General features: G+C 36.9%; 34 protein-coding genes, 1 tRNA gene and 1 rRNA gene. 7 read left to right on the top strand and 29 right to left on the bottom strand.

Annotation, left to right across the window (positions count from 1 at the left end; all coding sequences use genetic code 11):
* Positions 1 to 391 precede the first annotated feature (391 nt).
* The 11 genes from ACQKNX_RS25295 to ACQKNX_RS25245 all read right to left on the bottom strand — a co-directional run bounded on the left by ACQKNX_RS25295 (position 392) and on the right by ACQKNX_RS25245 (position 12,757).
* Complete coding sequence (locus tag ACQKNX_RS25295) at positions 392 to 1,075, bottom strand: response regulator transcription factor (protein ID WP_427431302.1); 684 nt, start codon at positions 1,073 to 1,075, stop codon at positions 392 to 394.
* Between the two features lie 6 nt (positions 1,076 to 1,081).
* Complete coding sequence (locus ACQKNX_RS25290; RefSeq protein WP_427431301.1) at positions 1,082 to 2,446, bottom strand: ATP-binding protein; 1,365 nt, start codon at positions 2,444 to 2,446, stop codon at positions 1,082 to 1,084.
* Between the two features lie 406 nt (positions 2,447 to 2,852).
* Positions 2,853 to 3,395 carry an NADPH-dependent FMN reductase gene (locus ACQKNX_RS25285; protein ID WP_427431300.1) on the bottom strand — a complete coding sequence of 181 codons (543 nt, stop codon included), beginning with the start codon at positions 3,393 to 3,395 and terminating at the stop codon, positions 2,853 to 2,855.
* 63 nt (positions 3,396 to 3,458) lie between these two features.
* Positions 3,459 to 4,076 (bottom strand): nitroreductase family protein, encoded by a 618-nt coding sequence (locus ACQKNX_RS25280; RefSeq protein ID WP_427431299.1) that lies wholly within the window; start codon positions 4,074 to 4,076, stop codon positions 3,459 to 3,461.
* Between the two features lie 65 nt (positions 4,077 to 4,141).
* A complete protein-coding gene (locus tag ACQKNX_RS25275) occupies positions 4,142 to 5,125 on the bottom strand; it encodes a ring-cleaving dioxygenase (RefSeq protein WP_427431298.1) in 984 nt (327 codons plus the stop codon).
* A 51-nt stretch (positions 5,126 to 5,176) separates the two neighbouring features.
* The gene (locus tag ACQKNX_RS25270; RefSeq protein ID WP_427431297.1) at positions 5,177 to 5,611 is read right to left on the bottom strand and encodes a MarR family winged helix-turn-helix transcriptional regulator; all 435 of its coding nucleotides are present in this window, start codon (positions 5,609 to 5,611) and stop codon (positions 5,177 to 5,179) included.
* 169 nt (positions 5,612 to 5,780) lie between these two features.
* Positions 5,781 to 6,251 (bottom strand): YusW family protein, encoded by a 471-nt coding sequence (locus tag ACQKNX_RS25265; RefSeq protein ID WP_427431296.1) that lies wholly within the window; start codon positions 6,249 to 6,251, stop codon positions 5,781 to 5,783.
* A gap of 134 nt (positions 6,252 to 6,385) precedes the next feature.
* Positions 6,386 to 8,608, bottom strand: a complete 2,223-nt coding sequence (locus ACQKNX_RS25260; RefSeq protein WP_427431295.1) for a YcdB/YcdC domain-containing protein — start codon at positions 8,606 to 8,608, stop codon at positions 6,386 to 6,388.
* 123 nt (positions 8,609 to 8,731) lie between these two features.
* Positions 8,732 to 10,021, bottom strand: coding sequence for a LysM peptidoglycan-binding domain-containing protein (locus ACQKNX_RS25255; protein WP_427431303.1), 1,290 nt, complete (start codon positions 10,019 to 10,021; stop codon positions 8,732 to 8,734).
* Between the two features lie 671 nt (positions 10,022 to 10,692).
* Positions 10,693 to 11,427, bottom strand: coding sequence for a hypothetical protein (locus ACQKNX_RS25250; RefSeq protein WP_427431294.1), 735 nt, complete (start codon positions 11,425 to 11,427; stop codon positions 10,693 to 10,695).
* Positions 11,420 to 12,757, bottom strand: a complete 1,338-nt coding sequence (locus ACQKNX_RS25245; RefSeq protein ID WP_427431293.1) for an AAA family ATPase — start codon at positions 12,755 to 12,757, stop codon at positions 11,420 to 11,422. The genes ACQKNX_RS25250 and ACQKNX_RS25245 overlap by 8 nt, the downstream gene beginning before the upstream one ends.
* Before the next feature lie 167 nt (positions 12,758 to 12,924).
* Between ACQKNX_RS25245 and ACQKNX_RS25240 the strand changes: the two genes are divergently transcribed.
* The 4 genes from ACQKNX_RS25240 to ACQKNX_RS25225 all read left to right on the top strand — a co-directional run bounded on the left by ACQKNX_RS25240 (position 12,925) and on the right by ACQKNX_RS25225 (position 19,612).
* Positions 12,925 to 13,377 carry a hypothetical protein gene (locus ACQKNX_RS25240; RefSeq protein WP_427431292.1) on the top strand — a complete coding sequence of 151 codons (453 nt, stop codon included), beginning with the start codon at positions 12,925 to 12,927 and terminating at the stop codon, positions 13,375 to 13,377.
* A 508-nt stretch (positions 13,378 to 13,885) separates the two neighbouring features.
* A complete protein-coding gene (locus tag ACQKNX_RS25235) occupies positions 13,886 to 15,634 on the top strand; it encodes a methyl-accepting chemotaxis protein (RefSeq protein ID WP_427431290.1) in 1,749 nt (582 codons plus the stop codon).
* A 151-nt stretch (positions 15,635 to 15,785) separates the two neighbouring features.
* Positions 15,786 to 18,953 carry an amino acid adenylation domain-containing protein gene (locus ACQKNX_RS25230; protein WP_427431289.1) on the top strand — a complete coding sequence of 1,056 codons (3,168 nt, stop codon included), beginning with the start codon at positions 15,786 to 15,788 and terminating at the stop codon, positions 18,951 to 18,953.
* Positions 18,953 to 19,612 carry a 4'-phosphopantetheinyl transferase family protein gene (locus ACQKNX_RS25225; protein WP_427431288.1) on the top strand — a complete coding sequence of 220 codons (660 nt, stop codon included), beginning with the start codon at positions 18,953 to 18,955 and terminating at the stop codon, positions 19,610 to 19,612. Before ACQKNX_RS25230 ends, ACQKNX_RS25225 begins: the two co-directional genes overlap by 1 nt.
* A gap of 692 nt (positions 19,613 to 20,304) precedes the next feature.
* Here ACQKNX_RS25225 and ACQKNX_RS25220 read toward each other — a convergent pair.
* Genes ACQKNX_RS25220 through ACQKNX_RS25210 form a run of 3 tightly spaced genes read right to left on the bottom strand, consistent with a single transcriptional unit; the run spans position 20,305 to position 23,141 of the window.
* Complete coding sequence (locus ACQKNX_RS25220; protein WP_427431287.1) at positions 20,305 to 21,315, bottom strand: ABC transporter substrate-binding protein; 1,011 nt, start codon at positions 21,313 to 21,315, stop codon at positions 20,305 to 20,307.
* Between the two features lie 10 nt (positions 21,316 to 21,325).
* On the bottom strand, positions 21,326 to 22,087 hold the full coding sequence (locus ACQKNX_RS25215) for an ABC transporter ATP-binding protein (RefSeq protein WP_427431286.1): 762 nt from the start codon (positions 22,085 to 22,087) through the stop codon (positions 21,326 to 21,328).
* A gap of 4 nt (positions 22,088 to 22,091) precedes the next feature.
* Entirely contained in the window at positions 22,092 to 23,141 is a 1,050-nt protein-coding gene (locus ACQKNX_RS25210; protein WP_401022375.1) for a FecCD family ABC transporter permease, read from the bottom strand.
* 247 nt (positions 23,142 to 23,388) lie between these two features.
* Here ACQKNX_RS25210 and ACQKNX_RS25205 point away from each other — a divergent pair, with 247 nt between their 5' ends.
* Positions 23,389 to 24,144 (top strand): GNAT family N-acetyltransferase, encoded by a 756-nt coding sequence (locus ACQKNX_RS25205; RefSeq protein WP_427431285.1) that lies wholly within the window; start codon positions 23,389 to 23,391, stop codon positions 24,142 to 24,144.
* 229 nt (positions 24,145 to 24,373) lie between these two features.
* Here ACQKNX_RS25205 and ACQKNX_RS25200 read toward each other — a convergent pair whose 3' ends face one another.
* The 5 genes from ACQKNX_RS25200 to groES all read right to left on the bottom strand — a co-directional run bounded on the left by ACQKNX_RS25200 (position 24,374) and on the right by groES (position 31,370).
* Positions 24,374 to 25,852 carry an MDR family MFS transporter gene (locus tag ACQKNX_RS25200; RefSeq protein ID WP_427431284.1) on the bottom strand — a complete coding sequence of 493 codons (1,479 nt, stop codon included), beginning with the start codon at positions 25,850 to 25,852 and terminating at the stop codon, positions 24,374 to 24,376.
* A 1,061-nt stretch (positions 25,853 to 26,913) separates the two neighbouring features.
* Positions 26,914 to 27,834: an iron-hydroxamate ABC transporter substrate-binding protein gene (locus ACQKNX_RS25195; protein ID WP_427431283.1), complete on the bottom strand. Its 921-nt coding sequence runs from the start codon at positions 27,832 to 27,834 to the stop codon at positions 26,914 to 26,916.
* A gap of 223 nt (positions 27,835 to 28,057) precedes the next feature.
* Entirely contained in the window at positions 28,058 to 28,918 is an 861-nt protein-coding gene (locus ACQKNX_RS25190) for an alpha/beta fold hydrolase (RefSeq protein ID WP_427431282.1), read from the bottom strand.
* Between the two features lie 476 nt (positions 28,919 to 29,394).
* A complete protein-coding gene (gene groL / locus ACQKNX_RS25185) occupies positions 29,395 to 31,029 on the bottom strand; it encodes a chaperonin GroEL (protein ID WP_427431281.1) in 1,635 nt (544 codons plus the stop codon).
* A gap of 56 nt (positions 31,030 to 31,085) precedes the next feature.
* Positions 31,086 to 31,370, bottom strand: a complete 285-nt coding sequence (gene groES / locus ACQKNX_RS25180) for a co-chaperone GroES (RefSeq protein ID WP_173478892.1) — start codon at positions 31,368 to 31,370, stop codon at positions 31,086 to 31,088.
* 172 nt (positions 31,371 to 31,542) lie between these two features.
* Here groES and ACQKNX_RS25175 point away from each other — a divergent pair, with 172 nt between their 5' ends.
* Positions 31,543 to 32,307 carry a CPBP family intramembrane glutamic endopeptidase gene (locus ACQKNX_RS25175; RefSeq protein ID WP_340822079.1) on the top strand — a complete coding sequence of 255 codons (765 nt, stop codon included), beginning with the start codon at positions 31,543 to 31,545 and terminating at the stop codon, positions 32,305 to 32,307.
* A 406-nt stretch (positions 32,308 to 32,713) separates the two neighbouring features.
* Here ACQKNX_RS25175 and tatC read toward each other — a convergent pair whose 3' ends face one another.
* The 3 genes from tatC to ACQKNX_RS25160 all read right to left on the bottom strand — a co-directional run bounded on the left by tatC (position 32,714) and on the right by ACQKNX_RS25160 (position 34,524).
* On the bottom strand, positions 32,714 to 33,535 hold the full coding sequence (gene tatC / locus ACQKNX_RS25170) for a twin-arginine translocase subunit TatC (RefSeq protein ID WP_427431280.1): 822 nt from the start codon (positions 33,533 to 33,535) through the stop codon (positions 32,714 to 32,716).
* A 20-nt stretch (positions 33,536 to 33,555) separates the two neighbouring features.
* Positions 33,556 to 33,771 carry a twin-arginine translocase TatA/TatE family subunit gene (locus ACQKNX_RS25165; protein ID WP_228134172.1) on the bottom strand — a complete coding sequence of 72 codons (216 nt, stop codon included), beginning with the start codon at positions 33,769 to 33,771 and terminating at the stop codon, positions 33,556 to 33,558.
* A gap of 117 nt (positions 33,772 to 33,888) precedes the next feature.
* Positions 33,889 to 34,524: a redox-sensing transcriptional repressor Rex gene (locus ACQKNX_RS25160; RefSeq protein WP_427431279.1), complete on the bottom strand. Its 636-nt coding sequence runs from the start codon at positions 34,522 to 34,524 to the stop codon at positions 33,889 to 33,891.
* Positions 34,525 to 34,911: 387 nt separating this feature from the next.
* Here ACQKNX_RS25160 and ACQKNX_RS25155 point away from each other — a divergent pair, with 387 nt between their 5' ends.
* Entirely contained in the window at positions 34,912 to 36,855 is a 1,944-nt protein-coding gene (locus ACQKNX_RS25155) for an ABC-F family ATP-binding cassette domain-containing protein (protein WP_427431278.1), read from the top strand.
* A 464-nt stretch (positions 36,856 to 37,319) separates the two neighbouring features.
* On the opposite strand, the gene tsaD is transcribed toward ACQKNX_RS25155, so the two are convergent.
* The 7 genes from tsaD to rrf all read right to left on the bottom strand — a co-directional run.
* Positions 37,320 to 38,339, bottom strand: a complete 1,020-nt coding sequence (tsaD, locus tag ACQKNX_RS25150; protein WP_427431277.1) for a tRNA (adenosine(37)-N6)-threonylcarbamoyltransferase complex transferase subunit TsaD — start codon at positions 38,337 to 38,339, stop codon at positions 37,320 to 37,322.
* Positions 38,339 to 38,791 carry a ribosomal protein S18-alanine N-acetyltransferase gene (gene rimI / locus ACQKNX_RS25145; RefSeq protein WP_427431276.1) on the bottom strand — a complete coding sequence of 151 codons (453 nt, stop codon included), beginning with the start codon at positions 38,789 to 38,791 and terminating at the stop codon, positions 38,339 to 38,341. Before rimI ends, tsaD begins: the two co-directional genes overlap by 1 nt.
* Positions 38,784 to 39,491, bottom strand: a complete 708-nt coding sequence (tsaB, locus tag ACQKNX_RS25140; RefSeq protein WP_427431274.1) for a tRNA (adenosine(37)-N6)-threonylcarbamoyltransferase complex dimerization subunit type 1 TsaB — start codon at positions 39,489 to 39,491, stop codon at positions 38,784 to 38,786. The genes rimI and tsaB overlap by 8 nt, the downstream gene beginning before the upstream one ends.
* The gene (gene tsaE / locus ACQKNX_RS25135) at positions 39,488 to 39,940 is read right to left on the bottom strand and encodes a tRNA (adenosine(37)-N6)-threonylcarbamoyltransferase complex ATPase subunit type 1 TsaE (protein ID WP_427431273.1); all 453 of its coding nucleotides are present in this window, start codon (positions 39,938 to 39,940) and stop codon (positions 39,488 to 39,490) included. The genes tsaB and tsaE overlap by 4 nt, the downstream gene beginning before the upstream one ends.
* A 110-nt stretch (positions 39,941 to 40,050) precedes the next feature.
* On the bottom strand, positions 40,051 to 40,380 hold the full coding sequence (locus ACQKNX_RS25130; protein WP_427431272.1) for a hypothetical protein: 330 nt from the start codon (positions 40,378 to 40,380) through the stop codon (positions 40,051 to 40,053).
* A gap of 213 nt (positions 40,381 to 40,593) precedes the next feature.
* Positions 40,594 to 40,669: transfer RNA gene (locus ACQKNX_RS25125), tRNA-Asp, on the bottom strand.
* Positions 40,670 to 40,814: 145 nt separating this feature from the next.
* Positions 40,815 to 40,913 (bottom strand): 5S ribosomal RNA (gene rrf / locus ACQKNX_RS25120); the annotation flags it as partial.

Here is a 40,913-nt window from a genome sequence, read left to right as displayed (position 1 = left end):
CGAGGGTTGCGGCTTACGATGTGCCCGCGGAAAGCGCCCGCCCGTAGCGGAAATCAACGGCAGTAGACCTCTAAATTTATTTAATGATTAAAGCAAACGACTATCATATATAATCACTTTTTCCTTTGAAAGAGTGTGTTGACACTAGTTGATTGGAGCGGAGGGCGCGCGACTCCTGCGGGAACAGCACAGAATGTAAGACGCAACAAACCGCGCGCAGCGAGGGTTGCGGCTTACGGTGTGCCCGCGGAAAGCGCCCGTCCGTAGCGGAAATCAACGGCAGTAGTCATCCCCTATATTAGTTTTAAATAAAAAAAGACTATAGACAAATTCGAAAAACTTCGAGTTTGTCTACAGTCTGACACCCTCTGCCTTCACAGGGTGTTTGTAATTACTTTTTGTCAGCAAACTTATGCCATTTATAGCCGATTCCCCACACTGTCTGTAAGTAATCATCTACAGGAAAGCCACTTTTCCTTAGCTTTTCCCGTAAATTGCGGACATGCGAATCAATTGTTCGGTCTTCAATAGTTACGTTATATCCCCAAACTGTATTAATTAAATGCTCTCTTGAGAAAACTTTATTTTGATATTCAAGAAACAGCACTAACATCGAAAATTCTTTCGGCGTTAAAAGAATAGCCTCTTGTTGAAAAGACAATTCAACGGATTCTTTATTTAATCGTAGCCCTTCAAAAAAAATGATAGTTTCTTCAGTTTTTCTTCTTCTTAATACAGCATGTATGCGTGCTACTAACTCTTCCTCGTCGAAAGGCTTTAAAATGTAGTCGTCTGCTCCCAAATTTAAGCCTTTTATAATATCAGCCTGTTCCGCTTTTGCTGTTAGCATAATGACCGGTACATCCCAAAACTTCCTAATTTCCTGACAAGCTTGCCAACCATCCATATCTGGCATCATAATATCTAACAGCACTAAATCTACATGATTTTCTTCTAAATAGTCTAATGCATCTCTAACTGATGACCTAGCTATGCAATGAAAAGAAGGCTCTAAATAAAGCGTTAGTAACTCCAGCATCCTTGGTTCATCGTCAATTAATAATAATGTTTTCATTCGTTCCTACCCCTTAAATAATAATTCAAAAGTAGTCCCTTTGTTTTCCTCACTAACAACGGTTACTTCCCCTCCGTGTGCATGGACAAGCTCTCTAACAATAGCAAGGCCTAATCCCATACCTCCATGTGCACGGGCACGAGATTTCTCAACCCTATAGAAACGTTCAAAAATATAAGGTAATTCCTTCTTCGGAATCCCCTTTCCAGTATCTTTAACAATGATTTTTATTAAGTTATTTTGCCTTTTTACTATAAAGAAAGTAGAATCTCCTGATGAACAATAAGTTAATGCATTATTTAACAGATTCAAAATAATTTGCTCTAGTCTTACTGAATCGGCTATTAATGTTAATCCCTTTTCACATTGAACAAACAAGTGAATCTCTTTTTCCTGAAAAGCAGGTCTTAGCTTTACCTCGATACTTGCCACTAATTCATCCAAATGAAGACGTTCTTTGTTAATTACAAATGCGTTTTCATCCATATTTGCTAAATCAAATAAGTCTTTAATTAACGTTGAGAGCCGATTCGTTTCTTCAATAATAATGCCTAAATATTTTTGGCGATCCTGCTCCGTTAAATCTCGCTTGTAAAGAATATCTGTATAGCCTTTTATAAAGGTAATGGGTGTTCTTAGCTCATGCGCAATACTTGCTAAAAACTCCTTTCTTTCCTCTCTTAAATGATTTAAATCATCGGATAACTGTTGAATGGCATTCGCAAGATCGCTCAATTCATCTTTGCCATTAGTCGAAAGGGCGACAGTAAAATCTCCTCTATTCATTTTCAGCGTCGCTTCCTTCATAGCCATTAATGGTTGGGCTAATTTTCGAGATAACACAATAATGACGGCAATCGTCACCAATCCTGATACAAGACCGACAATTAGAAAATGTTTGTTTAATCGTTCCATTAACGCATGAATGGAATCTGTATTTTGTAACATAAACACATAGCCAATAGTCTTTTGCTGTTTTAAGATAGGGCTAATCGTTGCAATATATTTTTCATCCTGCCAATTTTTCTCCAATACTTGACCACTATAAGGCACCCTACCCTTGAGCTTCTTTAAATAAACGTGTATTTCAGGGTGTGAAGATGAAGCGGCTAAAATTGTTCCAGCATTATCTGTGATGACAACGTCTGTATTTTCTCTAGATTCCATTAATAATATATGTGATAACGTCTCCTCATCGAAATTTTGCTCTAATATCGTTCGATGTGAATTACCAGTTGTCTGCAAGTTTATTAATTCTTCTTCAACACGCGAGTTAGTCAAAGAAACATGTAAAAAAAACATCATAAATGTTTCTATGCAAAACAATGTAATAAAAAAGATTATTCCAAGCTTCAATGAAAGTTTTTTCATGCCTTAACCACCTATATTTCAAAATGATAACGTGTAAGTGTGAAGATTTTATGCAGAAGAAAGATACTTTTATAAATATTATAAAATAAAAACTTCTCGCTCATTAATTTTTCATCATCATATTGTATTTATATATGTAGCAATTAAGATTAGCATGATTTCCATAAAGAGATGTGCCAGGCACCCACACAATTCTGAAAATTTATAACCAAGTAAAAAGCCACGTAGACTCCTGAGGGAACGCACGCAATGTAAGACACAACAGCGGCGCGACAGCGACGGTTGTGGCTTACGTCGTGCCCGCGGAAAGCGTAGTGGATTTTTACGATTGAGGAGCCGGTGATGCTTGGATCTTTATAAAAAAGAGCCAATAAGTATGGCGAATACTTATTGGCTTTCATAATTATTAAATATATTTTTTAACCCAGTCTAAAAAGTTTTCAATTACTGTATCAAGGAATTTTACAGTACCTTCATCTGTTAAATTGCCTTCAGCATCAAATTTTGTGTGTACAGCACCGATATATACATCATTACCACTAAGTAATGGAGAATTAATTCCAGGTGAGAATAAAATATCACGTAAATGTAATTGTGCTTTAACAGTACCTAAATTACCCATTGATGCACCCATCATGAATGATGGTTTACCAACCATTACTTTATCTACACGAGATAGCCAGTCAATAGCGTTCACCATTACCCCTGGCACAGTTCCGTTATATTCTGGTGTTAACCAAAGTACCGCGTCAGCCGCTTTTACTTTTGCTTTAAAATCTAGTACTGTTTGTGGTGCTTCATTTTCGATATCTTGATCATACATTGGTAAATCACGTAAGCTTAATACTTCTAGTTCAAACTTTTCTGTATAACGTTTTTGAATAAATTTTGCTAATTGCATATTATAAGATTCTTTACGGATACTACCTACGATTGCTACTACTTTCATGTTGTTTCCTCCTAAATGGTTACTGCCATTAATATTTGTTAAGCTATTTTATTTTATACCGCCCTAATAATAGGTTGCAAATTCTTCAACTGGTTTACGATACCCGCGTAAGCGGTGACTACTTTCCTTTTCCTTGCCAATTGTCATCATCAAGACAATCTCATGTGTTGCTGGTACATTGAATAATGCGCGCATTTGTTGTTGATCAAAACCAATCATCGGACATGTATCCCAGCCTCGATTTTTTGCTGCTAACATAAAGAGCATAGCTGAAAGTGATGCGTTACGAATCGCGTCTTCCTTCATAAAATCCTCACCACGTTCTTCGTAAAACTTCGCATTATCATCAATGAGACCTTCAAGCTCATAGTTTGTAATAATGCCTAGATCAACCATCCCTTGACTAATGTGAGCCGTTTGCTTGTATGCTTCCTTATCACCTAGTACTAAAATAACACCGGAAGCTGAATGTACTTTATATTGTCCATATGCAGCCTCGCGAACTCTCTCTTTCAATTCTTGATCTAACACAACGATATATTCTGTATGTTGCAAGTTGAATGCTGAAGGTGCAAGCTTGACGTCCTCTAAAATCGGTCGGATATCCTCCTCCGTCATTACAACACCGTCTATAAAATTATTTGCCGATCGACGTTTATCAATTAACTTTGTAAATTCCATGTTGACGTACTCCAATCATCCATTATGCTTTCGTAGAATTGTGTTCCTTACTAATTAATGACACCTTACTCATATTCTTTTTCAAATGAAACCGTACTTCTTACAGTATCAATTGGACGCACAAGCCCTTCAATTTGTGCACGTTTAGGCTCTAAGAAAGGCGGTAATGATAATTTTTCCCCCAATGTTTCATAAGGCTCATCACCCATAAAACCAGGGCCGTCTGTCGCCCATTCAAATAAGATTTGTGGTGCTACACGTGCATATAGCGATTCAAAGAAGTGACGGTTAACATAGCCAGATGTATTGAAGCCAAAGCCTTCTAATCGTTCTGTCCATTCATTTAAAACAACACGATCTGCTACGCGAAATGCTGCGTGGTGCACAGTACCAAAACCTTGACGAGCTGCTGGCAGGATTGTGTTATATTCCACAATTATTTGTGCACCGTTGCCTCCCTCTCCAACCTCAAATAAATGAAAGTCTCCTTCAGCTGCAATTTCTGTAAAGAGCATTACTTTTTCTAGCATTTCTTTGAAATAGTCAAAATTCGCAACACGCACAAATATTGGACCTAATCCTGTAATAGCGTATTCGAGTGGGATAGGACCATCTTGCCAAGGTGTACCTGTAGCAACTCCCGTGTTGTTTTCATCAGAAATTAGTTGATACTGTTGATCGTCAAAATCAACAAATGATAATGTTTGCTTGCCGAATTGTTCTTTTATGCCTGTATGTTCGACATTTAAGCGCTCAAATCGTTTTACCCAGTAAGCTAATGCTGCATCTGTTGGCACTCGGAATGATGTTTTAGAAATTTCGTTTGTGCCATGTACACCTTTTGGTATGTTTGGGAAGTCAAAGAATGTCATATCTGTTCCGGCACTACCCTTGTCATCTGCAAAAAATAAGTGATATGTTTGAATATCGTCCTGATTTACAGTTTTTTTAACTAAACGCATGCCTAGTACATACGTGAAAAATTTATAATTTTCTTCTGCGCTACTTGTAATAGCCGTTACATGGTGAATTCCTTTTAAATGGTTCATATTAAATTCCTCCTATTTATCTCGAATTCGAGATATATGTTTAAAAAAATTTTATTTATTAATGGCATTAAGACCGACCTTTTTCAAAGCTACGTTCATTGTTTCCAACTCCTGTTGGTCTAATACTTCAAAAATTTCATTGATCTTTTGTTCATGGAGTGGAAAAATTCTATCCATTAAGACCTGTCCCTCATCTGTTAAAAATGCATAGGTAACACGTCGATCTTTAGGACAAGCACGTCGACAAACAAAACCTTTTTGCTCCAGCTTATCAATAACGTACGTAATACTACTACTTGCAATTAAAATTTTCTTACCAATTACTTGAATTGGCTGCTCGCCGTGGTGGTACAAAAAATCCAATACCCCAAATTCAGTTTGATTTAAATCATATTGAAGCAAATCTTTTTTGGTCGCATCCTGAATCGATTGATAAGCACGGAACATAATCGTAAAAGCTTTTAAACACCGATTTTCTTCCTTCATAAGATGCCCTCTTTCTATTTACCTCGAAATTGAATATCTTTAATTCGAGATAATAATATCACAAATATTCCCTAACAGCAATCATTTTTGTCTAAATTCATTTTATTAAATAAAAATCTACTTCAAAAGCTAAAAGCCCCTATACAAATTAGTGTATAGGGCGCTTCTATTATTTCAATCGTTTAAATTCTTTTTCTGTTCCATCAGCAAACTCTACTTCTACCTCAATCGATTGATAGTCATCTGTAATATTAAACACTTTAATGACTTGCTCAATTACTTCATCATTCGATGTTGTAGACTCGAAAGTTAGTTGCTTAAATAATGGTTCTAACTTCGTATAAGCCTCATCACCTTGAATTTTTTCATTATTGCGGTCATCTTCCAATTTAGCCTCTATACCATTCTTCTTATTTTCATATTCAGCTTCATAAGATTCTGTAGCTGAATAATCGACGTCCAATGAAAATTCTATAAAATTAAAGGGCACTTGATCTGTTACATTTTCACCAGCCTGTTGATTAGTGTTTTCCCCTGCTGGAGCATTCGTAGGTACGTCCTTTACCTCATCCTTATTACAGCCATAAAGTAATCCAGCTACTAATGAGAATACTAATAACATTTTATAATTACGCAACATTTTTCCACTCCTTTTCTGTCATTATTCTTCCCTAAAAGCATACTAAGTAAACGCAAAAAGGATATCCCCTAAAATCAGGAGATATCCTTTTTTCTATCATCTTCTATAGATGGAGGACCATCAATCAAATCGTATTAATAGAAGTAATTGCGCCCAGTATTATTTTCATGAATGGCACGAGCCAAGCGAAGTGTTGAAACAGCTAAATCTGCATAACTTACTTTTTCTGTTGCATTAAAGTTATTTTGTTGTGCATCGATTAAGCCCATTGCACTTGCTAATGCTACGTAACCTGCATATGCCGGATCAATAGAACCTGCATCAGCGAAGTTCAACTTGTAAATGTCGTTATGCTTTGCAGCACTTTCTAAACGTAGTACACGAATAAACCATTCTGCAAGCTCTTGACGAGTCAATGTCGCATCAACAGCAAATTCATCTGCTGGTTGTAAAACGCCCATTCTTACTGCTTGTTCAACTATTGCATATAACGGATGTTTAGGATCAATATTATTAAACGATTGATATGATTCTTCTTCATTTCCATATCCATAATAGCCATATGTTAAAGATTTAAGAATAATTTTTAACGCTTCACCTTTCGTCACAGCAGTATCAGCATTAAAGTTTGCTGGATCTTTCACTTCCAACACATTTTGTGCTAATAAGTAGTTCAATTCCTTGGCAGCTGTTGGGTGAGAAATTTGCGGTTTATTATTTGAATCTTCGGCACTACTTACCCATTTGCCTGTTAGTGCATCAATTTGATTATATATGCTGCCCTCATATGACGGTGCATACACTAAATCATAATGATTGCTATCTTCTTTATCCTGTTTAGTGTACTGTAACTTCAGCTTTAACGCATTGCTAAATGTTTCCTTTGCCTTATCAGCTGAGACTGCCTTACTTACAGATGGCCAGTTATCAATTTTTTGTTGATTAATGTTTAATCCACGTAATGAACCGTCAGTACCGACGCTCACATAAATTTCATCACCAACAACAGGAATTCCATTTACAACACGTGGGAAGGAGAAGCTGTATTGGTTGCTATAATTATCATATCCATAATCATCTATTGGTTTTGCATAGTTATGAATATATGACGGAGCCCACTCTTTTAAGTAGTCAATAGCCTTCGCCATTGCAGCATCTTTTGTAATCTTTTCAGCTTTTTTATCTGTCAGCACGAAATCTCTACTGATGTCATAATATTGTGTTATTTCGCCAGTTGCCTTATTTATTTCAAATGAAGAACCTGAACCACCATTCTCATACATATACATGTAATTTACAGAGTAAAGTGTTTCACCATTTTCATTTTCTCTTTCATTAACCACATCAATTTGTAGCTTTGCCTTGTCAGGATCCACTTTTAAGAAGGATTTTGCAAATTCTTCTACTTCTTCAACCGTCATACCAGGTTTTCTCGGATTAAGTTGTTCTGAAGATAGCTTTTCAACACCTTTTACGCTTGGTGCTTGTGCCACGAAGCCATTTGCTGTTTGCCATTGTCCTGTTAATGCATGTACACCATAGAAGCTTGATGTTGGCATATACACTAGCTTCACTTCACGCTTATCAGATGGATAGTTATAGTCTAAATAATAGCGTAACTCTACAGCAAAGTTATCACGAACTTGTGCTAGAACATCTGCCTCGCTCTTTTTCTGTTCTACACCATCGAACGTTGCCTTTTTAGATACATTTGAATTGCGATATACGTTTACAACTTCACCATTGGCAAGCACACCAATAGAAATTGTGTGGTTGCTAAGCGTTACACCGTTATGTGTCGGTGCATATGAGAATGAATAACTAATCGGCTCTGATAATGGTCGCGTGTAATTAAATCCATAATCAAAATCATTTTCTTGCAATTTGTAGTTTGCTGTATTCGGGAATTTCTTCAAGAAATCCTGTGCAATTTTTTGTGCATCTTCCTTTGAATATTTAGCAGGATATAGCGCGTCTGCAACATTAGCAGGCTGGTAATAGAAACTTTCTAACTCTAAATCATCGCCCATAAAAGTAATACTACCATACACATCTTTACCATTTACTGTTTTTTGGAAGCTCAAATCATAACGGATTGTTTTATCATCGTTATAGTAATGTCCGCGCCCCGTATAGAAATCATTATCTGTTAAAAAATTGAACTTTTCTGGGAAAAGCTCACGTAATTTTTTTATAAGTGTACTTTTCGTTACCTTTGTTTCTGTTGAAGCTACTTGAATCTCTATTCTCTCTGGAGAATCCTTAACATTAGCAGAAGCTTGTGCCATTGGAGAAAGTACTCCTACAGAAAATGCAGTAGACGTTAGGATAATTCCTAACTTTTTAAATTTACCCAAAATATCCCTCCTAAAATACAATTTACCTAATTATATATTATATTCCCAAAATAGGGAATAGTATTTACAGATTATTTCCAATAAGAAGAAAATAGATTGGGTATACCATTATCCCTATCAATGTCATTTCTTCACCACATTAAAATTTGAGTCTATCAATAACCAATTTTGCGGGAACGGTAGCCCAAGTTTCCAGTACCCTATACCTCTAAGCTTGTACTGCTTAATTAAATTGAATTTCGCTTGAATCGACCGTGCATCTTCAAACCAGACTATATGCGCTCTTCCTTGCTCATCATAATATTCAAAGAAAGGAGCTTGTGCATTCCAATCATATTGGATAGCTGCATTATATTTTTTGGCAATCTCAATAGCCCTTTGCGGACTTACAGCCTCTGCATATGGACCTCCTTGTACAAACGGCAGTGTCCAATCATAGCCATATAAGTTTTGTCCAAGCAATATTTTTCTTGGTGGTATTTCTGATACAGCATATTTGACAACGGCCTCAACTTCGCGAATTGGCGAAACAGCCATAGGGGGTCCAGCAGAATAGCCCCATTCATAGGTCATCAGCAATACGAAGTCAACAATCTCTCCATGTGCTTTATAATCATGTGCTTCAATCCATGGCCCTTTTTGATTGGCACTTGTTTTTGGAGCAAGTGCTGTTGATACCGTATACCCTTCCGCATGGAAGCGCTCCACGGCTCTTCTTAAAAAATTGTTATACGCTTCTCGCTGATCAGGGGGTAAATTTTCGAAATCAAAATGGATATCTTTAATGCTTTCTAAACGCCTTGCTTCTTTAAGAATATTGTCAAAGAGTAAATCTTGCACTGCGGTACTTTGAAAAATATCTCTTGCAAGGTCGCCACTAAATTGAAAGTTCTCCAAATTCGATACAACCATTGCAACAGCTGCTCCTGAGTCTTTCGTAATTTCCGATACACCATTTCTTGGAGGTTGCTTCAATGTCCCGTCTCTCCGTGCTTCATAGCTAAATAAGGCAAGATAAGTTAAATAAGGAGATGCTTCTCGGGCTGCATTTAATAATGCTTCACTAACTGCTGTCCCTCTTGGCTCTAAATATGCCAATGTTTCCGCTCTCGTTTTCGGTGCAGGTGGAATATAAAGACGCAAACCAATTGATAAAGTCTGGTTTGGATCAATGCCATTTACCTGTGCAAGTGTTACATAATTAATACCGAAGCGTTGCCCAATCGACCATAAACTATCCCCAGGCTGTACATAATAAAAGCTACCGACGATTGGAATCACAAGTGCTTGGCCAACAACTAATCGATTGGGCTCTGGAATTTGATTGGCATCTACTATACTTTGAACCGTCGTGCCATATGCATTTGCAATTCCATATAAGGACTCTCCTGCTCGTACAACATGTATTTGAATGCGATTTGCCTCCTTTTTACGTAATGAAACCATAGCCATAAAGCTTATGATATAAAATATGAAAACATGTCACCTTGAAGCAATCACAATAAAAGTGTCAATAAAAGTGTCAGGCACTCAAACAATTTGCTATGTAGGGTATTGTATTTTATGGTTAACAAAGTAAAAAACCACGTAAACTCCTGCGGGAACGCACGTAGCGTAAGACGCAACAAACCGCGCGTTAGCAAGGGTTGCGGCTTACGATGTGCCCGCGGAAAGCGTAGTGGATTTTTACGATTTAGGAGACGATAAGTGCCAGGCACTCAAACAATTTCTATGCTATGACTTGCCAAAGAAAAAATCCACGTAGACTCCAGTGAGAACAGCTCACGTGTGCCCGTAGAAATCGTCCACACACAATAGAAATCAACAGCAGTAGTTATCATTTTTTATCCATTCCATGGTCTTAAAGTAAAAATTTCTTTGCCCACATTATTAGTTGATTGGAGTGGAGGGCGGCGACTCCTGCGGGAACGCACGTAGCGTAAGACGCAACAAACCGCGCGTTAGCGAGGGTTGCGGCTTACGATGTGCCCGCGGAAAGCGTCCGCCCGTAGCGGAAATCAACAGCAGTTAGATGAAAAAAGGCGAAAAAACCTCTCAATTTAGATGAGAGGTTTGTGTATTGTTTATTTCTGCGCATTGGACGTAATCATTTCAAATAATAATGGCACATTCGTACTGCGTTGCAAAGAATTACATCCCTTTGTTAAGTACGTCCAACTTTCTTTCATTTTTTCTCGGTAAGATAGTGCTGTATCTACATGCAGGAATTCCAAAAGATACTCTTTTATAGAGCCCGATAAGTTGTCCATAAATTCATCTGCTTTTAGCACTTTTTCCGTGGCGACTTCATTGCGCTCATTCCATAATACATGCTCTAAATTCGTAGCAAAATAAAACAACTGGTAAGGTACTTTTAATCGATTAATACTAAAATGGTCATTTGCCAGCAAAATCTTAACGTTATTAGCCTTCATTTCATTGCGCTGTTCAATTTGCTCTTTACGTCTCTCTGTTTTTACAAAAATGGCGTCCTCAGTATAATAGAGATTCTGTTCAATATCTGTATTGATTTTGACAAACTCTGGAGCGATAAAACAACCATCTGCATCAGTAATATGAATGACTGCCGATAAATCTTTCGCTAAAAACTTATACTTTTCTAAATAATTATGAATGACTCGGCTGACACTATTTTTAATATTGGGGATTTGCTTTTTCGCATCCCATTTCGTCAAAATATCCTCACGTTGCACATCAAAGCGGATGGTCGAATCAGCAAAATGCTCATCCAAAAAATCCTCTAAAATTATTTGCTCTGTTTGTCCTTCTACAATTACTAAAAGCACTTTTTTAGTCATGTTGCACACCAGCTTTTCTAAAAGCACGTTTAATTTTGAACGTTTTCGTTTCTTTATAAACCTCTTCATCCTGTCCACCTAGCTGTATAGCACGTAAATAGACATCTCGTGCATTATTAACCTCTTTTATCCCTTTCAGCTGCATATATCGGTAATTCTCATTCGTCGTTGTAAACCATAAGTTTTTAATGGCAAGCACCTCTAACACACGTAAATTGTGGGACGTAAAAATAAGCTGCCCTTTTCCGCCCTCATCAATCACTGTTAACAACTCGCCTAACAAATATTCAAAAACGCCAGAATCTAATTCATCGATCACGACACATGCAGTTGGATTATTGTAAACAGCTATCAGTACACTAAGCACAGAGATGATTTTTAAAATCCCTTCTGATTCTGTTCGCAATGGTAGTTCCCGATTACCCCGTTGCGATAGAAACTCAAATCGTATTCCCTTTTCACCATTGTCTAATAATTGCTCTGTAATGACATGAATCTTAATAGTAAGCCCAGGAATAATAGTCGATAATACTTGATTGCTTTGCTCTATCACTTCACATAATACATTGAAAGCATTCTTAGGTAGTAATGCTGGCCCTTTCAAATCATATGGAATGGAGCCACGCGTTTTTTCAAGATGGATACTAAAGGGCATACTGCGTTCTTCAAATAAAGGCGCGATATTTTGATTGTTGATAACATGTAAGTCTCGATTAAAATCAATCGCTATATTATGAAGCAACTGCATTTCTAATTCTGATAACTTTTCTCGTAGCAATGGCTTTAAATCTTTATGAAAGATAAATGACATATATTGTTTTCGCGCTAGTTGTTGAATAACAAGCGTTTTAATACGCATTTTTTCATTCATATCTCGTAAAAAGCTTTTTCGAATTTGAACGTCCTCATCTGTGACACTTACTAAAACTTTTGATCGTTTTCCTTTTTCATCTTCTCTATATGTGAGTCGCTCTGCAATAATATATAGCCGTTTTTCATCCTCACGCAATGTTACATAATAGTTCACAAAAAATGTACCAAATTGATTGTCCACTAGAAATTCAAAATCAATATTAGCAGTGTTTTCTCCTGCCATGATTAAACGCTTGTCTTGTGACGGTAATTTCACTTCAGCAATCCAACCAGAAATAATCGTCTTTAATAAGCTAAATGCGTCAACAATCGTCGTTTTCCCAGAACCATTTTGCCCGTATACGCCAACAACGTTCGCTTTCATAAGTGAAGCAAAATCCACTGCTAATGTTAGCTCACCATTTCGTACATTCCTTAAGTTTTGTACCTTTATTTTCTTCATTTTTATAATAGCCATCAAAACACCCTTTAAGTCTTTTCTTTCTATTATAGTTAAAATCGTTATATTTTATAACAATTTTAAATTTAATATACTATTCTTGTTTTTATATTGAGCCAATTGCCTATGACGAATACATTACGGGACATATGTTAGATAAGAAAAATGAAGAAAGGTGTGTTTCATTGGTCAATCCTAGATTAGCTCCTGAAGATTTTAATCAACAGTTCCGACCCGGTATGAGAATATGGGTTACGCTCCCTACTGGCACATATTCCGGCACATTGATTCGAACATTTGGAAAAGATGGAAGAACAGCCGAAATTCAATTAGATTCTGGTCAAATCATAACAGTTGATGTTAGCCAAATTACAGCAGCAGGGACAGGTTTCCCTCCAGGCGGTGGCTCATATCCACCTCCATACCCTCCACCATATCCGCAACCATATCCACCTCAACCGTACCCACCACGTCCTTATCCGCCACAACCATACCCTCCTCAACCATACCCACCACGACCATACCCACAACCGTTCCCGCCTATGCCCTACCCAGGTGGTCAATTACCTGGTCTCCCTCCCATACTACCTCCAGGTCTTCCCAACATTCTACCTGGCATCTTTGGTAACCCGAGATAATAAAAAAGGCTTTCCATAAGTTCAGTTATGAACGAGTGGAAAACCTTTTTTTATTTTCTTTTACACAAAGTATACTTAACTTTTTTCAAACAATTGTAATAATATTTGTCTATAATAACAATTATTAATTTCAAAAGTTGGTTACCAGAAACAAATTATACTATTATTAGTGTATTTTCTATTAATAATATGCCAGCACCCCATTAATTTTTGTTATAAAAACACTATATTTTTAATTCGCACTTCGAAATTTCACAGTTGAAATAGTAGGATTTTTGGGTTGTGAATCGTATTTTTTGGCAGTATAGTTGTTTATGGTTAGGGGATGAATGGATTATTTTACTAGCAATGAAATAATGATAAAAAGTATAGGAACGTACTTCTATATATGAAATTATCATGACGGTCAATTGTAACATTGTACTATTCCCATTACATTTGGCTTTCTCATTATCGGCCGTCCCTTTTTCACTTGAAATATGTTTTTTACAATTTTAGGAGGAAGAGTATGAAGAAAAGTAAGAAGCAGCAAATGTCAATAAGCAAGAAATTAACTTTCATAATGGTTAGTATTTTATTGCTATTTGGACTAGTTACTATGGGATTTTCCTATTATATAGTGAAAAACAGTAACTTAAAAGATATGGATGAATCCCTCTATGATAAAGGTATGATTTTATCAAAGACAATAGATCAAAAAGCATTGAAATCTGCACTGCAACAACCAAATGCTAATAATAAGGATGTCGTTCGTTTAACAGAAGAAATGGATGCCATCAATGATAAATCAGATATTATTACCAATCTCTTTCTTATTACAGTAGATGGTGAAAATATTAATGCACCGGTTCTATCCTCAAGTGTTCTTGAAGTTGGTGCAGAATATAACCAAGATATGATTGCCATGGGTCTCTCCCCAGATTTCCTTGCAAGAATAAAAGAAGTTTTTGAAACAAAAGAAGCAACCGCTACAGAGATCTATAAAGATGAGTTTGGAAGCTATAAAACAGGGCTTACTCCGATATTAGATGACGATGGTTCAATGTTAGCTGCGTATGCCATTGACTATGATGTATCGATGGTAACTGCTAAAGCACTTTCGGAAGCAATGTGGGTTCTGTTAATTACTGTTTTATTCCTTATTGGGTCTTCCATCGTCGTTTACTCACTATTAAAAAAGAAACTAACCCCTATCCAACAGCTATCCTTACAATCTAAAAAAGTTGCTGAAGGTAACTTGGAGCTAGAAGCTTTACCTGTTCAATCAAATGACGAAATTGGCGTGCTAACGAATAATTTCAATGTAATGATTGGAAGTTTACGAACAGTCATTCAAAGCGCAACAAATGTTTCTTCACGTGTTTCAAATACTGCACAAGTTTTATCAAGTAATATGCAGGAAGCAACGGATTCTTATAATAGTGTAGCTTCATCGATGCAAGAAATAGCAAGTGTTGCGGATTTACAAGTTCAAAAGGCGAAAGAAAGTTCAGTTACGATTGAGGAGATGAGCATTGGTATTCAACGTATTGCTATGACATCTAATCAGATTTCTGAATCCTCTATTCTTGCATCTGAGGAAGCGGAAAAAGGTAACGATTCAACGAATAAATCTGTCGCTCAAATGAATGCAATTAGTAAAGCTGTAAATCAATCGGCATCATCTGTCAAAATGCTAGGTGAACACTCAAATAAAATCCAAGAAATCGTTGGTATTATTACAGGTATCGCTTCCCAAACAAATTTACTTGCATTAAATGCTGCGATAGAGGCTGCTCGTGCAGGTGAAGCAGGAAGTGGTTTTGCTGTAGTCGCTGACGAGGTGCGCAAGTTGGCAGAGCAATCAGAGGCATCAGCAAGAGAAATTTCTACACTAATCTCGCGTATTCAACATGATACTAATGAATCTGTAAATGTCATGATACATGCGGTAGAGGAAGTGGACAATGGCTTAATAATGATCAATGATTCCGAAAAATCATTTGGCCAAATTTTAACTTCAATACATCATGTTACTGGTCAGATTCAAGAATTATCAGCTACTATTGAAGAAATGGCAGCTGGTATGGAAGAGGTTACATCAGCTGTTCAAGATATGGAACAATTCTCTGAAAATTCCAGAAACAACACAAGCACAGTAGCCGAAACATCTGCTACTCAGCTCAACACAGTGCAAAGAGTTTCAGAAGAAGCACAAGTATTAACAGATTTATCAGATGAATTATTAACTGTTGTAAATACTTTTATTGTGAAATGATGTACTAAAAAACCTTATAGCTTTATTAATCTCGTCGATGCTACAGCATCGGCGAGGCATTTATTCATGTCATTTCCTAGCAATAATATTTACTTCTAGTTGCACTAATTGGGCACTGTCCCTCTACTTTCAAAAATAGGAGTTGTGATGATTGAATAGAGAACTTAATTTACTTACGGCAGATTATCAAACGAACTATAATGTGCAACAAACCCTACCAGCCCATTGTACGCAATTGTTAACTGAAGCAGATAAAGTAATTTATCAAGCTTTAAATCAAACAAAAGCCTTTTATGCGAAAGATCAAACAATACCTGAAGTATTTTATCAAGCTGTAGAACAGTTTGCTGATAGAATTGCATTATCATTTAATGGTGGCTCAATGACCTATCGTCAGCTCAATGAACGATCCAATCAAATTGCTCATATGCTGCGAGACAAAGGTTTGCAAAAAGGCGACAAAGTGGCGATTGTTATAGAACGTAGTCAGGAAACTGTTATTAGTTTACTTGGTGTTCTAAAAGCAGGTGGTATATATGTACCGATTGATCCTAGCTATCCTAAAGAGCGTTGTCATTACTTGTTAAACGATACAGGCGCGTCATTTATATTAATAAAAGAAGAACATACTCAATTACTTAATGATTTACTACATAACGATTCCCAAACTCGTATAGTGTTTACACTTAATCGAATGGAAATCACATTTTCAAAAAACAATATCCATATCGATCTCAGCCCTGCTGATTTAGCCTATATTATTTATACATCTGGCTCGACAGGCAAGCCAAAAGGCGTAATGCTTAAGCATGAATCTGTGATCAACTTAATTACTGACAATCAAAGAATCTACCAAGCAAGTAAATATGATGTCTTTTCACAATTTATCTCCTATAGTTTTGATCCATCCGTCACTGAAACATTTACTGCTTTTTTCTCTGGCGCACGATTACATATGCTCACAAGTATTGAACGCGTATCAATAGAGGCATTTGCTGAAATGATTGAGCGTGAAAAAGTGACAACAGCCACAATTCCAAATGCGTTCTTTACGCAGCTAGCTACTCATCTCTCAATTGAACACCAAGATAAATTATCGTCTCTTAAATATTTATCTGTAGGTGGTGAAGCACTTATGCCTGCAGTTATACAAAAGTGGCATGAAAAATTCGGAACAACAACTGAAATTATTAATGTATATGGACCAACCGAATGTACAGTGCTGTCCTCCTACCATAAAGTGAAGGATACTGTAATTGATAATCAATCAAGCATTCCTATTGGTAAGCCTATCGCCAATTACGAAATGTATATTATTAATAATGATGGGCAGCTTTGCCCTGTCAATGAAGCAGGGGAACTTTACATAGCTGGTGCTGGTCTAGCTGCTGGCTATTTAAATCAACCGGAAAAAACTGCTGAAGCGTTTGTCCCACATATATTATCAAATGAACCTGGAAGATTAATGTATCGAACAGGTGATTTAGTTCGTTTATTACCGAGCGGTGTAATTGAATTTGTAGGACGCAAAGATTCTCAAATTAAAGTTAGAGGGTTCCGAATTGAGTTAGGCGAAATTGAAACGGTATTAAGTAATCACCCAAGCATTCAAGAAGGCGTTATACTTGCAAAGAAAATGGACGATGGAAATAATAGCTTGTTTGCCTACTACACTTTAATTGGCGGTAGTAAGGTAGAACAAACAGCAATTAGACAGTATTTAGCAGGCCATTTACCAGACTATATGGTGCCTGAACGATTAATTGAAGTGCAGGAAATGCCCTTGTCGCCTACTGGCAAAATCGACCGAAAGCAGTTAGCTGCCATTGAGGTAACAGCACCTTTACCAAGTCATTATGATGCACCGGAGAACCCAATACAGAAGCTATTAGCCTCTGCTTGGCAACATGTACTCGGTATTGAACGTGTCGGTATTCATGATAATTTCTTTCATATCGGTGGGCATTCATTAAAAGTACTCGAAATTTTAGTACAAGTGAAAAAGCATATTCCGTTTTTAAAAATACAAGACTTTTTCCAATATCAAACGATTGCCGAACTAGATCATTATATTTGTAACTATCAACCAGAAACTAATGACACACCTCAACAGCATGTAGATTTTGTTCGTAAAGATTTGATGGAGCCAAGCCGTCTTTCCATTGCGCAAACACCAACACCTCTAGCTATGAATGCTGTGCTGTTAACTGGTGCAACAGGCTATTTAGGAAGCCATATTTTAAATGAGCTTTTAATTAATACAAACACTCATATTTACTGCTTAATTAGACAAAGCGCACACACAACACTTGATGAAAAACTTAAAGAGAGCATGGCTTTTTATTTCGGTGAAGACATTGTGGCAATGCTACATAATCGAGTGACTGTCATACAAGGTGATTTGAGTAAAGAGAAACTTAATTTATCAACTAAAGATTACGTTACACTTACTGAAGAAATTGATGCAATTATACATTGTGGGGCAGATGTAAGACATTTCGGGGCTGCCACTCATTTTAATGATGTCAATGTTGAAGGGACTAGATACTTGCTCGAGCTTGCTAAAAGTAAAGCAGGTGTCCATTTCCACTATGTTTCAACAATTGGTATTCCTGAAGAACTTGCAGCAACACAATGGGGAGAAAAGCAAGCACTTGGTGAATTTGATTACGATGTTTCACTTACAAATGTTTATACCCAAAGTAAGTTAGTGGCTGAAAATCTTGTTAAAAATGCCGTGAACGATAAAATTCCTGTTTCAATTTATCGTGTTGGCAATTTAACATGTCATTCCCAAACAGGAAAATTCCAGCGCAATATAGATGATAATGCGTTTTATCGAATGATGAAATCGATGCTTCATTTAGGAAAAACACCGACAGCTAATTGGCATGTTGATTTTACGCCAATCAATTATGCGAGCCAGGCACTTATAACATTAGCCCGTCAACCAAAATCCAATGGGCACATTTTCCACCTATGTAACCCCGTACCCCTAGCCTATCTTGATTTTATTGAAGCAATAAAGGACATGGGATATGAGTTAGAAATCGTTTCGGCAAATGATTATGAAGATTGGCTTTTAAATTCGGAGCATCCTAAAGCATTACAAGAATATTTATCATTAGCTATTGCACAACTTGAAGGTGATGGCGCAAGTGATTCACCATTTATATTTAATAGTGAAAAAACACAGGCATTTTTAGTGAACTCGGGTATTGCATGTGCAGAACCAAATTCAGCCTTTATCCGCACAATGATTACGTATGGTATCGAGTTAGGTTATTTCCCTGAACCTAAACCCGTTGCTGTTCGATAATGTTGAGATTCAATGGCGTACAAGTATTTGCACTCCCCATTGGACCACAATTAACAACATTTGAATGGGCGAAGTATTATGCGCAACTGCCTCCTGATGAGCAAATCAGGATATTGCAATACCAACATTGGCAGGACCGACAACAAGCCTTATTAGGAAGCATTATTTCCAGATGGGCAATTCAGCAATTGACTGCTACACAAGATGTACAGATTGTAAGAAACGAACATGGTCGGCCTTATGCTGTAGGAAATGTTGGTTGGAGGGGTGATTTTAATCTTTCTCATTCAGGAGATTGGCTTGTCATAGCAGTAACGACAAATGGTCATGTCGGCATTGATGTGGAGGAAATTAAGCCTGTTACGATAGATGTAATGCACTATGCCATGACAGAGAATGAAATAACAAGCATTGACGAAATTGTGGAACCGCTTCGATTAAAAAAATTTTATGAACTGTGGACATTAAAGGAAGCTCTCTATAAAATTTCCTTATTTCCACATCCATCACCACACTTAATCGATACGACGGATGAACAAATAGTTCAAAACATTTCTACACAGCTTATATATCTTGATGAACGACACCCTGTATCCATCTGCTGGGATCGCACATCACAGATAAATTTAACCGTTTTGCATAGACATCAGTTTCTATAACGTTGCTCAGCGGATGGCAAAAGGCATCAAAAACTTGATGCCTTTTGTTTTTTTATATTAAATGAATATAGTTGAGGTGCCAGGCACTCAAACAATTTCCTTTTGAAGCGCTAAGGAAAAATCCACGTAGACTCCTGCGGGCACAGCACGAGTTGTAAGACGCAACAAACCGCGCGTCAGCGAGGGTTGCGGCTTACTTAGTGCCCGTGGAAAGCGTAGTGGATTTTTCTGATTTAGGAGTCGATACTTTACTAGGTACGGATGAGCGGTGCCAGGCACTCAAACAATTTCCTTGCATTTTTTTGAAACTCTAAGGAAAAATCCACGTAGACTCCTGCGGGAACGCACGTAGCGTAAGATGCAACAAACCGCGCGTCAGCGAGGGTTGCGGCTTACTTCGTGCCCGCGGAAAGCGTAGTGGATTTTTCCGATTTAAGAGACGATACTGTACTAGGCACGGATGAGCGGTGCCAGGCACTTATACAATTTCCTTTTGAAACTCTAAGGAAAAATCCACGTAGACTCCTGCGGGCACAGCACGAGTTGTAAGACGCAACAAGCCGCGCGTCAGCGAGGGTTGCGGCTTACTTCGTGCCCACGGAAAGCGTAGTGGATTTTTCCGATTTAGGAGCCGTCTTTATGCCAAGTGCCAAGCACTCAATCAACGTTTCCCTTTCAAAAAACTACCTCCATTATTTAAACAAATCTGGGTACATTTCTTTTGCTAGAGCTTCCATTCCATCTATCGTGTTGTAACCATAGCCGAACATATAATTGTAATCTACAATATACATTTGCTTATTTTTAATAGCTTTCATACTAGATAGTTTCGGATTCGCATAAATTTCTTCCCTTACTTTTGTAAGATCAGAACCATCCCAGTTTGGAATAATTAAAACATCTGGATCAGCGGCAATTAACGTTTCAATGCTCACATCACCTGTCTCATCCTTAAAAACATTATCTAATTTCACCATTTTGAATGCATCGTTAAAAAATGTTTCATCGTGTGCTGGATAAACAAAAAGCTCTTTTGGATCGTTAGTATGCAAATAAGCAAACGTTTTTTCGTCTTTAATGCTTTCTAATTTCGAAGAAATGTCTTGTTGTCTATCTTTTAATTCTTTAATAAAGCTCGCTGCTTTGTCTTGAACATTAAAAATTTCACCGATGTTTTCAATATCATTATAAATTGAATCATACGTGCCACCTGTGACTGACGATTCTAATACATATGTTTTAACACCTAATTCATTAAGTGAATCAACCGTACCTACTCCCCATTCCGCATTATCAAATAAACCACCTCGTCCAAAAACTAAATCTGGATTAGTACCTAATGTAACTTCTTTTCCAACGTACTCATCACTTAAAATATTTAGCTTTGAATACTCATTCTCTACAGCTTTATCAACTGCTCCGAAGTTTGCACCAACACCAACAATTTTATCTCCTAAGCCTAAATGCAATAATAATTCTGCCGCTGGTCGCGTGTTTGCCATTATTCTTTTAGGTGCCTTATCGAATACTTGATCTTTCTTTTCCCAAGTAGAACCACCCTCTGCCTTTGAATAGTTTGTAATTGTCAGTGGATAATGCTCTGTTGCTTCGGATTCCTCAGTTGTATTTTTTGTTGTATTACCACAAGCTGTTAACATTAATATAGCTGCTAAACCAATTCCTAATAATAGTTTATTCTTCATTGTGATCCTCCTAAAGACCATATGCAAATCCTAATCCCTTCGTCACAGGATTAATAAATGTTTGGCATTTTATTTGATATAAAGCTTCAATTGTATCTGGTATTAGTACTTCTTCGGGTGTACCGTGTGCATAAATTTCCCCATCCTTTACCGCATAAAGATAATCGCAGTACTGTGCTGCCATCTCTAAATCATGGAGCGCTGCTAGTACACCAATGTTTAAATCCTTTACACAAGATAAAATCTCAATTTGATAGCGAATATCCAAATGATTTGTCGGTTCATCTAAAATCATAAATTTAGGCTGCTGCGCAATTGTTCTTGCTAAAATCACACGTTGCTTTTCACCACCAGACAATGATAGAAAACTACGATTTTTATAATCAAGTAAGTTCGTCCGTACTAACGCTTCCTCTACAATATCAAAATCCTGTTGTGTGTCAGACTCTAGCATTTTTTTATGTGGTGTTCTGCCTAACAGCACCATTTGCTGAACCGTTAAATCAAAATGCATTTCATTAAACTGACCAACTACACCTAAGTGCTTTGAAATCTTTTTTTCTGAGCTTTTTAAAACATCTAGATTATCTAAAAATACCATTCCCTTCTGCGGAACAAGGCTTTTATATATACTTTTTAATAAAGTTGATTTTCCGCATCCGTTTGGTCCGATTAAGCCCACAAATTGTTGCTTTTTAACCTGTATAGATATATCTTTAACAATTTCCTTTTTGCCGATCTTAACTTCCACTTCCTGTGCAACTAATTCCATTTTTCTACCCTCCGAAGTTGTAACCTTTTTTTACAATCATATAGATAAATAATGGTGATCCAATAACAGAAGTAATGATCCCAATAGGCAATTCAACATTTTGAATTAAAGTTCTGGACAAAACATCTGCCCAAATCATGAATAGTCCTCCTAAAAGTAATGTACCTAGCATTAATCGTTTATGATCTGCACCAAATATTCCTCTTGTAATATGAGGAATAATTAATCCTACGAAGCCTATCATGCCTGCGTAGGCAACCATTGTGCCTGTTATAAGTGAAGTAAGAATCATATATAATTTACGGTATGCGCTTAAATTGATACCTAATGTTATAGCTGATTCATCGCCTAATAGCATTGTATTTAACACACGATACTGGAAAAGGAACAGTGTAGCCCCCAGTACAATAACAATCGCTAATATCGGTGTTTTATCCCAGCTTGCAGAGGCTAAACTCCCCATTGACCAAAAAGTAACTGTCTTAATGCCTTCCGCATTATTTGCAAAAAAGATAATCAGGCTTGAGAAAGAGCTACATAAAGCCCCAATAACAACACCTGATAATACAAGTTTTATTGACGTTGCCTTTCCACCAATACTCGATAATATAAGTACTGCCATTGATGTAATCATTGCTCCAGCAAATGCTCCAAATGCTACACCAAACTGTGATAACAGTGCACTGCTGCCAAACCCTACTAAAATCGCAAATGTCGCTCCTAATGAAGCTCCTGAAGATATACCAAGTATGTATGGATCAGCAAGTGGATTTTGTACAACTGCTTGCATAACAGTCCCACATAAAGCAAGTCCTATGCCAATTAATAAGGCAAAAATCACCCGAGGCATTCTCACCTGTAAAATGATATTCAAAAAGGATTCACTGTCCACATTTTCAAGCGATCCAAATTTGCCATTGGACATTGCGTGCAATAGAATGCTCATAGTTTGCTTGAAGGGTATGCTGACTTGCCCAATTGATACAGAATAAACGGCAGATATAAATATGGCACCGATTAAAAGTAGGATAATCACATAATAAATATTGCCCATGCCTATTCTGCTAACATCCTGTTTATCCAAAATTTCACCTCTATTTACAATTTTAATTGATAATGATTTTCATTATCAATTACTATAGTAATTGATAATGTAGTGAAAAACAACATGAAAATTAATATTAAGACAGTTATACATTTCCTTGCTAAAAAGCCCAATTGCATTCACACTTACAGCAATAGGGATTTAATTTTTATCTATTAGAGTTATTTCACAAAATATTAAATTAAGGAGATTAACAATGAGCAACATTACCTTTGACCATATCGAAAAAATTGGCCATGTCATATATGAAGATGAAGTTTGTCAGCATGTTCATTATCCAGAGATGCTAAGTCGTTATGATAGTAATTTTATTCTATTTAAAACGATGCCCTCATTAATGGCATTTAAAGAATCGGAAAGGATGCTACGTTCCTTTCATCAAAAACATAATCAAATGCACTTAAAATTTATTTTCCCATCTAACGAGAAAATTTCCGCCGATATTCTTAATTATTTAACTGAGGAAAACTATGACATTGGGTTTTTAGAATTATATACAATTGAGCCAAGCCAATTTGCAACAAGCGTGCATCGACATGTTGACGTCCAGCCAGTGACAGAAGAAAATTTAGAGGTATTTTTAAAGCTACAGTATGAAGAGGATTTGAAATATGGCGAAACTTTTGCCACGGAAAAACAAGCATTACTACAACGTCGTTTCCATGATTCTCACAAACATCAGCTCCTAGCCTACTATGACGGCATTCCAGTTGGTTCTACGGAGCTTATCGAGGAAGATACAACAGTTGAAATTGATAACTTATTTGTACTTGAAGCCTTTCAACGTAAAGGGATAGGTACGCAACTTCAGCAATATGTCATGCAGAAATTTCATCATAAAATCGTTATTTTAGTAGCTGATGGCGAAGATACACCGAGAGACATGTACCAGAAACAAAACTATGTATATCAAGGTTTCCAATATGAGGTTTTAAAGGTTGAAGGAGATTAAACAGCTAGGGTCATAAAGAAGGCACTTAATTCATCCACACGCATTTTCCATAACACTTCCTTAAGATTCTCTCAAAAACCTTCCCTCTTTAATATGAAATGCTCCTAATACTAATAATCCGCACACAAAAAGAAGCTACTCAAAAGTTTGCACAACTAATGAGAAGCTTCCATTTTAAGCCTTCAACCATTCAAACAGACAGATGTTGACTTCCATCTAAGAAAATTGGTCAAGATGTAGAGTCTGATTCTGTTTCAATCATTTCTTTTGGAACCGCACGGTAAACGGTAAATGACAAAATAATCGCTAATATCGTTATTACAAAAGCAATAAGATACACAAGTTCTACACCAGCAACCATAGCTTGGCTAATTGTAGCTGGATCACTCGGATTGGTGGCTTTTGTTAAAAAGTGATTTTGTTTGGCATTCATTATACTAATAAAAACAGCAACACCAATCGCCCCTGCAACAGGCTGCAAAGTGGTCATGACCGCAGTGCCATGTGGATATAAAGATTTAGGTAGTTGGTTTAAACCATTTGTCTGCGCAGGCATCATAATCGCAGAAACACTAAGCATTAATAAAATATAGCATAATACGATTATCCAAATAGGTGTTTCAGCTGTTAACCTACTTAACGTAAACACTGTAGCACTTAAAACAAGTGTTGCAGGGATCATCAATACACGGGGACCAAATTTATCGAACAATTGCCCCATAAATGGAGACATAAGTCCATTTAGCAAACTCCCAGGTAGTAGAACGAGTCCTGCTGCTGCTGCAGTCAAGGCTAATGGACCTTGCATAAATATCGGTAATATGATTTCCGATGCAAACATCGCCATAATAATAATTAAAAACATTAATACTGCGTGTGTATACATTGGATATTTAAATACTCGTAAATTCATAACAGGCTCTTTTAGCTTAAACTGTCTTAAAGAGAATAATACAACACCAATGATTCCGATAATAATCGTCACAAATACACTTGGGCTGAGGAAACCTTTTTCTCCAGCAGCACTAAACCCATAAATAATGGATCCGAAGCCAATCGTCGAAAAGATTATAGACAGAACATCAATTTTCGGTTTTGTGACCTCCGAAATATTTGTTAAATACTTAGAAGCAAAAGCAATAGAAAATAAAGCGAAAGGGATAACAATAATAAATAAATAGCGCCAGCCTAAATATTCAACAATAACACCTGATAAAGTCGGTCCGATTGCCGGTGCAAACGTAAAAATCAAACCTACTATCCCCATTATTTTCCCACGATTTTCTGGTGGATATAATAATAAAAAGACATTAAAAATAATCGGCATCAATAGCCCTGTTCCAACTGCTTGGATTAATCGACCTACTAATAAAACGGGAAAGCTAGGTGCAATTGCGCAAATGATTGTTCCAATTGTGAAAGTGACCATAACACCAATGAACAATTGCCTCGTTGTAAACCACTGTAACATTAAGGCAGAAATTGGAATAACTATCCCCATTACAAGCATAAACCCTGTTGCCATCCACTGAACAGTTGGCAAAGTAATGTGGAATTCATGCATTAATGTCGTTAAGGCAATGTTTAACAAAGTTTCGTTTAAAACGGCAAAGAAAGCCCCGATAATTAACGACAGCATAATTGGTAATGTTTTAACGTTAGGATCCTGTGATAGGAATTCATATTTTATCGATTGATTTTGTTCCATTTAATAACTCCTTACTAGCATGTATTTTTTGGTGAACTTTTATTTTTTTAAAATATCCCATTATCGAGCAGAACATTGGATTAAGAATTGCTCCCTTCTTAGTGAATATCAAACTAACCTAGAATTGAATAAACAACAAAATAATATCCAAAACCAATCTTACCCAAATGATGACCTCATCAACCACCCCAGTAATGGCAGTTGTTCTGCCCACCGGAAAACAGGAGCATGTGCAAATTACGCTCAGTTAAAACAAGAACCTTTATTGCATTGTATCCCGCTAAAAAAACGAAAAGATCACAAGCACCTGCCTGTGATCATAAAAGTAAAGGGAAAGAACCATCCATATTTCATTAAGTTGTCAGTAAGAACAAGAAACCTACCTTTGGTAAAACCAAATAAAAGGTTAAATTAGACAAAAATAAAGAAAGGAAAAACAAGTCGCCTTTCTTTCATTACATATAACTAGCCCTCACAACTAAGTGGGAACAATTACTGAAATTCGGTGAATAACAATTTCACAATATGAAATGAAGATAATTAAAAAAGGACAGACTAATTCCATTTACTCTGCATACACAAACAGAGCCTTTGACAGTATTCAATTACTGGTTCAAAGTTGGGAATTTTATTGTCATTTTCTAACATCCTCCTTAAAGCATTTTTTATACACAACGAATTATAACGAACTTTTTAGCGGAAGTCAAAAATCCCAGAGAATTGGAGGAAAATACTTTAATTCACAAAAAAACGATTGCAGTGGGTGTTGCGTTTACTTACATTCATTTGACAGCCAATATACTTGCCTATGACCCTAAAAAGAAAGTTTTAAGATATGGTAACATTAGAACGATCAATGGTTATTAATACATTGAGCATTATAGCTGCACGCGAAAACAAGAGTATCTAAAAAAATGACTTCGGTACTGTACCGAAGTCATCTCATTGCAGCCTGGAATTATAGTGTCTCTTTTTAACTGTCCATTAAACAGGGCTCAGTTCAATTATCACATTCTGTGTTTTCAATATTATTTAAAGTAAATATCTCTTAAAAAAACAGCTTATTTTAAAAATTGTTCTTCAAAATATTCCAGCTGGTAATCTAAAGTTAGAGAATCGTTAAACATAAAGGCATTTCCGTCCACTTCAATTACATGGTCGTTCTTCACTGCTGGCATTTCTTTATATAGTTCTGTTTTTTGATAGGAATTATCTTGGTCGTTGTATTTACTCACAACCAAGTAGTCCCCAACATAGTCAGGTAATACTTCAGATGAAATCATGTAGTATCCTTCTTTACTTGTCATTTCTTTTACTTTTTCAGGCATTTTCAGACCCATCGCCTGATAAAGAACTTCTGTGCCTCTTCCCCAGCTATTGCCGAGAATACCTATATCTTTATCGTAACTTTCCATTACAGTCACCGTTGAATTTTCGCCAACTTTTGCTTTAATTTTATTTCCTACAGTAGTTGCACGGTTTTTGAAGTCATCAATCCAGTCTTGAGCTTCTTTTTCTTTGTTTACCAATTTACCAATTTCTAAATGCTGTGTTAAATAATCGACTTTATTATACGTATAGGTAACTGTTGGGGCAATTTTTTTCAACCTATCTAGGTTATTATTATCGCTGCCTCCAATAATTAAATCTGGTTCTAATTCAATAATTGTCTCTAGATCCTCATCTGACACAGTTGTAACATCTTTTAATTGCTCTTTAAATAACGGACTTGCCTTAGACCACTCGTCCACCCCTACAATATTGACGCCAAATGAGATTACGTCACCTGCATTACCAGTCAAAACTACTACTCTTTTCGGATGAGCGGGTACTTCAATTGGTCCGTTTTCAGATTGATATGTAATTGTTTCACTTTCTTCTTCTTTATTTGCATCCCCTGCTGCCTGATTCTTTGTACTATTGCCGCAGGCACTAAGAAAAAGCACACACATGAAGATGAAAGGTATTATAAATCTTTTCAATTTAAGATTCTCCTTTATATTTATTATCATTATCTTTTTCACAAAATAATGATAATGATTATCATTACTATTTAAAAATGATAGTCTCCTTTTAATCTTTTGTCAATAGCAGTTTAAGATAGATATAATGAGTTAAAAAAAGTAGCCTTGTTAAAAACAATTTAACAAGGCTACTTTAACTATCTTCATCTACAATCGCAATTTGTTGAAGAAGAACATGTTGTTAATAAACTACGTGATTACTTTCTTGTTTCCACAACAGAATTTCATTAGCAACTTTTTCAGGAAAGTCCCAATGAAGGTGGTGTTTAGTGTTTTCTATACCTATTACCTTTAATTCTTTGATGCCTTTTTTAATTTCCTGTATTCCCTTTTTTCGGGCTGAATCTGTCGGTAGAATTGTTGCATGCAGTAATAAAACAGGACACTGAATACTTTCAAAAGTGGTTGAACAAGGCTCTTTATAGAATGCCTTAATAATCGCTAAAATGCTGAAAACGTCAGCCTTAAATATATAATTATCATTAAGCTTTTTAAAGCTAGATGCTATTAATGAATTAAGATTTGTATCCCATTGCTTTGTTGTGTAATTTTGGTATTCTTTGACCACTTCGTCCCAAGAACCATATATACTGGACTCAACATATTCTTTCCAATCTATCAAGGCTTTTGCCTCTGTCAGTCCATCAACATGTTCAGGAAACGCATATCCTCCATCTAATAAAATAACGCCCTTTACCTTAGCAGAAGATATTTTTGCGATGTGTAGGCAAAGGTCTGCCCCCCAAGAATGTCCCAACATGTAAAAAGGTTTATTCGTAATCTGTTGTATTACTTGATAAATAGTTTTTGCTAAGGAGGAAAACATATAATCCTCCTCAAGTTTTAGTGAATCAGTTTCTCCATGTCCCGGGTTATCTATAAGAATAAGATGAAAATCATTTATTAGGTATTCAACAAGCCTAGAAAAACTGTTTAAATCACCAGTCATTCCGTGAAGACAAACAAGTGAAGGAAGGTTATTATCACCAAATTCGCATCCGTGAAAAGTATTGCCATCTACTGTTATTTGAAACTTCTTCAATTCTATTACTCTCCCTCAATTTCATCTATTTTGTTATTTTCTTTAATCTAATAATTTTAAATAAACTTACCACGTAAAATTATCAAATGTCCATTTTTTTTTGTATTTTTTTGCAGCTGTAATTTATACATAATTTCACAACCCATAAAATATTTCAGCATTATTTCACATCTATTTGTAAAATACATGGGTGGCTAGACTGCTTACACTCGCAATGTTAAACCCTAACTTAACACCATACACTCATTTAGACATAAACACACTTCACTATTAGCAGGAGCAAGTGTCACACTCGAATAAATCATGGATAGACTTGGGCATTACGATGATCAAATTACCAAAAACGTCTATCTCCTCGTAACGAAAGAAATGAAAAAAGAAGCCTCTCACAAGTTCAGTGAACTTATGAGAAGCCTCCGTTAAAATGCTATTATCCCATTCATCTTATACAAAAGATCAAAGGTTTAAGCGGTTTATTACATCATGCCGCCCATTCCACCCATGCCGCCCATATCAGGCATACCTGGTGTTGCTGGTTCTGGAATATCTGCTACAACAGCTTCAGTAGTTAATAATAGAGCTGCTACAGATGCTGCATTTTGTAGTGCTGAGCGTGTTACTTTTGCTGGGTCTACTACGCCCGCTTCCATCATGTTTACCCACTCGCCTGTTGCTGCGTTGAAACCAACACCGATTTCTTCGCGTTTTAGACGATCTACAATGATTGAACCTTCAAGACCTGCATTGTTTGCGATTTGGCGAACTGGCTCTTCTAATGCACGAAGAACAATTTTTACACCTGTTGCTACATCGCCATCAACTGCATCAGCTGCTTTTTCAACTGCTGCGAAAACGTTTAGAAGTGCAGTACCACCACCTGATACGATACCTTCCTCTACTGCTGCACGTGTTGAGTTCAATGCATCTTCAATGCGAAGTTTGCGTTCTTTTAATTCTGTTTCTGTTGCAGCACCAACTTTAATGACTGCTACACCACCTGCTAATTTTGCTAGGCGTTCTTGTAATTTTTCTTTATCGAATTCTGAAGTTGTATCAGCAAGCTGTGCACGAATTTGGCCGACACGACTTTCGATTGCATCTGCACCGCCAACTCCTTCTACGATTGTTGTATAGTCTTTTGTTACAACAACTTTCGCAGCACGGCCTAATGATGTAATATCAGCAGTTTTAAGATCTAAGCCTAATTCTTCTGTAATTACTTGACCACCTGTTAAGATTGCAATATCTTCAAGCATCGCTTTACGACGGTCACCGAAACCTGGTGCTTTTACTGCTACAGCATTGAATGTACCACGAAGTTTATTCACTACAAGTGTTGCAAGAGCTTCACCCTCAACATCTTCAGCGATCATTAATAGTGGACGACCTTGTTGTACCACTTGTTCTAATAGCGGTAAAACTTCTTGGATATTCGTAATTTTTTTGTCAGTAATTAAAATGTATGGGTTATCAAGAACCGCTTCCATTTTATCTGTATCTGTTACCATGTAGTGAGACGCATAACCGCGATCGAATTGCATACCTTCTACTACATCTAATTCAGTTGTGAAACCTTTAGATTCCTCAATTGTAATAACACCATCATTACCAACACGTTCCATTGCTTCTGCAATTAGTTGGCCTACTTCGTCGTCAGATGCTGAGATTGCCGCAACTTGTGCGATTTCCTCTTTATTGCTTACTGGACGAGAAATAGCATGTAATTCTGTAAGAGCTGCTGCTACCGCTTTGTCAATCCCTTTACGGATTCCTACAGGGTTTGCACCAGCTGTTACGTTTTTAAGACCTTCACGGATAATCGCTTGAGCAAGAACTGTTGCAGTAGTTGTACCATCACCAGCGATTTCATTAGTTTTAGAAGCAACCTCAGCTACTAATTTTGCACCCATGTTTTCATATGGATTTTCAAGTTCAATTTCTTTTGCAATTGTTACACCATCATTTGTAATTAATGGTGAACCGAATTTTTTTTCTAAAACGACGTTACGACCTTTAGGGCCTAATGTCACTTTTACTGCATTTGCTAATTTATCTACACCTTGAAGCATTAATGCACGAGCTTCTTCTGAGAATTTAATATCTTTTGCCATTTGAATTTACCCTCCTGAAATGGAATATTCGTTAAGCCTAATTAATATAATAACTATTATTCAATAATTGCAAGAATATCACTTTCACGTAAGATTAAGTATTCATTGCCTTCATATTTAACTTCTGTACCTGAGTATTTAGAGAAAATAATGTGGTCGTCAACTTTAACGTCAAGCTCTACACGTTGTCCGTTTTCTAATATACGACCTGTCCCAACTGCTACTACTTTACCCTCTTGTGGTTTTTCTTTTGCAGAGTCTGGTAGTACAATTCCAAATGCGGATTTTTCTTCTACCTCGATTAGTTCGATGACAATACGATCTCCTAGTGGTCTTAACAAGTGAAACAACCTCCTATTAATTAAATATTTCTTAAAAGTTTATTAGCACTCTATATCAACGAGTGCTAATACATTTATTATGATAATCAATCAACTGTTTTTTTGCAAGTCAGAACTACGAAAAATTTTGTTTTCTTTCCATATTCCTCTACAATAGAAAGGTAGCTTATGAATGGAAAGGATTTTGACTGTGAATAATACTTTAAAAAACGTACAGCATAAAAAAACGGCTCTCTATGTTTTAATCATTTACATTGTCATGCAATTATCAGGAAAGTGGTTACTTTTACCGTTTCATAAATTTGTGATGAGTACAACGGGTTTACCTCATGCACAAGCGGCCCCTATTACGCAAGGCTGGTATATCGCACTCAGCTTTGCCATTGCATTGATTTTAAGTTTGATTTTAACTACTCGCGATAAATCGTTTTGGGATATCTATCAAGGTAAAAAGGAGACTATTCCACTTACAATCGTGTGGGGAGTGTTAGGTTTCTTCCTTGTGTTCTTCGGGCAAATGATTGGTGCAGCTATTGAGATGGCTGTATTCGGGATTGAGGGTGGCTCACAAAACACTGCTGATATTGTGGCGATAGCAAAAGGTGCTCCAATTGCCATTTTAGCGATTGTTGTTTTTGGCCCAATTTTAGAGGAATTCGTCTTCCGTCGTGTTATTTTCGGCTCACTTGTCCAAACGACGAACTTCTGGGTGGCAGCCATAGTCAGTGCCATTTTCTTTGCGCTAATTCATTTTGATTTTTCACATATTCTGTTATATACCATTTGTGGTTTAATCTTTGCTTTCTTATACCATAAAACAAAAAGGATTTGGACATCAATTATTGCGCATGTCATGCTGAACGGCTTCGTTACACTTGTACAATTAAACGCAGAACCGCTGCAAAAGTTTTTAGAAGAACTGCAAAAAATGCAATAAAAAAAGAGCTAGATGTGGAAAACATCTAGCTCTCCGACTATAGACAAACTCGAAGATTTTCTAGTTTGTCTATAGTCCTTTTTTTATTTAAAATTAATATAGAAGTGATGACTACGGCCGTTGATTTCCGCTACGGGCGGTCTGTTGCGTCTTACGTTCTGTGCTTTCCCGTAGGAGTCGCCCGCCCTCCACTCCAATCTATATGTATTGCTAGCAGTTTACTATAATTGCTATTTTGGACATGGCAAACAGGTTCATAGAGAGGGGATGCTCGAAGTGTATGGCAAGACGAAAGTAAGAACTCATTTTTTTCAATAAAAATAACAAAAGGGATTAAGATTTCTATTCTTAATTCCTTTTGTCGACAAGCTAGGAGCTAGATGTGGAAAACATCTAGCTCTTTTTATTAGTCATTTAATTCTTCAATTTGTCGTCGTTGTTCAGCTAACAAACGCTCAACTTGCTCGCGTTCTGCTTCTTTACGCTCTTCCTCTAAAAGCAATGCCTCGGCTTGTAAAAACTTTCGATAGCCTCTGCGTGCTATGATAATACTAAACTCATAAATTACAAATAGCGGAATTGCTACGATAACGTTTGAAATAAAATCTGGTGGTGCAAGAAATACCGCAATAACGACTAACCCGAAATATGCATATTTTCTGAATTTCACCATCAGTTCAGGATTTAATATACCTAAACGCGCTAAAAATAACGTCACTACAGGTAACTGAAAAATGATTCCAAACGGCATGACTAAACGAAACAAAAATGAAAAATATTCGTTAATACCAATTGTTTGCTGTATTTCTAACTCTGTAGATAAACCCATCATAAAGTGCATGACATAGGGAAATAACACAAAATATGAAAATGAAGCTCCTGCTAAAAATAGAAAAAACGAATATGGAATATATTTTAAAGTTGCCTTGCGTTCTGTCTCATGTAAACCTGGTGTAATAAACAACCAAAGTTGATGAAGAAGCAACGGTGAACTTATCACAAATGCGATTGCAACCGTCACTTGTAAATATACGACAAGTGGATCGGTCACTTTAAATGCGTTTAAAGTTAGTTGCTCCGCTTCTTTACTATATTGAATATGTTTAATAAGTGGTTCGGCTAGATAAAAGCCAACTATAAGTGCAATAACAAAGAAAACAGCGCAAATAAAGAGCCGTTTTCTTAGTTCTTCTAAATGCTCTACGACTGTTAATTCTCTTGGATTCATATTAACTAGACATCCTTAACTTACTTAACGTTATCATTTTCTTTATGTTCAATTATTTTCTTTTTTGTATCATCATCGTCATCAGCTAAACCTTTTGTTGCATTTTTAAATTCGCGAAGTGTAGAACCCATTGCCTTACCTAGCTCAGGTAATTTCTTTGGTCCGAATATTAAAATTGCAACCACACCGATAATAACTAGGCTAACTGGTGTAAAAGCACTTAAGTGCACAACCATTGCAGCCACCTCCTCTTATATATATATCATTTTAACTTAAATTTTTTCGTTTGGCGAATTTATTTCAATAGTTTAAACACCATCAATTGTAACAGTTTACAAATTTGTGAATGCCCTTTATTTATCGCTATTTCGGATTAAGTAAATAAGCGCTTGTAATTCTACCGACAAATCTATCGTTAATAATTTCATAGTATCTGGTACGGTAATACGCTCTGGCGTAAAGTTTAAAATGCCTTTTGCATTCATTGCTGCTAATCGATCAGCCATCTTCTGAGCAGAGCGCGAAGATACAGTTAAAATAGCAAGGTCTGCTCCAAATTCATCATACTTTTCTTCTAATAAATCGGGATGATAAACGGGAATATTGCTTATCATTTTCCCTTCTTTTGGTGCCTTTGAGTCAAATGCAACCACAATATGAGTGTTATGATTTTTTTGGAAATTATACTTTAAAAATGCATTCCCTAAGTTCCCCACACCGATTAACGCTACTTTTGTTGTCTCATGCTGATCAAGTGTTTGGCTAAAAAACTTCAATAGATGCTGAACATCATAGCCATATCCCTTTTTGCCAAGCGCACCGAAATAAGAAAAATCTCGACGAATCGTTGCAGAATCGATTTTCATCGCCTCGCTCAATTCCTTCGATGAAATACGTTCCATTCCTTCTTGCGCAAAGTTTTGGATAAATCGATAGTAAAGAGGAAGTCTTTTCGTTGTGGCTTGTGGAATTTTTACTTCTTGTTTCAAACTTTTTCCTCCTTATAAACACATCAAATTCACCTAAGCGTATTTGAATACTCATTTTGAAACATGCTTATATGAATCAATTACATTTCAGCGTACATGCATCCAGAATTTTTTGAGCATGCTTAAAGTCTTCTCATAAAATCTATGACATCCGCTGGGTCGCTAATTTGATTCAGACGGGTTTCAACCCACACTGAGTTCAATGCATATCATATTCATCACCCACTTATAAAAGTGGAGGATTTCCCTTTAGTTAACGGCGTGTTTTACGTCACTAACTAAAGAGAAATCGTTTCAATCTTACATGACAGCTTAGAATAAGTAAAGCACTGACATTGCAAGCAATTCCGTCATCCTTTACACTAAGAAAGAATTGAGGTGTCAAGAATGATTGTATTACAAGTCAATCAACTATATAAATCCTTTATTGCAGATGAAATTTTAAGTGGTGTCAAACTAGAAGTACAACACCGTGATCGTGTAGCATTAGTCGGACGTAACGGAGCTGGTAAATCCACTTTACTAAAAATCATCGCTGGTCAATTGTCATATGATTCTGGCGATATTATTATTCCAAAGGGCGTACAAGTTGGCTATTTAGAACAACATGCGGGTCTAAATTCAACTTTATCAATTTGGGACGAAATGATGACAATTTTCGAACCGCTTCTTGGACAAGAAAAGACATTACGTTCGCTCGAACAGCAAATGGCTGATCCAGCGGTTTATGAAAATCCAGAAATGTATGCAAAGGTCATGTCCGAATATGACCAATTACAGCATGATTTTAAAGATTCAGGAGGCTATCAATACGAATCTGATACGCGTTCTGTTCTTCATGGTATGCAATTTTACCCAGAGGATTATGAAAAAGCAATTAGCTCATTGTCAGGAGGACAACGAACTCGTTTAGCTCTTGCAAAGCTTCTATTAAGTAAGCCAGATTTATTAATTCTCGATGAGCCTACAAACCATTTAGATATAGAAACATTATCTTGGTTAGAGACTTATTTAAAAGGCTATGAAGGCGCTATTTTAATCGTTTCACATGACCGTTACTTCTTAGACCAAGTTGTCTCCATCGTCTATGAAGTTTCTCGTCATCGCGTTACGAAATACACTGGAAACTACAGTGCTTATTTAGATGAAAAGGCGAAAAACTATGAGCGCGATGTAAAAATGTTTGAACGCCAGCAGGATGAGAAAGCAAAGCTTGAGGATTTTATTCAAAAAAATATAGCCCGTGCCTCTACGACCAAAATGGCACAAAGCCGGCGCAAAATGCTCGAACGTACGGAATGGATGGACTCGCCTGACGGTAACGAAAAATCAGCTAGCTTTGGCTTTACGATAGAACGACAAAGTGGCAATGATGTGCTCTCTATTGACTCCTTAGCTGTTGGCTACGGTGACAAGCAAATATCTAGTGGCATCACACTACGAACTTTTCGTGAAGATCGCATCGCACTAGTTGGACCAAATGGTGTTGGTAAATCGACGTTATTAAAAACGATTGTCAAAGATTTATCCCCACTTGCAGGGGAAATTCGTTATGGTACCAATGTGCAAATTAGCTACTATGACCAAGAACAGGCAAAGCTTTCTAGCAATAAAAGCGTTTTAAAAGAATTATGGGATGAATGGCCATTAATGAATGAAAAGGACATTCGCACTGTACTTGGTCGCTTTCTATTCAGTGGAGAAGATGTAGATAAAGCCGTCAACTCTTTATCTGGTGGTGAGAAGGCTCGATTAGCATTGGCAAAATTAATGATGCAAAAGGCAAATTTCTTAATTCTCGATGAACCTACGAACCACTTAGATTTAGATAGTAAAGAAGTGTTGGAAAATGCCTTAATTGATTATCCTGGAACGCTTCTCTTCGTATCACATGACAGATATTTTATTAATCGAATTGCAACGAAAGTTGTTGAGCTATCTGGTGAAGGTTCTTTTGAGTATTTAGGTGATTACGATTATTATCTTGAGAAAAAACAGGAACTTTTTGAAATTGCTCAAATGAAGGCTGCTTCTCAACCACAAATACAAGTAACAGCTCCTGAAAAGACCTCTACCTCCAAAATAGATAGAGAAGCAAAAAAACGTGAGCGGCAAATTAGACGTTCAATAGAAGAATTAGAGGTCAACATGCAAAAGGCAGCTACAGAAATTGCTCGTTTAGAAGAAGCTCTCTGTGATCCTGAAATTTTCACTGACCATGAGAAAATTTCACAACTGCAAGGTGAGTTAGCTACTATTAAAGAGCAGCATGAAGTCATTGAAATGGAATGGCTCGAATTAAATGAGGAACTAGAAAATATTATTTTATAAAATCTCAAAAAGTCATATGCTATGTCATATGGCTTTTTTCTTTACTCGCCTTTATTTTTCATATATATTGGTCAAGTGCTATTTTTCGACAAAAAATGCCCACAACTTTATACACACTATAAAACTAGTAATACCAACATATCAACAGACTTTTCCACACTGTCCACAATTTCAAATTATTTAATCCACATGGTTCTGTGTAAAATGGGCTACTATATATAGAATAATCACAACTTATGCACAAGTTATCCACAATTTGTGCATAAGTACGAATGTTCGCAGTTTTTTTATGCACTTTTTTCACAATTCCTGTGGATAATTTTCTGAAAAATTTGTCAATTAATTATTTTTCTAATATAAGTATATATTTTCTAGCATTATTGTGATTTTATATACCAATATTTTTATAAAAATATAAAAAAGAGACGACTCAGCTAAAACTCTGAGCCATCTCATTCAAGTGCTTACTCAACCCATGATTTCAATTCCATACCAGGTCGACCATTCATCATCATATTTCCGCGAACACCTGCTTCAAACATCGGGGTTGCAGCAGCCCCTATCATTGCTGCATTGTCTGTACATAATTTTAATGGTGGTACAAAAAAGGGAATACCCTCTTTAGAAAATACCGCCTCAAGGGATGTACGCAAACCTTTATTAGCAGCTACACCACCTGCTGCGATTACTTGCTTAACTTTATATTCGCGCGCTGCACGCAATGTTTTTGCAGTTAGTACTTCAACTACACTTTCCTGAAAGCCTTTTGCAACAGCTGTTGGAGAAATCTCTTCACCACGTTGATCCATATTGTGCCTATAGTTAATTACTGCTGATTTTAAACCGCTAAAGCTAAAATCATAGGATTGTTCCTCAAGCCATACACGTGGAAAAGCAACGGCTTCTTGACCTTCATGTGCTAACTGATCTATACGAGGACCTCCTGGATATGGTAAGCCTAATACGCGTGCAACTTTGTCATAGGCTTCTCCTGCCGCATCATCGCGCGTTTCTCCTATCACTTCAAATGAGCCATGCTCTTTCATATAAACAAGCTCCGTATGTCCCCCTGATACAACAAGGGCTATTAGTGGAAACTCCATTGGTTGGACAAGTGCATTGGCATAAATATGACCCGCAATATGATGTACGCCCAAAATCGGTACATTGTTAGCGAATGCAAATGCTTTTGCTGCGTTAATGCCGATTAACAGTGCCCCTACCAGACCTGGACCTTCTGTAACAGCTACTGCATCTAAATCAGATGGCTGCATATTTGCTTGTCTTAACGCCTCTTCAATAACAACCGTAATTTGCTCTACATGATGACGTGATGCAATCTCGGGTACAACGCCACCAAAACGCTTATGACTCTCAATTTGTGAAGCTACTACATTTGAAACAATTTCAGAACCATTACGAATAACAGCCGCTGCCGTTTCATCACAGCTGGACTCAATTGCTAAAATAACTCGATTTTCCATTATAAATTCACCCACATGACTAGGGCATCCTCCCCGTTATCTGTATAGTAACCTTTACGTATGCCACCATCTTGAAAGGCAAGCTTGCGATAAAGATTTTGTGCCACCGTATTCGTTTCACGTACCTCTAGACTCATAACTTCCATTCCATGCTCCCGTGCGATACGCATCGCTTCCCGCATTAAGCCTTCTCCAATTCCTCGACCACGAGCTGCCTCGGTAACAGCCACATTTGTAATTTGAGCCGCATCTATGACCATCCACATTCCACAAAAACCTATTATGCTATTGTTTTCATCTATTGCTAAAACATAGTATGCATATTGATTTTCATGCATCTCATAGTAAAAAGAATCCAATGTCCATGGCGTCGGGAATGTAGCAAGTTCAATCGCATAAACCGCTGGTACATCCTCTGATACCATTTTACGATACATTACATTACTACTCATGTGCCTTCTCCTTTTGCTCTTTTAACCAGTTTGCTTCAGCCTCCGCAATACGTTTATATTGCGGAGTAAAATGATGGACTTCCTCTACACTCGGTAATTTCGCTGTGCTTGCTAAACTAATCGCAGCACTCGCACGTGGCAAATCCTCATGAAGAGGTGCACGATATGCATTATGTCCAAGGACTTCAACAATTTTATCCCAAAATAGATTCACATCTACTCCTACAAATAATATAGGTGCATCTAAAGCCTTCAAACGGGCTAACAGTCCTTCAATATGATCATGATAATCCTCGAAAACTACATCCAACTTCGACCCTTTATAGACAGCTGTGTATACATTGCCACGACGTGCATCAAATATAGGACATATTAGTCCATCAAAAAGCGCTGCATTAGCTGCTAGTACTTTTAAGCTTGAAACACCGACTAATGGCTTCTGTAATGTCCATGCTAATGTTTTAGCAAGCGTTACACCAATTCGTACACCTGTATATGACCCTGGCCCTTCTGATACAGCAATTGCATCTAACTCATTTGGCTTTACACCAACATTAGCTAGTATCGTTTCAATTGCCGGCATTGCACCTGCAGAATGCGTTAATTTTATATTTTGTACAACCTCTGCCAACACTTTTCCATCCTTAACAACTGCAACAGAAAGTGGCGCATTCGCTGTTTCAATTCCTAACCAAATCATCTCATTAGCTCCTCACATATTGCCTCATATCGCTTGCCATAGGGCATTAACACAAATCGTCGTTCGTATTCACTAACACGGTAAATCTCAATTGCTAAACGCTCTTTAGGTAAATCCGGTTCAATTAAATGTGCCCACTCAATAACGGATACCGCATCACCATAAAATAGCTCGTCCCACCCAAGATCCTCATCACTTTCAGCCAAACGATATACATCCAAATGATTAAAGGGTAAACGGCCCTCATATTGTTTCACAATAGTAAATGTAGGGCTATTAACAGTTCTAGTTACGCCTAGCCCTTTTGCTAAAGCTTTTGTAAATGTCGTCTTCCCGGCACCTAAGTCACCCTCTAATGTAATGGTATCTTGTGCCGCAAGTAAATTTGCTAGCTTCATGGCAAAGTGCTCTGTATCTTCTAGTGAATTCATTATTTTTTCAAATTTCATCTCTATGTCCTCTCCTAGCTCATTACTTCTAGTTTACCGAAACACACGCAAATGTTCAAAGCATCGAGTGATTTTCAAAAAAATAAACACGTCCTCTTTCGAAGACGTGTCTACTCTCTTGTTGAATATCCCTTCACCGCAATAACCTCTTTATTTACTAATTGATTATCTTTAAATTGAACGATATAGGCTTGCGTCAAAAGTATTTCATCATTCCATCGGTAATAATCACTTTTAATCGTCTCGCTTGGGCTACCACCAGCTATTTCAACTACTTCCATATAACTCATACCTTGTTGTAATTGCTTAAATTCATTTTCATTCATATTTTTTTGCCAATGATACGAATTCGATTCCTCTATATCAATAATTGGAACTCCGCAAGCAACTTTAAGTATAAAGATTAACCAAAGTATGCAGAAACGTATCCCTATTGACACACCTCCGTCCTCCCTTGCGAAACCTATACTGTCTATACATATGCAACGGAAAAAGATTTAGTGCAATTCTTTTAGTGTATTCAGCCATTCCTTAGGCTTTACTTGCGATTTCCGAAACTCAATCAGCGATTCGACAAACATTATCGTTAATAGACAAATAAAAAAGCCCTTATGATTAATAAAAAATCATAAGAACTGTATTTTCATAAAAAATGGCGGTCCCGACCGGGATCGAACCGGCGATCTCCTGCGTGACAGGCAGGCATGTTAACCGCTACACCACGGGACCTCTTTAAGACATATATAAATATAACACATAATATAATAAACTACAATACTATTTTTACATTTTTTAAATAAAACAAGTATTTTTATAGACCTTTTTTGTGAAAAAATATAAAAAAACAGCCAGCATACAGCTGACTGTTTTAATTGCCTAGCGACGTCCTACTCTCACAGGGGGAAGCCCCCAACTACCATCGGCGCTAAAGAGCTTAACTTCCGTGTTCGGTATGGGAACGGGTGTGACCTCT

Origin of the sequence: Lysinibacillus sp. NPDC093712, assembly GCF_050280025.1 — a bacterium.
Lineage (GTDB): Bacteria > Bacillota > Bacilli > Bacillales_A > Planococcaceae > Lysinibacillus.
This window is presented reverse-complemented; position numbering and strand designations above follow the sequence as displayed.

Coding starts and splice junctions, on each gene's coding strand:
- ACQKNX_RS25220 (WP_427431287.1), bottom strand. CDS start 21,315: ATGAAGAATAAACTATTATTAGGAATTGGTTTAGCAGCTATATTAATG.
- tsaB (WP_427431274.1), bottom strand. CDS start 39,491: ATGATTTGGTTAGGAATTGAAACAGCGAATGCGCCACTTTCTGTTGCA.
- ACQKNX_RS25175 (WP_340822079.1), top strand. CDS start 31,543: ATGGAAAGGATTTTGACTGTGAATAATACTTTAAAAAACGTACAGCAT.
- ACQKNX_RS25225 (WP_427431288.1), top strand. CDS start 18,953: ATGTTGAGATTCAATGGCGTACAAGTATTTGCACTCCCCATTGGACCA.
- ACQKNX_RS25250 (WP_427431294.1), bottom strand. CDS start 11,427: ATGACTAAAAAAGTGCTTTTAGTAATTGTAGAAGGACAAACAGAGCAA.
- tsaE (WP_427431273.1), bottom strand. CDS start 39,940: ATGAAATTTGAAAAAATAATGAATTCACTAGAAGATACAGAGCACTTT.
- ACQKNX_RS25295 (WP_427431302.1), bottom strand. CDS start 1,075: ATGAAAACATTATTATTAATTGACGATGAACCAAGGATGCTGGAGTTA.
- ACQKNX_RS25245 (WP_427431293.1), bottom strand. CDS start 12,757: ATGGCTATTATAAAAATGAAGAAAATAAAGGTACAAAACTTAAGGAAT.
- ACQKNX_RS25290 (WP_427431301.1), bottom strand. CDS start 2,446: ATGAAAAAACTTTCATTGAAGCTTGGAATAATCTTTTTTATTACATTG.
- tsaD (WP_427431277.1), bottom strand. CDS start 38,339: ATGGAAAATCGAGTTATTTTAGCAATTGAGTCCAGCTGTGATGAAACG.
- rimI (WP_427431276.1), bottom strand. CDS start 38,791: ATGAGTAGTAATGTAATGTATCGTAAAATGGTATCAGAGGATGTACCA.
- ACQKNX_RS25210 (WP_401022375.1), bottom strand. CDS start 23,141: ATGGGCAATATTTATTATGTGATTATCCTACTTTTAATCGGTGCCATA.
- tatC (WP_427431280.1), bottom strand. CDS start 33,535: ATGAATCCAAGAGAATTAACAGTCGTAGAGCATTTAGAAGAACTAAGA.
- ACQKNX_RS25265 (WP_427431296.1), bottom strand. CDS start 6,251: ATGTTGCGTAATTATAAAATGTTATTAGTATTCTCATTAGTAGCTGGA.
- ACQKNX_RS25280 (WP_427431299.1), bottom strand. CDS start 4,076: ATGGAATTTACAAAGTTAATTGATAAACGTCGATCGGCAAATAATTTT.
- ACQKNX_RS25215 (WP_427431286.1), bottom strand. CDS start 22,087: ATGGAATTAGTTGCACAGGAAGTGGAAGTTAAGATCGGCAAAAAGGAA.
- ACQKNX_RS25200 (WP_427431284.1), bottom strand. CDS start 25,852: ATGGAACAAAATCAATCGATAAAATATGAATTCCTATCACAGGATCCT.
- groL (WP_427431281.1), bottom strand. CDS start 31,029: ATGGCAAAAGATATTAAATTCTCAGAAGAAGCTCGTGCATTAATGCTT.
- ACQKNX_RS25235 (WP_427431290.1), top strand. CDS start 13,886: ATGAAGAAAAGTAAGAAGCAGCAAATGTCAATAAGCAAGAAATTAACT.
- ACQKNX_RS25165 (WP_228134172.1), bottom strand. CDS start 33,771: ATGGTTGTGCACTTAAGTGCTTTTACACCAGTTAGCCTAGTTATTATC.
- ACQKNX_RS25270 (WP_427431297.1), bottom strand. CDS start 5,611: ATGAAGGAAGAAAATCGGTGTTTAAAAGCTTTTACGATTATGTTCCGT.
- ACQKNX_RS25155 (WP_427431278.1), top strand. CDS start 34,912: ATGATTGTATTACAAGTCAATCAACTATATAAATCCTTTATTGCAGAT.
- ACQKNX_RS25205 (WP_427431285.1), top strand. CDS start 23,389: ATGAGCAACATTACCTTTGACCATATCGAAAAAATTGGCCATGTCATA.
- ACQKNX_RS25275 (WP_427431298.1), bottom strand. CDS start 5,125: ATGAACCATTTAAAAGGAATTCACCATGTAACGGCTATTACAAGTAGC.
- ACQKNX_RS25285 (WP_427431300.1), bottom strand. CDS start 3,395: ATGAAAGTAGTAGCAATCGTAGGTAGTATCCGTAAAGAATCTTATAAT.